This window comes from Bradyrhizobium sp. I1.14.4 (assembly GCF_050435825.1).
Taxonomy (GTDB): domain Bacteria; phylum Pseudomonadota; class Alphaproteobacteria; order Rhizobiales; family Xanthobacteraceae; genus Bradyrhizobium.
In genome coordinates, this window is record NZ_JBNDLA010000014.1 from 1 (window position 1) to 56,711 (window position 56,711).

The window sequence follows — 56,711 nt, forward strand, 5'->3', positions numbered from 1 at the left end:
ATGGTCATGTTGAGCGATGTTGGAACGACGAGTCGCGCTCACACAACACCCGCCGCGGAGTATGGGTCCCTGCTTTCGCAGGGACGACGCTTGTGGGCTGGGCTGCCCATCACTGCCGCGACAGCGGCGCGGGCGGCGGCGGGGCGGTGGCGCCGGCGGCGAGCGAGCGCTGCACCATCACGGTGTCGGACCAGTGGCCGTAGCGGTAGGCGACGCCTGGCAAGTGACCGACGCGGGCGAAGCCGAAGCGGTCGTGCAGCGCGAGCGACGCCGCGTTGTCGCTATCGATGTAGCCGATCATCTGGCGGAAGCCGGCCGCGGCGCAGGTGTCGACCAATTCCTGCAGCAGCAGCCCGCCGACGCCCTTGCCGGTAAAGCGGTGGTGAATATAGATCGAATGCTTCACCGTGTAGCGATAGGCCGGGCGCTTGCGGAACTGGACGACATAGGCGTAGCCGACCACCTCGCCGTCGCACAGCGCGACCAGGTGCGGCAGCCGGGTGTTGCGCAAATTCTTGCGGCGGTCGCGCAGGTCGTCAGGCTCGGGCGTGCCCGAGTCGTCCACACTTTCCTCGATGCCGTGGCGGATATGATAGCGGTAGATCGACAGCATCGCGTCGGGAGGGACGGACGGCGATCTTGTGATCATTCTCCATTGCGCGCTGACCGTTCACTTATTCGGAGACCACATAGGTGTAGAAGCGGACGCGGCCGGATTCGTCGATCTCCTTGTAGATGCCCTGGACCTCGACCTCGAAGCCGGGGAACGCATTGAAGCTCGCCTCGAACATCTTGAGATAATCGATCATCGGCTTGCTTCGTTCCGACAGCCGCTCACCGGGCACGATGGTGGCGATACCGGGCGGGTAGACCACGAACGGCGTCGCTGCGATACGGCCGAAGATCTGGTCGATCGGCAAATAGTCGACGTCGTTGCGGATGAGATATTGCGCGGCCTGGCGCGGCGACATCGCGATCTCGGGCAGATGTTCGGGCAGGAATTGCCTGGCCTGAAGCGTGCTGACGCCGCCGTCGCGGAAGAAGCGATGCATGTCGCCGCAGAGGTCGCGCAGCCGCACCCCGCTGTAGCGTTGCGGGCAACGGCGGAAGAATTCGGGGATGACGTCCTCGATCAGCGCATTGTCGTCGTGCAGCTTCTTGAAGGCGACGAGCCCGGACACCAGCGTGCCGGCCTTGCTGGCCTCGACGCCGGGTGTCAGCAGGAAGAGCAGGGAGTTGAGGTCGTTCTTCTCGGCGACGATCTGGTTCTCGCGCAGATATTGCGCCACCACGGGGGCGGGGATGCCGTGATCGGCATAGGCGCCGGTGGCGTGATCGAAGCCCGGCGTCAGCAATGTGAGCTTGTTCGGGTCGGTCATGGCGAAGCCCGCGGTCAGCTCGGGGAAGCCGTGCCAGGTTTCGCCCGGGCTGAGCTGCCAGTAGGACGGATTGGTCGCGAGCTGATCGGTCGAGATCGTCTCCCAGGCGACGTTGTGCACGCCGCCTTCGCGCGCGACGTCCGGGATCATCACGCGGTCCGGCACGAACGGCTCGAAGAACCAGCGCCGCTCCGCGCGCGTCTCCTTCTCCTCGAACTCGCGCTTCACCGCGCGGATCTTCTTGCGCAGCTCGATGCCGAGCCGGATCGTATCGTCCCACAGCACTTCGCCGGAGCGCCCCTTCATCATCTGCGCGCCGACGTCGAGCGAGGCGAAGATCGGATAGAACGGCGAGGTCGAGGCGTGCTGCATGAAGCTTTCGTTGAAGCGGCGGTGCTCGACCCGGCGCTTCTGGCCCTTGATATGGCGGTCGCGGATGTGGATCTGCGAGGCCTGCGAGAAGCTCGCGAGCTGCTTGTGGGTCGATTGGGTGGCGATGATGCCGGGCGCCTCGGGGCCGAGATTGGCGAGCCCCATCGCGAAACGGCCGGAATAGATCGGGTGGAACTTCATGAAGCCGGCCCAGGCCTCGTCGAACAGGATGTAATCGCAGAGATGGCCGATCCGCTTGAGGATCATCTCGGCCGAGTGGATGGTGCCGTCATAGGTGCACTGCTCGACCACGGCGACGCGGAACGGACGTTCCTTCTTCCAGGCGTTCTCGTCCTTGACCAGTGGGTGCTTGCGGATCTGGTCGCGCAGGGCGCCCTCATCGAGCAGGTCCCAGCGCATCGGCCCGATCAGGCCCCAGGCGTTGCGCACCGTCGGCACGTAGACCGGAATGCCGCCGCCGATCAGGAGCGCGCCGTGATGCGCGGCCTTGTGGTTGTTGCGGTCGAACAGCACGAGGTCACCGTCGGTGACCAGCGAGCCGAGCGCGACCTTGTTGGAGGTCGAGGTGCCGTTGAGCACGAAATAGGTCTTCTCGGCGCCGAAGATTCGCGCCGCCTCCTTCTGCGCCTTCAGCGCCGGTCCCTCATGGGTGAGGAGGTCGCCGAGGTCGAGCACGGAATTGTCGAGGTCGTCGCGGAACACGGCCTCGCCGAGATGCTCCACGAACACCCGGCCGATCGGGCTGCGGCTGTAGAACACGCCGCCATTGTGACCCGGGCAGGTCCAGAGCTGGTTGCCTTCCTCGGCATAGTCGACCAGCGCCCCGAAGAACGGCGTCTTCAAATTCTCGGCATATTGCTTGAGCCGGCTGATCAGGTTCTTGGCGATGAAGGGCGGGGTCTCCTCGGACAGGAACACGTAACCGTCGATGAAATCGAGCACCTCGACCGGCAGATCCTCGAAGCGCTTGCGGCGGATCAGGAGGATGATCGGGAAATCGAGGCCGCGCCGGCGCATCAGATTGATCAACGCGGCGGTCTTGCCCTCAAGCCCCTTCTTGCCCCAGTCGACCACCATGCAGCCGATCGCGGCATCGGTCTGCACCGCGATCTCGGCATCTTCCAGCTTGCGGGCGCGGACCACCTCGAAGCCGGAGCGCTCGATCTCGGCAATGATCTGGTTGAAGCGGATGCCTTCGAGGTCGTCGGCCTCGAACACCGGCGCGGCAAACAGGAAGTTGAAGCGTTTGAAATAGTCCATGCGTGTCCCCGAACTGGTCCGGCGCTGACGTGTCGGCACAATTCATGACAGGCAGATGACAATGGGATGGATGGAGGATCGAATACGTTGTTGGGGAGGCGATCTCTCACTGCACGGCGTCAGCCCGTGGATATTCGAGCTGCATGGCGACGAAATCGGCCGTATCACGGCCATAGCGTGTTTCGATCCCGGCAAGCGCCCGGTCGAGCGCCTGCGCGGGCGGCGCGGTGCCGACCGCGGGCAGCAGACGATCTGCGGACCAGGCCGGCGCCACGACTTGCGGATAAATACGCAGGCCGTTGCGGGTCGTCACCGCGTCGCCGGTCGCGGCGAACGTCACGGCATGCGAGCGATAGGTGCGCGACCAGCTGTCGGCGACCAGCGCCAGCGAGACCTCGTCGACGCCGGGAGCCAGCGCGAGGCCGAACTGTTCCCGGTTCCAGAACGCCAGCGTGTTCCGGATGGCGGTCAGCGCGAAGGGACGCGTGAACTTGAAGGCGTTGCTGTCATGTCGCGCGTCCCAGCCGGGCAGGCCGATCTCGCGCGCGACGGCCTCGGCCTTGTCGCGGCCGGCGATCGCCTCGATCAGGGTCAGCGACATCGGCATCGACGCCGAAATCCCCGTCGTCGTCGCGACGCCGCGATCGACCACGATGCGGCGGTCGGCGACGTATTGGATGGCGGGATGCTTGTTGCGCCAGTTCTTCAGATAGAACCAGTGCGTGGTGGCGCGCCTGCCGTCGAGCAGGCCGGTCGAGGCGAGCACCTTGGCGCCGGCGCAGACGGCGACGATCACAGCGCCTTTCTCGGCCTGGCCCCGGGTCCATTGCATGACGGCCGGATCATCGTCGCGGCTCATCGCCGGCACGATGACGTAATCGGCGCCGTCGGGATGCGCGGCCTCGAATTCAGCAGTGGTCGCATCCGGCTCGACCTTCAGCACCGGGAACAGCGTGACCGGACCGGGCCCCGTCGCCAGCGTGACTACATCGGCAACATCCGCGCGCTTGAGGATGCCGTAGGGCATCAGATAGTCAGTGGTCTCGGTCATGTCGTTGATGCCGACGATCGCGATCAAGGGGCGCGCCCGTTTCGGCGGCTTCAGCGCCGCAAGCGTTGCGTCGAGCTCCTGCTTTGCGATCGCAGGCTGAACCCTGAATGCCGATGCGGCGGGCAGGGTGAGGAGCCAGATGCCGCCGATGATTGGAACCAGCGCGGCGACGACGATGCCGCTCCACGCGAGAATCCGCCAGGTCATGATGATCGATCTCAACGTATCCGCTTGCGTCGCCCGGCGCGCAAACTACCCGTCGATCGCATCGATCAAAACGGCGAAATTCCCGCAAAAACGGACACGCGGGTGGCGCAGGCGCGGCTTGGACGCGCAGCCCGGATGTGCGCCAGCGACATCCGGGGGCGGTGTTTCCTCGCATGCCGCTCCGCTCATACCGGCTACAAGCCGATGCGCTCAATAGACGAGATTCGTTCCCGGCGGCTTCTCCAAGGCCGCCGCCAGCGTGCGATACTCCTCGCAGTCGGTGCCACAGATCTCGGCGATCCGCTGCAGATGATACTGCGCCTGGTCGCGGTTGCCCTGTTCGATCTGCCACAGGCCGTAGTAGTTCCACGTCAGCACGTGGTTCGGATCAGCCTTCAGCGCGCGTTCGTACCAGACCTGCGACTGTTTGTAGTCGCCGAGCTTGCGATAGGAATAGCCGATCAGATTGGCGACGTTCGGATGATCGTCGCGGCCGAGCGCGTGGAGCTGATCGATCGCGGCGGCGTAGTCGTTGCGTTCGTAGATCGTCGCATAGACCGCGCGATAGCCGTCACGGAATGCCGGATCGTCGAAGCCGGATTGCTTGATGGGTTTCTTGATCTTGTGCGTTGCCTTTCTGCCCTTCTCCTGAGGGTAGGAAGGAACCGGAGTGCCGTAGCTCGACCCGTAGAAGTCTCCGCCGCCTGCTCCACCGCCGCCGCCGCCGCCACCACCTCCGCCCGCCGCGATGGCGGTCTGCGGTGGGAACAGGACGATCGGCGCTGTCAGAACTGTCGCAAGCATTGCGAGTTTCGTCGGTGACTTGAACATGCACACCTCCCGATTCGACAAGGACAGTCATTGCTCTGAAGCAATAACTCCCGATCGAGGAGAGCATTCCGCGCGTTCTGAAAAATTGTTTGCCGATGCGGCAACCGCACTGTCTCTTCAGGACCTCGCGCACGCGTGCGAAGTCGAAACTAACATCGGTGTTAGAATCGCGTTCAAATCCTCGGCTATCTGGGCTCGCAGCGACAAGGGTGATCGATAATGCAGACGGACCTCTCCGAGATCTACCGAAACTACATTGCCTGTCTGAACCGGCAGGACTGGCCGCAGCTCGGTCAGTTCGTCGCGGACGACGTCTCCCACAACGGCCGGCGGATCGGGCTATCTGGCTATCGCGAGATGCTGGAGCGGGATTTTCGCGACGTCCCGGACCTTCGCTTCAACGTCGCGCTGTTGATCTCAGATGCGTCCCATGTCGCAAGCCGTCTGGCGTTCGACTGTACGCCGAAGGGAAGATTTCTTGGTCTCGATGTCGGCGGCAGGCGCGTCTCGTTTGCCGAGAACGTGTTCTACGAATTCAGGGACGGCAAGATCGTGGAGGTCTGGTCGGTGATCGACAAGGCGGCGATCGAGGCTCAATTGTAAAGAGCGGCTCGGACGCGGACCGTGAAGGGCCAGGTTATTCAATGCTACAAAGCGCCGCGCTCATGCAGGCGGCATATATGCGGCGCTACTTGTGCTCCAGGTGCCACGCGCCGTCCCAATCGGCTGCTGGCGAATTTCGCCGGAAACTCTCGACCCGTGCCTTCATGGCGATCGATGGGCCGTCGGCCGGTACCGCAACGAGCGCGGCGGCGAAAGCTTGCTCGGCGTCGCCCCAGCGGCGGTCGCGATAGGCGGCGAGGCCATCCGCGTAGCGCTGCCGCAACTCGGTCTGTGCCGGCGTCAGCTCGTCCTTCTTGCCGATGATCTCGAACACGGCGACCGGCTGGGTCTGGCCGACCACGACCAGCCGATCGATCTCGCGCAGCTCGATGGTTGCGGCACAGGCGCTCGCGGTGGCCTCCGAGATCAGGCTGCGGCTGCCGTAGAACTTGTTGGCGCCCTCCAGCCGCGAGGCGAGGTTCACGGTATCGCCGAGCACGGTGTAACTCATCATGAATTCGGAGCCGATGCTGCCGACCAAGACCTCGCCGGTGGCGATGCCGATGCGGATGTCGCAGTCGGTCGGGATCGCGCGCACGCCGAGCAGTTCGGGCAGATCCTTGCGCAGCTGGCTGACCTGGCCGACCATGTCGATTGCGGCCAGCGCGGCCAGATGGGTCTGCTCGGTTTCCTCGACGAAGGGAGCACCCCAATAGGCCATGATGGCGTCGCCGATGTATTTGTCGATGATGCCGCGATGCGCCTGGACCGGCGCCGACATCGTCGACAGATAGAGGTTCATGATCTTGACGAGGCCGCGCGGCGTCACGCCTTCGCTCAGGCGGGTGAAGCCCTTCATGTCGCAGAACATCACCGTCATGATGCGGCGCTGTCCTTCGGTGGCGGCGATCGCGGGCTGTTCGAGCAGGCCCTCGGCGATCCGCGGATTGATGTAGCGGCCAAAGGTTTCGCGGATGCGCTGGTTGTGGCGCAGCGTCTCGATCATGCGATTGAAGGCGGCCGACAGCTGGCCGATCTCGTCCTGGGTCGTGATGGCGATGCTGCCGTCGAGGCGGCCCGCCTCGATCTCGCGGGTGCCCTCCAGCAGCCGCATCACCGGGCCGGTAATGCCGCTGCCGACCAGCATCGCGAACACGAAGCCGAGGATCGCGGCAATGGCGGTCACGACACCGGAGATGATGATCGCCCGCTGCTGGGCGCCCATCACCTTGGCCGCGGCCGAGCCGACCTGAGCCAGCATGTCGGCGCGGATGCCCTCGATCCTGTTGTTGAATTCGTCGCGCAAGGCGTCCGCCCGGAGCGTGGTCTGTCTCGCAGCTGCAAAGTCCTTGGCGTCGAGCTGATCGAGCAGCGTCTTGTTCTCTGCGTTCAGGCGCGCCAAGAGGTCGTTGACGGCGTTGTCGATGCGGTCATCGAGGCGTCCGAGCGCATAATTGTCGGAGGGCGTCGAGGGATCGGCGATAATCGCATCGATGAGCGCGCGTGCGGCATCGGCCTCGCGCTTGATCGTGGGCTCGATCTCGTCGAAGGTCTTGCGTGCGCTTGCGTAGCCGGTCTCTTCGCCCGGCTCCTGCATCTTCGCCATCATCATCCGGCGCATCGCCAGCGACCGCTCCAGCGAGCGGACGTTGACGCGGGCGAGATGAGCGTAGGCGGGGATGTAGCGATTGGTGAGCTCGTCAAGCAGATGGCCGACCTGGCCTGCCATCACCATGGACAGCAGCGAGGTGATGACCGCGAGGACGATGAGTCCTGCGGCAATGCCGACAATCTTCTGCCTGATCGAATTCCGAAACATGCCGAGCCCGGCCGCAGCTGCAATAAGCGGGGGTACCCCGCCGTGGCGGCAAGACAGCTAATAGAGTTCCACGGCCCGCGGTGCAAGCGACCGGCGTCTGCTATCCACGCCGGGCCGGACGGGGGCCGCGGTTAGCGCAGGCCCTCGTAGACCATCAGGCCACGCGCGATGGCAAGCTTGCGCAGGGTCCGCGGCACAAGCCGCTCCTGGGGGTGCAGGTAGCGCCACGAGGTCAGGACGAGGTCGTGCAGCCGGGTGACGTCGTCCTCAAACGGGGCCAGCAGGCCGGTGAGGCTCGCCGGCATATGGACGCGGGCGGTGAAGGGGAGCAGCAGCAATTCGAGATGCGCCTTGGAGCCGGACTCGGACGTGGCGGTGACGCCGGCGATGGCCGGCAGCGTCTCTTCGACGACGCAGGTGATGATGTCTTCAATCTCGCCGCGGCTTGCATCGGCGAACAGGGCGGAAAAGCTCCGATTCTTGAGATCGCAGCCGAGCAGGGCGGAGGTGCGGGTGCCGGCGACCCGGAACGGAAAGCGGGTCTCGCCGTCATAGGACAGCACGAAGATGTCGGACAGCAGCTCGCGCACCGCGGACGGCTCAAACTCGCTCCGGTCAGGTGCACGCGCGTTGCCGCGCTTCGCATTCCAATAGGCGAAGAACTCGCGGCTGGAGCTGTGTTTCATCTAAAGAACCTTGCCCGGCACCTGTCTCGGCGGGACACATCTGTCCCGGTTTTGCTCAGGCGCCTTCCCTTCTCTGTTGTGCAGGGAAGGCTGTGCAGCGTCCATGCCGTGGCCGCGCTTTGGGCGTCTTATCGGCAGCTTTGTGTTGTTAACGTAAATTTAACTATGTCCTTGGCGTCCCCGGGAACGCCGCGTAGGGTCCTCGCGTTCCCGTTCACGCCGGCTGCCCCAAGCGCCGGCGCGGTTGGTACACAGGTGGCTTCAAACAGTTTGGTCATGGTGCGGGGAGGGGTGGGGATGGTCTCCCGATCCTCCTGGGGCACGAGAAGACCAGCCGATCAGGGAGGGCGTTCTCAGCGCCCTCCCTTTTCTTTTGCCCCAATGTGTTTGTCTCGATATGGCGCCGCGCGACACCGGTGTCCGATTTCGGGATTGTGCACTTGCACAGTCGCGGGAAAGCCGCCTATCTGGGATTCACAGCCGCGTGCGAGGTCTTTGACCCCTTGGACTCCCATCCCGAATCCCCGCTCGAGCCGCCGCCGGAGGCGCCGCGCGAGCCGATCCTGACCTTGCCGCCGGCGCTCACCGCCTACATCCTGCTGATCGCGGTGATCCATCTGCGGGTGCTGCTGCCGCCGGAGATGGAGAACTGGACCATCGACGTCTTCGGCTTCATCCCGAAGCGCTACGATTCGACGCTGCTCGACATCACCTTTCCGGGTGGCGAAGGCGCCAAGGTCTGGACCTTCGTCACCTATTCTCTGCTGCACGCCAACCTGACGCATATCGGCTTCAACATGCTGTGGCTGCTGCCGTTCGGCAGTGCGCTGGCGCGGCGCTTCGGCGCGGCGCGCTTCTTTGTCTTCATGGCGGTGACGGCGGCCGCCGGCGCGCTCGCACATCTGTTGACCCATGAGCACGCGATCGCGCCGATGATCGGGGCGTCGGCCTCTGTGTCGGGGACGATGGCGGCGGCGATCCGCTTCGCCTTCGTGAAGGGCAGCTTCCTGTCGTTCAGCCGCGGCGACGCCGAGGCGGCGGCCAAGGTGCCGGCGCTGTCGCTGTGGCGGGCGCTGCGCAATGGACGGGTGCTCGCCTTCCTGGCGATCTGGTTCGGCGTGAATATCCTGTTCGGCGCCACCTCGCTGTCGCTCGGTGGCGAGGGCGCGAGCGTCGCCTGGCAGGCTCATATCGGCGGCTTCATCGCCGGGCTGCTGCTGTTCTCGCTGTTCGATCCGATTCCGCGCACGCGAGAACATGCTGCAGATGCGTCATCGGTGGATCAGTCGGGGCGCGTCTGATCGCCGCTTGCGGCTCGGTTCGAATTCCTCCATCATCTTCGCGACGCAGAAACAAAGCGGGCCGACAAATCGAGCCCTGCTACCGACCGCGCCCCGGAACCGAAATCGGCGCGGAACTGTTGATTGAAGACTCTGGCGAACAGGCTCGACCCGCTCAAGCGGGGCACGAGGGATTCAGGAGGCGACAATGACGGTACGTTCCATTCTCGATGCAAAGGGCCATCAGGTCATGAGCGTCGCGCCCGGCGCGAAGCTGTCGGCCGCGATCAAGCTGCTCGGCGAGCGCAAGATCGGCGCGGTGCTGGTGATGGAGCAGGGCCGCATGGAGGGCATCTTGTCGGAGCGCGACATCGTGCGCGTGCTCAGCGAGCGCGGCGCGGGCGTGCTGGACGAGCCGGTGAGCGCGGTCATGACCAAGAAGGTCGTGAGCTGCCGCCAGTCCGATACCGTCAGCGGCCTCATGGAGATGATGACCACGGGCAAATTCCGGCATCTCCCTGTGGTCGATGACGGCAAGGTGGTCGGGCTGATCTCGATCGGCGACGTCGTCAAGCGCCGCGTGCAGGAATATGAGCTCGAGCAGGAGGCGCTGCGCGACTATATCAAGACCGCCTGAGCGCTATTTCCCGGTCGTGCCCGCGCCGGTCGACGGCGGCACCAGGATATCGATCGCTTCCTCGATCGCGCCGATCGCGCGTTCGGCGGCGCGGATGCCGTGTGCGATCAGGTCGTCGGCGCGGTGGAAGTCGAACCAGCCGATCTGGCCGACCCGCGGCGAGATCAGCATGTCCGGCGGATCGCCGGCGAGGCGCGCACGGGTGATGCGGTCCTGCATGATGTTGAAGGCGTCGACCATGACGCTCGAGATCCCGGGCCGGCTCGCGCTGCCGAAAAATTCCCGCTTCACGGTGCGCTCGGCCGAGAAGAAGCGGCCAAACCGGCGCTTCGGAGGCTCCGGCTCGGCCTCTGCCTCGGCGGTCACCGCGACCGTCACCTCCGGCGCGGCGGCGCCGTGATTGTAGATCGTGGTCGAGTGCGCGAACACGTCGCTGGACAGATTCGCCGCGATGACGATCTCGGCGCCGAGCGCGCGGGCGGCCGAGACCGGTACCGGATTGACCAGCGCGCCGTCGACCAGCCAGCGGTCGCCGATCAGCACCGGCGCGAAGATGCCGGGCAGGGCGTAGGAGGCGCGCATGGCATCGACCACACGACCGTGGGTCAGCCAGATCTCGTGCCCGGTGCGGACTTCGGTCGCGACGCTGGCGAACTTGACCGTGAGGTCCTCGATCATGACTTGGCCTAGCGCCGCTTCGATCTCGGCAGCCAGCTTGGAGCCGCCGATCAGGCCGGAGCCGTTGAGGCGGATGTCGAGGTAGCCGAGCACGCTGCGCGGCTGCAGACTGCGGGCCCATTGCTCCAGGGTGTCGATATGGCCGGCCGCATAGGCGCCGCCGACCACGGAGCCGATCGAGGTGCCGACCACGACATTGGGGACGATGCCATGGGCGAGCAGGGTCTTGATGATGCCGATATGGGCAAAGCCGCGCGCGGCGCCGCCGCCCAGCGCAAGCCCGATCACCGGCCGGCGGACCGGTCCCAGTCCCACCTTGTCGGGGCCGTCGGAGCTCTTGTGGCCTCGGCCCATCCAGCTATCCAACACGACAAATCTCCTGCCAGCACGAGACTAGGCCGCACAGCATGGCCGCGCCAGCGTCGTCCGTCTTCATGGTTATTCCCCACAGGCACGATTCATGCCCCGGGTGGACCGCGGTAGGCAGGGAATGTGACTGGACCGCGACGATATTGCTAACATCGGCTTGATCGAGCGGTTCCAAATGCGGGACGGCTCCGTCTGGACTGTGACCAACCCTTGGACGAAGGCTTGAATTTGCCGCGTTTTCGTTGAAAAGCATGGTGATGACTTCGAGGGGCAACGGCATCGGCGGATGCGGGCGGGGCATGCGGCTCCTTCCGCTATTGGCGCTTGCGACATTTTTGCTCGTCCTGATCCCCGGTTCCGTGTCGGCGCAGTTCTTCAGCGATCGGCCACCGCCGATCCCGCCCGCCTTGGTCCCGGAGGTGCCGTCCGGCCCGGCACTCAATCTGGCACCGCCCTCCGGCTCCGGTTCGGGGCCCGTTCTGCCCGGTCCGCTGAACCAGCCGACCATCGTGCAGCCCTCGATTGCGACCGTCCCTCCGGTGCCGCCGCCGGCCGGCTCGCCGACCGCGGGGCAGGCGGTGCTGTCGCTGACGGCGCGGTACGGCAAGGATCTGCCGGTCATCAATGCCGGGCTGGTGTGGCGGGTGTTCGCCGACAAGCCGGATGACAACGGCACCTACAAGCTGATCCGCGAAGAACGCGGGGCGACGCCCAACGTCGTGTTGCCGCCCGGCAATTACGTCGTCCACGTCGCGCTTGGTCTTGTCAGCGCGGTGCGCGCCGTCAGCCTGAAATCGGAGACCGACCGCGAGTCCTTCGTGTTGCCCGCCGGAGGCCTGCGGATCGAGGGCCGGGTCGGCTCCAGCAAGATCCCGGCCAACCAGATTTCGTTCGCGATCTACAAGGGCAGCCAGTTCGACGGCTCTGACCGTGGCCCGTTGGTGCCCAACGTCTCTGCCGGTGACGTCGCACTGCTGCCCGAGGGCACCTACTACATCGTCTCCAACTATGGTGACGCCAACTCGGTGGTGCGTTCCGACATTCGCGTCGCGGCGGGCAAGCTGACCGACGTCACCGTCACGCATCGCGCGGCTGTCATCACCCTCAAGCTGGTCAGCGAGAAGGGTGGCGAGGCGCTTGCCAACACCGCATGGTCGGTGATTACGCCGGGCGGCGACGTGATCAAGGAATCGATCGGTGCGTTCCCGCGCGTCGTGCTCTCCGAAGGCGAGTATCGCGCGATCGCCAAGAACGAGGGCAAGGTATTCGAGCGTCCCTTCAACGTCGTCAACGGCGTCGACGGCGAAGTCGAGGTCGTGGCGCGCTGACGCGCCCGGCCGAGCCGCATTTTCATGCAGCTGTCATAGTCTCTAACGCCAACTAACCATCGCGCGAATTTGAGCCGTCATAATCGCTCGCGACGATGGACGTCATCGCTATTTTTACATGACGTTAAGCCGCGGCATGACTTGGATGCCGCGGGGATTTAAGCGCGGCGAGACCAGGATGGAAGGTCATCGCGCTTAAGCTTTTTGCTTGAGCAGGATCTTCCCGGAAAGCCGTTTCGCACTTTTCCGGATCGCGCTCTGGCGTTTGCGTGAACGGGGCGTGCCATGGTCATGGCCAACAAGAAATCAGCAACGACATCGGCCAAGTTCAATTCGGTGATGTTCGCCGACGTTCCGGTTCTGCAACGCAAGTGGCAGGCCGCGGTTCGTCCCGGTGAACAGCTGCCGCACTATGAAGACGTGATGCTCGGCAGTCTCGGCCGGCTCGCGGATCATATCGTGCTGCTGCGGAAAGTCGACGGTGTGCTCAGCGTCTCGCACACCGGCCGCTACGTCCAGACGTGGTTGAACGACGAGCGTTGGGACATTCCGCTCAGCGCGCTGTCGCCGGACTGCGCCACCGCGCTGACCGAAGCCGCCGCAAACGCACGCGAGAACTGCCGGCCCTATCTCGCATCGGCGCATTGCGTGCGCGATGGTCTGGTGCGGACCTTTGACGTGCTGGCGCTGCCGACGCGATCGCGCTGGGGCGGTATCCTGGTCGGTGTCTATGTCAACGAGCGCAACACGCAGTACAATCTTCTCGACACGATTTTCTCGGCCACCGACGAGGGCGTGCTGTCGCTCGCCGCGATCCGCGATGCGCGGGGCGAGCCGGCCGACTTCCAGATCGTGCATCTCAACCACGGCGCCGCAAGGCTCCTGATGCAGCCCGCGACCGAATTGCTATGGCGCCGGCTCAGCGCCGGCGGCAACCCGCTTGCGGCGCCGGCGGTGATGAACCGCCTGCGTGGGTTCGTCGGAAGCGGCCCTGGCAGCCAGTTCGAGATCGACAGCGGCGATCGCTGCCTGCGGCTCGGCGTCACGGCGTTCGGCGACATGCTGTCGCTGACCGTCTCCGACGTCACCGCGCTGAAGCAGCGCGAGGTGTCGTTCCGCCTGCTGTTCGAGAACAACCCGATGCCGATGTGGGTGTTCGACGCCGGCACGATGGAATTCCTCAGCGTCAACGACGCTGCCGTTCAGCACTACGGATACAGCCGGGAGAAGTTTCTCGGCATGACGCTGCGCGAGATCTGGCCGGTGGATGAGTGGAGCGTGCACAGCGCCGCTTTGCGGGAGATCGGAAACGTCTATCAATCGAGCCGCGACTGGCGGCACATCAGGGCCGACGGCAGCGAGATCCATGTGCTGACATTCGGACGCAAGGTGGCGTTCGAGGGCCGCGACGGCTATCTGGTCGCTGTGGTCGACATCACCGAACGTCGCGCCGCCGAAGCGCGGATCGCGCACATGGCGCATCATGACGGCCTCACCAACCTGCCGAACCGCGACTTCTACCAGGAGCGCCTGCGTGAGGCATTGGAGCGCGGCCAAAACGGCAACAAGCGCGTCGCGGTGCTGTGCGTCGACCTCGATCTGTTCAAGAACGTCAACGATTCCTTCGGGCATCCGATGGGCGACCGGCTGCTCAAGCTGGTCGCGGAGCGGTTGAGGTCAGAGGTCAACGGCGACAACGTGGCAGCCCGCCTCGGCGGCGACGAGTTCGCGATCGTGCTTGCCGCCGACGTCTCGCCGAACGAAGCGAGCACTTTCGCCGAACGGCTGATCGATGTGTTGAGTGCGCCCTACAAGATCGACGGGCTCGAAGTCGTGGTCGGCGCCAGCATCGGAATCGCGCTGTCGCCGGGCGACGGCACCACCTGGGAAGAATTGATGCGCAACGCCGACATGGCGCTGTACCGCGCCAAGTCGGAGGGTGGCCGTGTGCACCATTTCTTCGAACCGGAGATGGATCAGCAGGCGCAGAAGCGCCGCGACATGGAGCGCGACCTGCGTGCCGCGTTCAGCAACGGCGAGTTCGAGCTGCACTACCAGCCGCTGGTCAATATCGTGGCCGACCGTATCAGCGGCTTCGAGTCGCTGCTGCGCTGGCAGCATCCGCAGAAGGGCATGGTCTCGCCTGCGGAGTTCATCCCGGTTGCCGAAGACATCGGCCTGATCGTTGCGCTCGGCGAATGGGTGCTGCGCGAGGCCTGCTCCGAGGCGATCAAATGGCCGGCCGACGTGAAGGTTGCGGTCAATCTGTCGCCGGTGCAGTTCCGCAGCCGCAATCTGGTCCAGGCCGTGATCTCGGCGCTGGCGCATTCCGGCCTGCCGGCGCGGCGGCTCGAGCTCGAGATCACCGAGTCGGTGTTCCTGGCGGAGACCGAAGCCAATCTCGCGATCCTGCATCAGCTGCGTGAGCTCGGCGTCAGCATCTCGATGGACGATTTCGGCACCGGCTATTCCAGCCTGAGCTATCTGCGCAGCTTTCCGTTCGACAAGATCAAGATCGACCGCTCCTTCGTGAAGGATCTGGCACGGCGCTCCGACTGCCTCGCGATCGTGCGCGCGATCTCCGGCCTCGGCCGCAGCCTCAACATCACCACGACCGCGGAGGGGGTGGAGACCGTCGATCAGCTCGACTGGCTGCGCGCCGAAGGTTGCAACGAGGTGCAGGGCTTCCTGTTCAGCGCCGCCAGGCCCGGGCACGAGATCGCGGCCTTGCTGAGTGGCTTTGCGGAGCGCGCGGCGAAGGCGGCTTAGGCGCCTTTTTTGGACGTCGTGCCCGGGCTTGACCCGGGCATCCATCGTTCTTCAGAGAGACTCTTTTGGTTGATGGATTGCCGGGTCAAGCCCGGGCAATGACGCAAATGAACCCATCTCAAAACCGCGTCACGATATCCGACAGCGCCGGGCGCGGGCGATCCTCGCTCGGCCTGGTCGGCGTGCCGATATGAATCAGGCCGGCGAGCTTCTCGTCCGGCTTCAGGCCGAGACCGTCGAGCACGTCGCGGTCGAAGACAAACCAGCCGGTCAGCCAGCAGGCGCCGTAACCGAGCGCCGTCGCCGCGTTGACGATGTTCATCGCGCTCGCGCCCGCCGACAATTCCTGCTCCCACGGCGGCACCTTCGGGTGCGGCTTGGTGAAGGAGACCACGCCGATCACCAGCGGCGCATCGGTCAGGCGCTTCTTCTCGACCTCGATATCGGAGGCCGGCGCGCCGGGATTCTTGCGGGCGAAGACCTTCGCGATCACGTCGCCGGCCCGCGCCCGGGCGTCGCCCTCGAACACGATGAAGCGCCACGGTGCCAGCTTGCCGTGGTCGGGCACGCGCGCGCCGATCGTCAAAATGGTCTCGAGCTCGGCCGCGGACGGGCCCGGGCCGGTCATCTCGCGCGGTTTCATCGAGCGTCGCGTCTTCAGGAGTTCAATGGCATCGGGCACGGAAATGTCCTTCAGGTGGAGTCGTGCCCCCAAGATGGGGGCACGACCAAGCCAACGAAAGCCAGTTTAGACCGATTGTGAAGATCAGGCGACGGATCGCGCCCGTTTCACGTCCGGCGGCGTCGCTTCATCGACCAGCGCGGCGATTGCCTCATCGGTCGGCACCACGGTCTGCCGCTCGCTGCCGAGGCGGCGAATCGAGACCGAATGCGTCTCGGCTTCCTTCTTGCCGACGACGAGCAGCGCCGGGATCTTGGCCAGCGAATGCTCGCGGACCTTGTAATTGATCTTCTCGTTGCGCAGATCGATCTCGACGCGCAGCCCGGCCCGGCGCGCCGCTGCCGCCACCACCTTGGCGTACTCGTCGCCTTCGGAGGTGATGGTCGTGACCACGAGCTGCGTCGGCGCCAGCCAGAGCGGGAAGTTGCCGGCATAGTGCTCGATCAGGATGCCGATGAACCGCTCCATCGAGCCACAGATCGCGCGGTGCACCATCACCGGCACCTTCTTCGAGCCGTCGTGATCGATGTAGAACGCGCCAAATCGTTCCGGCAGGTTGAAGTCGACCTGGGTCGTGCCGCACTGCCAGTCGCGGCCGATGGCGTCGCGCAGAACGTACTCGAACTTCGGCCCGTAGAACGCGCCTTCGCCCGGATTGATCTCGGTCCGGATGCGGTTGCTGCCCTGTGCCTTGATCTCCGACAGCACGGTCGCCATCACGCGCTCGGCGTGATCCCACATCTCGTCGGTGCCCACCCGCTTCTCCGGCCGCGTCGAGAGCTTGACCGTGAGCTCGCCGTCAAAGCCGAAATCGGCGTAGGTCGACAGGATCAGCTCGTTGATCTTGAGACACTCCTCGGCGAGCTGCTGTTCGGTGCAGAACACATGGGCGTCGTCCTGGGTGAAGCCGCGCACCCGCATCAGGCCGTGCATCGCGCCCGACGGCTCGTAGCGATGCACGACGCCGAACTCGGCGAGCCGCAGCGGCAGGTCGCGGTAGCTCTTCAGCCCGTGCTTGAAGATCTGCACGTGGCCGGGGCAGTTCATCGGCTTCAGCGCGAACCAGCGCTTGTCCTCGGCCTCGTCGCCGGCTGATTGCGCCGCGAACATGTTCTCGCGATACCAGTCCCAGTGGCCCGAGGTCTCCCACAGCGCCTTGTCGAGGATCTGCGGGGCGTTGACCTCGTTGTAGTCGCCGAGCAGCCGGCGCCGCATATAGGCGATCAGCTGTTGGAAGATGGTCCAGCCCTTCGGGTGCCAGAACACCACGCCGGGGCCTTCCTCCTGGAAGTGGAACAGGTCGAGCTCGCGGCCGAGCTTGCGATGGTCGCGCTTCTCGGCTTCCTCGATCTGCTTGAGGTAAGCGTCGAGGTCTTCCTGTCTGGCGAATGCCGTGCCGTAGATGCGGGTCAGCATCGGATTGTTGGAATCGCCGCGCCAATAGGCGCCGGCCACCTTCATCAGCTTGAAGGCGTTGCCGACCTTGCCGGTCGAGGTCATGTGCGGGCCGCGGCAGAGATCGAACCAGTCGCCCTGGATGTAGATCTTGATCGGCTCGTTGCCGGGAATCGCGTCCACCAGCTCGACCTTGAAAGCCTCGCCCTTGTCGCGGAACACCTGCTTGGTCTTCTCGCGATCCCAGACTTCCTTGGTGAACGGCTTGTCGCGCGCGATGATCTCGCGCATCCGCTTCTCGATCGCGGCAAAATCTTCTGGCGTGAACGGCTCGTTGCGGAAGAAGTCGTAGTAGAAGCCGTTCTCGATTACCGGGCCGATCGTGACCTGGGTACCCGGCCACAGCGACTGCACGGCTTCGGCCAGCACATGCGCGGCATCGTGCCGGATCAGTTCCAGCGCGCGCGGGTCTTCGCGGCCGATCAGCTCGATTCTGGCGTCGGCCTCGATCGGATCGTTGAGGTCGGCGAGCGTGCCGTCGAGCGCCATCGCGACGGTGCGCTTGGCGAGCGAGGGCGAAATGCCTTTGGCGATGTCGAGGCCGGTGGTCCCTTTCGGGAAATCGCGCCTCGCTCCATCAGGGAAGGTGAGGGCGATCTTGTTCACGGGTTCTGCGGGCTTGAGGTTGGAGAGGCTGTACTGGAATCCGGATTCGGATTTGGGCGTGTCTGTCATCGATGTCTCCTGCAGCTCACTCCTGCGAACGAGCGCAGGTAAGCGGAAAGCAGCGGTATAGCAGGGGATTTGACGCCTGCAATCCGGCAATATCAAGAAAATGGGCCTCCGGCCGCACGGAATTGAGGGAAGCTCGCCCGCATCTGACGCCACTGATCGTTGCGACGCTGCCGATCATCGTCTAACGTCCGCCGTCCATTTTTCCGCCATCGCGCGATCCGCAAGGTTCATGTTTTCCCGTCTCCTGTTTTTCGTGGCGTTGCTTCTGATCCCGGGCATCTTGCGGGCGGAAGAAACACCGGTCGAGAAGGCCGGATTTGCAAAACGGCTGACCATCTATCTCGCCAAGGGGCCGGCGAACGCCTGCGGCGCGGGTTGCGATCGCTGGATCGCGATCGAAGGCGAAATCGATCGGGAAGCCGCGCAGCGGATTCGCACCTTCCTTTTTGCCGTCAAGGACAGGCAGCTTCCGATCTACCTCCATTCGCCGGGCGGAAACGTCGAGCAGTCCTACGCGATCGCGCGGTTTCTGCGCGCGCACAAGGCAATTGCCCGGGTCGGCCGCACCAACGTGCCGGCCTGTTCCACGGGCACGCAGACCGACGCGGCCTGCCTAAAGATCAAGGCTGCGAAGGGTGAGGTCGAGGCCGAGCTCACCACGCGCAACGCGATGTGCGTTTCGGCCTGCGCCTATCTGTTCCTGGGCGCGACCGACCGCGAAGTCGCGCCCGATTCGGTGCTCGCGGTGCATAACTCCAGGCTGATGTTCGTGGTCCACGGGCATCCGCCGCCGCAGGTTGTCGCGGACTTCAGGCGGCGCGAGATGGTGAGTGCCGATCGCGACCGCAACGCATTCCTCGCGGCGATGGGAATCAGCCGTGAGCTCAGCGACCTCATCCGGACCGTGAAGTTCGAGAACCTGCACGTGCTGACGCGGCCGGAACTCTATCGCTTTGGAATCGATACGCGGCCCTTGCCGGAAACCCTGTGGGCGGTGGAGAAGGAAATGCGACCCTATGTCCGCAAGATCGCGCAGCAGAAAAAGGGTGACGGCAGCTCGTTCCGCATGATGGAGTGGCGGCTGTTCTGCGAGAACAAGGATCGCGGGCGGCTGATGTTCGTGCGCGAGTTTGACGAGGGCGCCGCCGGCAAGAGCACGATGGTGATGATGGCCGGCGCCACCAAGACCGTCGCGTTCGGCAGGTTGCCGGCGCGGTTCGGCAAATACGAGGTCTGGAGCGATCCAGTGACGTCGGACACCGTCAAGGCGATGCTGGCGACGCCGCACCTGCAGGTCGGCGAAAGCACGCCATCGCCCGACGGCAAGTCCAACGCCAAGCCCGACCCCAAGCCCGACCCCAAGCCCGACCCCAAGCCCGGCCCTCAGCCCGGCTTGGCGAGTTTCGATATCGATACGACCGGGCTGGAGCAGGGGTGGACGCAGCTGCTGGCGTCGTGCCCGGCGGTGACCGCTGGCCCGAAGCCTGCGAGCCCATTGCCGGCCGCTGTGTCGCCGAGCGTCAATGCGGTACCCGCAGCATCGCCGTCGCCGTGAGCGCAAGTCGCGCAAATCGATCAAGTGTCATGCATTTAGATGCAGTTGCATTGATCTCGGAGTCTGCTACCAACGCAGCGTGAAACGCTTCGCTCCCACCGCATTGATGCTCGGCAATTTCGTCACCGGCTGCTCGGTGCTGGCGCCGGCCGGCATGCTTGCGGAATTGTCCGATGGGCTCGGCGTCACGATCCACACCGCGGGACTCCTGATCACCTTCGGCGCGATCGTGCTGTGCGTGGGCTCGCCGGTGACGGCGTGGCTGACCAGCCGGTTCGAACGGCGGGCCCTGCTGACAGCGACGCTTCTGGTGCTGACGCTGACCAATGCGGCATCCGCCTTCGCGCCGGACTACGACAGTCTGTTGATCATCCGCCTGATAATGCTCGCGGTCGGCGTCCTCTACACGCCGCAGGCGGCCGGCACCGCGGCGCTGATCGTGCCGGTGGAGAGGCGCGGCAGCACGATCGCCTACACCTTTCTCGGCTGGTCGCTCGCCGCCGCGATCGGCCTGCCATTGATCACCTTCATCGCAAGCCGATACGGCTTTCGCGCAACCTATGGCGTGATCGCGCTGACCGGGCTCATGAGCTCGCTGCTGTTGTGGTGGCGGCTGCCCGGCGGATTGCATGGCGCGCCGGTCGACCTGAGGACATGGGCCGATCTCGGCCGCAATCCGACCGTCATCTTGCTGCTGTCGATCACGACATTGCAGATGTCCGGCCAGTTCGTGGTGTTCACCTTCATGGGGCCGCTACTCGCCAAGCTGACCGGCGCCAATGCGGACGCCGTAGGCATCGTGTTCGCGCTGTACGGCATCTTCGGGTTCGTCGGCATCGCGATCGCGACGCGCATCGTGGATTCCTGGGGCGCCTGGAAGACGTCGGTGCTGTTCACCGGACTGCTGCTCGCCGGTGTGGCCGGCTGGGCAATGAGCGCCGGCGCCTATGCATTGATGGCCGCGTCCGTTGCGGTGTGGGGTTTAGGCTTTGCGTCGACCAATTCGATGCAGCAGGTGCGTCTGGTCGGCGCGGCGCCGGCGCTCGCGTCGGCGTCCGTCTCGCTCAATACCTCGGTGCTTTATGTCGGCCAGGCGATCGGTTCCGCGATCGGCGGATTGCTGTTCGCGCGCGAATGGCTCCACGGTGCGGGCTATGTGGCCACGGCCTTCGTTGCAGCGGCCCTTGCGGTCGTGGTCATCACGCGGCCGCAACGGACGGCGCGCACTGCTGCGGCCGAGTGAATTGCTGGTTTCTACACATGGTTTCGCGGAAGCGCCCTAATCGGCGTCAGGAACGCCTTGGAACTCGCCACGCTGCGGTCACCACTTCACGCTCTGGCTGGGCACGATGAATGCCGTCGTGCTCGGCTTGTTCGAATTGTGGGTGAAATAGCCGTAGGCGGCAACGATCACGACCAGCAAGGCAAGCACCGCCAGCAAATCGATCTGCCGGGGATCGTGACCGTTGTGGCTGATTTTCCAGCGCATTGTTGTTTCCTCCCCAAGCGGGGCAATGAAACAATGCGCCAAGTGTCGCCACAGTTCCACCGGACAGCAATGCGCATCGCGCTTGGAAGCCCTGCAGCAATTCATCAATTCTCGTTGACGCCGCGCCAGCGGGCGTAGCGCCAGGGCAAGTACCAATGGGCGCCTGGCGGCTTTACCGTGGGCACGTTGTCGATTCCAGATGTGCCCCAGGGCTGGCAGCGCAGCAGCCGCGCCAGCGTCATCCACCCGCCGGCCCATAGTCCGAAGCGCTCGATCGCCTCGTCGCCGTAGACTGAGCAGGTCGGCAGATGCCGGCAGTTGTAGCCGACCAGCGGCGACAGCGTGTGCCGGTAAATCCAGATCAGGGCGCGTCCCAAGTTCCGCGGCAGGCGGCGCATGGTGGTGGCACAGTCCATGCATCGCGCATGGTGTGACATTGATTGATCTCTCGACGGCATACGCAAGTATGTACGTGGTCTTGCGGGGGTTCCAAGCCAAGGAACTGTTCTTTTGCAGATATTTACGCCACAGTTCGTTATTATTGCACAGCACCGATGGCGCTGCAGCAAGGGCTCTATGGACGGTCCGGGTCAGCAACGCTACCGTTCCCATAACGCGCCGATGACAGAATCGTGGCGCATTGCCATGGGGCCATTGCCACCGCTCGCATCACCAAGGGCTTGGGGGAAGGAACCAAATTGAGGCTCGTGAACTCGCTTTCGTCGCGCAGTTGGGCGCTTGTCGGCGCCGTTGCCCTTTGCTTTGCAGTTTCCGGTGCCGTGACGACACCGGGTCATTCGGCGCAGGCCACCTCGACCCTCGAAGAGCGCAAGCTGCCGATGAAGTTCAGCTGGGTCGCCTGCCAGCCGAATTGCCGGGGCTGGGTGTCGGCTGTCGGCATCATCACGGCCGACAGCCCCAAGGAATTCGACGAGTTCGCGCGCAGCCGCCAGCTCAACGGCGCCACCATCGTGCTCGACTCCAGCGGCGGCTCGGTCAACGACGCAATCGCGCTCGGCCGCCGCTTCCGCGGTCTCGGCGCGCTGACCACCGTCGGCGTCAGCGTCGTCAATCAGGCCGCGCAGAGCGACCGCGCGAGCGTGCTGCCGGATGCCTATTGCGAGTCGATGTGCGTGTTCCTGCTGTTGTCGGGCAAGACGCGCTACGTTCCGCCGGCCGCCCACGTCCGCGTGCATCAGATCTGGATGGGTGACCGCGCCGACGACGCCAAGGCTGCCAGCTACACCGCGCAGGACCTGATGATCGTCGAGCGCGATATCGGCCGCCTTGCCAAGTACACCTTCGACATGGGAGGGGCGGGTGAGCTGCTGTCGCTCGCACTCAGCGTGCCGCCGTGGGAAGACCTGCACGAATTGTCGGCGACCGAATTGCGGCTGACCAATCTCGTCACCACGGATGTGGTCACCGACGTGTTGCCGCGGCAGGACAATGCAATTCCCGTCGCCGAGGCGAAGCCGAAGAACGGCGATCGCTTCGTGAGCAGCGTAACGGAGGGGGAGGCGCGGCCGCAGGCCGCGAAGGCGACCAAGACCGCCGAGGCGGCCGTGGCGCCGACCGGCGGCACCGCAGCGCCGGCGCCGGTCCAGCCGTCCCAGTAGAGCTTCCGCTGGCAGTAAGACCTAGGCGGGCTGCTTTGCCTTGGCCTCGATCTGGCCGATCGCATCGACCACGGCGTCGAAGGTCAACAGAGTCGAGGCATGGCGGGCCTTGTAGTCGCGCACCGGTTCGAGCAGCGCGATGTCGGCCCATTTGCCGCCCTGCGGGGGTTGGCCATTTTCCTTCAGCATCTTGCGCACGGTCTCACGCAATTCGCGCAGCTCGTCCGCGCTCGAACCCACCACATGGCTCGCCATGATCGAGGAGGACGCCTGGCCGAGCGCGCAGGCCTTCACGTCATGGGCGAAGTCCGTCACCACGGGGCCGTCCATCTTGAGGTCGACCTTGACGGTCGATCCGCACAATTTGGAGTGGGCGGTGGCGCTGGCGTCCGGGTCGGCCAGCCGTCCGAGGCGCGGAATATTGCCGGCCAACTCGATGATCCGCTTGTTGTAAATGTCGTTCAGCATGGGGACAGATGCCTGGTTCCGGCCGTGCCGGGCGCTCTTGGCGGCTGGGTTTCACCGTCCTATATATGGACGGCATCGCCGGAAACATAGCCCGGCCATGCGGCCACCGCGGGCCACATACGCCGCGGTGGTGCTACAAGAATGGGACTCAGGCGCCCGGCGGTTCGATGATCCGCCCCGTCTGCCCGGTGACACATCCGGCCCAACGGCAATGCCAGGGCCGGTCGAACGGAGAAGACATGGACGCCTTGATCAAATCGATTCGCCCCAACAAGCCAGCCGACGCCAAGACGAGTGAGAGGGCCAGCGAGCTCGACCCCTCAGAATTCATGGCGGCGGCCGTCCGTGCCGACCAGCTGCGCCCATCGCGGGCGGAAGCCGAGGTGGCCGTGAAGACGCTGCTCGCCTATATCGGCGAGAACACTGGCCGCGAGGGCCTGCTCGATACGCCGCGCCGCGTCGTCGAGGCTTATGACGAGCTTTATCAGGGCTATCATCAGTGCCCGGCCGAAGTGCTGAACCGCACCTTCGGCGAGACCGCCGGTTACGACGATTTCGTCCTGGTCCGCGACATCGAATTCACCTCGCAGTGCGAGCACCACATGATGCCGTTCTACGGCAAGGCGCACATCGCCTATACGCCGGTGGAGCGCGTCGTGGGCCTTTCCAAGCTGGCGCGGCTGACCGACATCTTCGCCCGCCGTCTGCAGACCCAGGAGCATCTCACCGCGCAGATCGCGGCCGCGATCGACGAGGTCCTGAAGCCGCGCGGCGTTGCAGTGCTGATCGAGGCGGAGCATACCTGCATGTCGGTGCGCGGCGTCGCCAAGCATGGCGCATCGACTTTCACCAGCCGCTTCACCGGCATGTTCCGCGACAATCCGGCGGAGCAGCAGCGTTTCCTGTCCCTGGTGCGAGGACCGAACCGGTAACCTCGCATTTTTCCAAGCGAGGTTTCCCGTGTCTGCATCGACCCACGATCACGACCGCGAAGAGGGGCTGGCCTTCCAGCCCAAATTCGACGCGACAGGTCTTGTGACCTGCGTCGCGACCGATGCCGCGACCGGCGATGTGCTGATGGTCGCGCACATGAACGACGAAGCCCTGCGCAAGACAATCGCGACCGGCGAAGGCTGGTACTTCAGCCGCGCGCGCAATGCGCTGTGGCGCAAGGGCGAGAGCTCGGGCCAGACCCAGCGCGTGGTCGAGATCCGGATGGACTGCGATCAGGACGCGGTATGGATCAAGGTCGAGCAGATCGGCGCCGCCTGCCACACCGGACGGCGCTCCTGTTTCTATCGCGCAGTGAAGGGCGAGGGCGGCGATGTCAGCCTGTCATTCGTCGACGCCGAGCGGCTGTTCGATCCGGCGCAGGTCTATCGCAAATAGCGGCATCCCGCCGATCCTGCGGGCCTTAACGCGCCGTTAACCATAATTGCGTCAGGTTGAAAGGACATGGGTGCCGATTGCCGGCGCCCGGCAAGGCACCCGGACAGATGGCGGTCGACCTCTTCAATGCGACGGCTTCGGCAGGTGTCGACGCTTCGCGCCTGAAGGTCGCGAGCTCGATCAAGCAAGCGGCCGCGACCACCGGCACGAGCTTCGAATATCTGCTCACGACCGCGAAGATGGAATCCGATTTCAATCCGCGGGCCGGCGCCACGACCTCCTCGGCGCATGGACTCTATCAGTTCATCGACCAGACCTGGCTCGGCACGGTCAAGGAGGCGGGAAGCCAGCTCGGCTACGGCCAATATGCCGACGCCATCACCAGGAATTCCGACGGCAGCTATTCGGTCAGCGATCCCTCCGCGCGCAACGCGGTCATGAAGTTGCGCGACGATCCCGATGCGGCGTCGTCGATGGCGGCGGTGCTGACGCAATCCAACAGCTTCAAGCTCACCGGCAACCTCGGCCGTCGCCCGACCGATGCCGAACTCTATTTGGCCCACTTCATGGGCGTCGGCGGCGCCGGCAAGCTGATCTCGAGCGCCGAGGATAGCCCAAGTGCCAACGCGGCCGCGATGTTTCCGAAGGCCGCGGCCGCCAACCAGTCGATCTTCTACGACAAATCGGGCAGCGCGCGCAGCGTCTCGCAGGTCTATTCGGTGTTGACCACACGCTACGCCGCAGCCGCGAATTCGAAGGACACGCGGACCGCCTTTGCCGCGGCGGGCGGCGACACCATGTCGCCTTACGCGATCGCAAGCGTGGCGCCGACACAAGCGCCGACGATGGACACCGCGTCCTTTCTCTCGACCTTCCCGAATGCCCGCGCGGCAACGTCAGTCGGTGCGACCTCGGCCGTCGCATTGGTACAGCCGGCGCCAGCCTTCCGCTCGCTCTACCAGGCCGGCGATCGTTCGGAGCCGATCTCGCCGGCGGTGCAGGAGCTGTGGGGCAATTCCTCTTCGCTGACTGCGTCGGCGACGCCAAAGGTCCGCGCGCCCGGGCGGCTTGATTTGTTCAGCGATCCGAACGGCACCTACAGCAACAGCTAGCGCTGCCGTGCTGCGCCCGAGAGGCCGCGCGTCGTGGCCGTCTTAACGAAACGTCAATAATCCCAAACGTTTATGGTGAACCCTTTGTTAAGCGTCATGGTTTATTTTTCCTTGTAGTGGCGTCGTATGTCGATGCCGTCTCGTTGCGTAAGCCGGCAGGACCATGATCGTTCGGCAGTTCATTAGTTGGATTAGGACCGCTCCAGCAGGCGAGCGGGCAGAGGCGACACGGGCGTTGGCCCGGGCCTGGCTCATTTCAGATCTCACCGAGGACGATCGCATCGCAGCCGAAGGCGCGCTGCTGATGCTGCTAGACGACCCGTCGCCGCTGGTGCGCCAGGCGATGGCCGAGGTGTTTGCACACAGTGCGGAGGCACCGGCTGCGATCGTGCAGGCGCTGTCGGCCGACCAGCCGGCGATCGCGCTGCCGGTGCTGGAGCATTCGCCGCTTCTGATCGATGCCGACCTCGTCGACATCGTCGCGACCGCCTCCGACGAGATGCAGTGTGCGATCGCGCGCCGCGTCAATCTGCCGGCCTCCGTCGCCGCGGCGATTGCCGAGGTCGGCTCGGCAGCGGCCGCACTTGAGCTGATTGAGAACCCTTATGCGGGGCTCGCGCCGTTCTCCTGGGACCGCATCGTGGAGCGCCACGGCCATCTCGCGGCGATCCGGGAATCGATGCTGCAGCTGCAAGACCTGCCGTCCGCGACGCGGTTGGCGCTGGTCGCAAAGCTCTCCGACACGCTGGCGCAATTCGTCGTCGCGCGAAACTGGCTCGGTGCCGACCGGGCCGACCGGATCGCCGGCGACGCGAAAGAGCGTTCCACGGTGAACATCGCCGCGCGCGCCTTCGGCGACGATATGCAGAACCTGATCACGCATCTGCGCGCCACCGGCCAGCTTACCGCCGGGCTGATCCTGCGTGCGCTGCTATCGGGCAATCTCGACCTGTTCGGAGCTGCGCTCGCCGAACTGTCCGGACTGCCCTATGGCCGCGTCTCCTCGCTGTTGAACGACCGCGGCGGCAACGGCCTGCAGGCGCTGCTGCGGCGCGCCGGCCTTCCGGAATCCACCTACTCAGCGTTCCGCGTCGCACTCGAGGCCAGCCATGAGGTCGGTTATGTCGACAGCGGCGACGGTGCAGCGCGGCTGCATCGCCGCATGGTGGAGCGCGTGCTGACCCATTGCGAGACCGACCGTTCGGCCACCGAGCCGCTGCTGATTCTGCTGCGCCGCTTTGCGACGGAATCGGCCCGCGAGGATGCGCGCATGTTCTGCGAGGAGCTTGCCGCGGAAGACGTGATCGCGGTGTTGCCTCACGACGATCTCGTCGCGGCCTAGGCCGCCTTTCCAGCGATTGATCGGTGCTTGAGAGGCTGCCTGAACGCGGCAGCCGGCCGCGCGGCTATTCGCTTGGTGCGATGCTCGGTGCGAGGATCGCCTCGAGATGCTCGGGGCGATCGCGGTTGGCGTGGGTCAGGAATTCATCGGTGATGCCGCGGAGTTGCTTGCTCAGCACGCCGGCCACGACGGCGGTGTCGAGCTTGGTACGCTCGCGCACGATCGCCTGCACGGCGTTGATGTGGTGGGCGATCAGCTGGGGTGGCACCGTGCCGAGGTCAGGCGCGTGCTCGATGATGCGGCACAGGCTCTCGGCCGCTGCAGCCGCCGACGGATAACCGAATGTTGCGGCATCGCCCTTGATGTCATGCGCGGCGCGAAACAGCTCCTCGCGCGTCTTGTCGCTGAAGCCGTCGCGCAGCACCGCGGCGTGCGCGGCGGAGAGGCGGTCGGCCTCGATCGTCATCCATTCCTTGAATTCGCCCGACAGCCCGGCGAGCGCCTTTTCCCCGCGGCCAACGGGATCGTCGAGATCGCTCTCGGGCACGCGCAACAGCACCTGGCGCAGCGGATTCGGCTGCGTGATCACATGGTGGGAGCCGAAACTCTTGACCTCGATCGTGCCGGGTTTGTCGTTCGCCATGGCGATATCCTAAATGGTCGAGCGCGCCTTTTCGAGCAGCGACGGCTGTTGCAGCACCTCGACCTCGCCGCTGCCGCGGCGCTCGGGGCCGATATAGGTATTGGTGGTGTTGCGGCGGCGGTCGGGGCCGAAATAGGTCTTGGTCTTGATGAACGGACGCGGGTTGGCGACCACGTTCATGATCCGCTGGTAGAGGCCCTTGGCCGAGATCGGCTTGGCCAGGAATTCGGTGACGCCGGCATCGCGTGCCACCGTGACGCGGCGCTTCTCGGAATGCCCGGTCAGCATGATGATCGGCGCGTAGGGATTGCCCTTGGATTCCGGCTGCCGGATCATCTGTGCAAGCTCGAGCCCGTCAAAGATCGGCATCGACCAGTCGGTGATGACGATGTCGGGCACGTAATGCGTATACATTTCAAGCGCGGTGGCGCCGTCCTCGGCCTCATAGACCTCGCGTGCGCCGAACGAATGCAGCAGCGTCCGCAGGATGCGGCGCATGTGCGGATTGTCGTCGCAAATCAAAAATCGCAGCTTGTTGAAATCGATGCGATACATGGTCCGGTCCCGAAAGGGCATACCGGATTGGCGCGGTATTACCCGACGTTAACCATATCCTGCCCGGGGTTAATGATTGGTTGCCGGGCAGGGGAAGGCGGTCCGCCGTCAGTAGCCGAACTGCTCGCGCAGGATGCGCTCCTCCAGCGAGTGGCCGGGGTCGAACAGCATCCGCATCGCAATCGTCTTGTCCGAAAGCACCTCGACGCGGCGGACGTCGCGGACCTCGTCATGGTCGGCGACTGCTGCGACCGGGCGCTTCTCGCCCTCGATCACCTCGATCACCACGAAGGCGGAGTTCGGCAGCAGCGCGCCGCGCCAGCGCCGCGGCCGGAACGCGCTGATCGGGGTGAGCGCGAGCAGCGCCGCGTTGATCGGCAGGATCGGACCCTGGGCCGAGAGGTTGTAGGCGGTCGAGCCGGCCGGCGTCGACACCAGGATGCCGTCGGCCATCAGCTCGGGCATCCGCTCATGCTCGTCGATCAGGATGCGCAGCTTGGCGACCTGATAGGTCTGCCGGAACAGCGCGACCTCGTTGATGGCGTGATGCAGATGCACGGCGCCGTGGATGTCGGTCGCGCGCATCAACAGCGGATTGATCAGCGACTCCCGCGCGGCGGCAAGCCGCGTGCGCAGATCGTGCGTCGAATATTCATTCATCAGGAAGCCGACGGTGCCGCGATGCATGCCGTAGATCGGCTTGCCGCTGCGCATGTTGGCGTGCAGCGTCTGAAGCATCAAGCCGTCGCCGCCCAGCGCAACCACGACGTCGGCATCGGCGGGCGGATAGTTGCCGTACATCGCGGTCAGCTGCTCGAGCGCCGCCTGCGCTTCCGCGCTTGCGCTGGCGACGAAGGCGATCTTGTCATACCGCTTGGGGCTAGCCATCGCTCACGAACTCGTTTGGCACGGAATACGCCGCGCTCGTCTATACATCCCGGACGGCCTTGTCGAGATGGTCCGGGAACGGACCGCATGCCACAACGGCGCCGTCAGGCTATCGCAGTTTACGGGTGGAATGCGTAAACGTCGGCCCAGGGAGTGAGCGACATGGCTAACAGTTTTGCGACACGGCTCGCCGCGGCGTTGCTGGTGGCCTGCCTCGCAACCGCGGCGCGGGCCGACGACGAGACCCCGCAGCCATCGCCATCGCCGAGCGCGCAGGCCCCAAGCGGTCAGAACCCAAGCGGCCAGAAGGGGCGCGGAGGACGCGGCGAGGTGGGCTCCGGTGCCAACGCTGCGGCCACCACGCCTGCCGCCGAGCAGCATCGCCTGCCGCCGGACTCCACGACCAAGCAATCGGTCGCGCTGCCCAACCGCACGCTGAACTTCAGCGCGACCGCGGGTTCGATCCGCGTATTCGACGATAAGGGCGAGCCGCTTGCCGACATCGCCTACACCTCCTACCAGCTCGACGGCGCCGAGAAGACGAACCGCCCGGTGACGTTCCTGTTCAATGGCGGGCCGGGCTCCGCGTCGGCCTGGCTGCAACTCGGCAATGTCGGGCCGTGGCGGCTGCCGTTCGACGGCGACGGCGCGGTGTCCTCGGCCGCGCCCGAGCTGCAAGCTAACGCCGACACCTGGCTCGATTTCACCGATCTCGTGTTCATCGATCCCGTCGGCACCGGCTACAGCCGCTTCGTCACCAGCTCCGAGGATGCGCGCAAGCGCTTCTTCTCCGTCGACGGCGACGCCAATTCGGTCGCGCTGGTGATCCGGCGCTGGCTGGAGAAATACGACCGGCTGACCTCGCCGAAATATCTCGTCGGCGAAAGCTATGGCGGCATTCGCGGACCCAAGGTGGTGCGCAATCTGCAAATGCAGCAGGGCGTCGGCGTGCGCGGCCTGGTGCTGATCTCGCCGGTGCTCGATTTCCGTGAATACACCGGCTCCAGCCTCCTGCAATATGTCGCAAGCCTGCCGACCATGACGGCAGTCGCGCGGCAGGCGAAGGGAGCGGTAACGCGCGAGGACCTCGCCGACGTCGAGAGCTATGCGCGGGGCGATTTCCTGCTCGACCTCGTGAGAGGGCAGGCCGACGCCGAGGCCACCACGCGGCTCACCGACAAGGTCGCGAGCCTGACCGGCATCGATCAGGCGGTGAGCCGCAGGCTCGCCGGGCGTTTCGACATCGGCGAATTCCGCCGCGAGTTCGATCGCAAGAACGGCAAGGTGACGGGCCGCTACGACGCCTCGGTCGAGGGCTTCGATCCTTATCCGGACTCCAGCTACTTCCGCTTCAACGATCCGTCGGGCGATCCCCTGCTGGCGCCCCTGACCAGCGCCGCGGTCGATCTCACCACGCGCAAGCTGAACTGGCGGCCGGACGGCTCCTATCATCTGCTCAGCGAAAGCGTGAACAAGGCGTGGGAGTTCGGTCACGGCATCAATCCGGCCGAGTCGGTGACCCAGCTCCGCCAGGCGCTGGCGCTCGACCCCAAGCTGAGGCTCCTGATCGGCCACGGCCTGTTCGATCTCGCCACGCCGTACTTCGCCTCGAAGATCATCCTCGACCAGCTGCCGGCCTTCGCGGGTCCGAGCCGCACCAGGCTCGTGGTCTATCCCGGCGGCCACATGTTCTACTCCCGCGACGGCTCGCGCCAGGCGTTCCGCAAGGAGGTCGAGGCGCTGATGAGGTGAGGGGGCAGGCCGTTGCCACGTGGTGATGCAATGACGGGTGATGTTGGTGTCATCACCCGCGCATGCGGGTGATCCAGTATTCCAGAGCCGCCGGTTGTTGAGCCGAGAGGCCGCGGCGTACTGGATCGCCCGCCTTCGCGGGCGATGACAGTCGTGGATAGGGACACGGCTTCGCATTCTCGCGACATGATTTGCCCGAGTCTTGCTCTTCGTTTCGCCCCTTCGAACAGAGGGCGCAGGGAAAGCCGGGAGCCGATCGCACCCATGGGCCCTGTGCAAAGGTAGAAAGCACGGGGGGTAGGACCACAGGTGTAACCGGCTTGGCGCGACAATAAACTACGGCCGCTTTGCCCCGTTAGCGATCAAGCTGGCGCCGGTGTCGCTAACGCTCACGGCTCCACGGGAAGAGAGAGGCCGGGAAATCGGCCGCGTAGCGGTGACCGATCGGTGGGCGGGGCTCTTCTTGCGGGGGATTCCGGTCAGGCTCGACCACCTTCCTGTAAAGGTGCCAAGTCGCATGACCAAGCACCGGCAGAGCGACGCAGAGACCGACGAAGAATGGCAGTGAGCCCACGGCCAGCAATACCGCAACGATCAATCCCCAAGCGGCCATCTCAATCGGATTCATCATCACGGCCCGTATGGAGGTGCGGATCGCATCGATCGCTGTCGCATGGCGGTCGAGCATCAGCGGAAACGAGACGACGCTGACGCACAGGGCAACCAAGGCGAAAAGGAAGCCGACGCCGCATCCGACGATGATGAGCGACCAGCCTTCGGGCGTCGTCAACACGCGCTTTGCGAAGTCAGGGATGCTTGCAGCCGGAGCGTAGCCGAAAGTCGCAACGTAGATCGCGTTCGCGGCGGCGATCCAGACCCCGAACAGAACGAACAGGAGAATGCCAAGTTCGAGCATGGCGCCGAACGACGGCGCGCGCAGCACCTGCATTGCATCCCAGGCTCCTGGCTCCTCTCCCCGCTCGCGGCGTCGGCTCAGTTCGTAGAGGCCGAGTGCGGCGAAAGGACCGATCAGGGCGAAGCCAGCGGCGAGCGGAAACAGCAGCGGCAGCACCGAATAGCCAAGCACAAGTCTGAACAGGACAAGTCCGAGGACGGGATACATCACGCACAGGACGATTGCGTGGGTCGGGATGGCTTTGAAGTCTTCCCAGCCGAGGCGCAGCGCGTCGCCCAAGTCGGAAAGGCTGATCTTGCGAACGACAAAGGCGGTAGAGACGCCAAACAATTGCAGTTTGGGCCGTGCGAATACTGTGGTCATGGTTCCGGTCTCCTTGCTCGGTGGCCGCAGGGGAACGGAGCGCCATCAAAACACGCACATCCGCCTCATGCGCGAAAATCGCGACTGAGTCCGGCAAATCAGGTTCAACCAGAAGGAGTTTGCCGGACGACATCTGTCGCAACCGGTCCAATGAAACTAGTCCGATGCGCGGCAGAAGCAAGATGGCGAACGCGGTCGGGAGAACTGTGCAGTTGCGCAAAGAGTTTTGCGATGCACCATGTGACAGGGAGGGCCAATCAGTGTTCGCGGCATCCAATGCATTCCCACCAACACGCGCCGGACAGAGGCAGGCATCTATTGACGCCTATTGACGCCGGGCTCGACGGGTATCATGTTGAAAGACTAAACGCCCCCAGCTCCGATGAGATTGCGGCCGTGACGTTGAGTATTTGTCCTGTCCCAGCGTCGCGACCGGCAGAATGGGCGAGGCAAGAGGCACAGTGATGGTGAACGTGTCACCATCCCTCTGACGTGTGCTCCGCCCTTTCGTTCGTCTCCGCAGCCTTCAATGGCAAGGAGGGATGAGGGATGGCTGTCGCGCTCGTGCTGCTCCTGGTTGCGGTCGCCTCGGTGCTGTTTCACATCTACAGCCCGTGGTGGTGGACGCCGATCGCCTCGAACTGGCGTTACATCGACGATACGATCAATCTGACGTTCTGGATCACCGGGGCGGTTTTCTGCGCGGTGATCGCGTTCATGGCTTACTGCGTCTTCCGCTTCCACCACAAGGAGGGACGGCGGGCCGCCTATAATCCCGAAAACAAGAAGCTCGAATGGTGGCTCAGCATCGTGACGGCCGTCGGCGTCGTCGCCATGTTGGCGCCCGGCCTCGTCGTCTGGCACCAGTTCGTCACGGTTCCCGCCGATGCGACCGACGTCGAGGTCGTCGGGCAGCAATGGATGTGGAGCTATCGGCTTCCCGGAAAGGACGGCCGGCTCGGCACGTCAGATGCTCGCCTCGTCAGTTCCGAGAATCCTCTGGGGTTGAACCCCAACGATCCGAACGGACAGGACGACGTCGTCATTCAAAACGACGATCTGCATCTGCCGATCGGGAAGCCGGTGAAGGTGCTGCTCCGCTCAATTGACGTTCTGCATGATTTCTACGTGCCCGAGTTCCGGGCGAAGATGGACATGATACCGGGCTCGGTGACGTATTACTGGCTCACGCCCACCCGTACCGGAACATTCGACGTGCTCTGTGCGGAGCTGTGCGGCGCCGCGCACGCGCAGATGCGGAGCAGGGTCATCGTGCAGGAAGAGAAGGAATATCACGCGTGGCTCGAGCAGCAGCGCACGTTCGCGGAGTTGTCAGGCCAGCGCGACGTCGCGAAGGCAGCATACAAGACCGGTAGCGAATGAACATGCCGACGGGGATCGGCCGGATATGAGCCGAACTCGTCGCTGAACAGAAGACCAAGGAGGGTATTCCGATGGTCGATATCCCGTTCGATGAGGTCGCAGGCATACCGCCCGCCGAAGTAAGTGAGGTTGAGCTCTATCACCCGAAGAGCTGGTGGACGAGGTACGTCTTTTCGCAAGACGCCAAGGTTATCGCCGTCCAGTATTCGATCACGGCGATGTCCATCGGAATGGTTGCGCTGGTGCTGTCGTGGATGATGCGACTGCAACTGGGATTTCCCGGCACATTCTCCTTTATCGACGCCAACCAGTACCTTCAGTTCATCACCATGCACGGCATGATCATGGTGATCTATCTGCTCACGGCATTGTTCCTCGGCGGCTTCGGCAACTATCTCATCCCGCTGATGGTTGGCGCGCGGGACATGGTTTTCCCCTACGTGAACATGCTGAGCTATTGGGTCTACCTGCTCGCCGTGCTGGTGCTGGCCGCAACCTTCTTCGTGCCGGGCGGCCCGACCGGCGCCGGCTGGACGCTTTATCCACCCCAGGCGATTCTCTCCGGGACCCCCGGGCAGGACTGGGGCATCGTTCTCATGCTCGCATCGCTGATCCTGTTCATCATCGGCTTCACGATGGGCGGGCTTAATTACGTGGTGACGGTGCTGCAGGCCCGCACGCGCGGCATGACGTTGATGCGTATGCCCTTGACGGTTTGGGGCATCTTCACGGCCACCGTGATGGCGCTGCTGGCCTTCCCGGCGCTGTTCGTCGCCTCGGTGATGCTGCTGCTCGACCGCCTCCTGGGAACCAGTTTCTTCATGCCGACGCTGGTCGAGATGGGCCAGTTGACCAAGTATGGCGGCGGCAGCCCGATCCTGTTCCAGCACCTGTTCTGGTTCTTCGGCCATCCCGAAGTCTACATCGTCGCCTTGCCGGCCTTCGGCATCATTTCCGATCTGATCAGCACCCACGCGCGGAAGAACATATTCGGCTATCGCATGATGGTTTGGGCGATCGTGGCGATCGGCGCGCTCAGCTTCGTGGTGTGGGCGCACCACATGTATGTGAGCGGCATGAATCCATATTTCGGATACTTCTTCGCCACCACGACGCTCATCATCGCGATCCCGACCGCCATCAAGGTCTACAACTGGGTGCTGACCCTGTGGCGCGGCGACATTCATCTCACGATACCGATGCTGTTCGCCCTCGCGTTCATCATCACGTTCGTGAACGGTGGCCTCACCGGACTGTTTCTCGGCAACGTGGTGGTGGACGTTCCGCTGTCCGACACGATGTTCGTTGTCGCGCACTTCCACATGGTGATGGGTATCGCGCCGATCATGGCCGTGTTTGGCGGGATCTATCACTGGTACCCGAAAGTGACCGGGCGCATGCTCAATGAGGCGCTTGGACGCTTCCACTTCTGGGTGACGTTCATCGGGGCTTATGCAGTTTTCTTCCCGATGCACTATCTTGGCCTGCTTGGGATGCCTCGCCGCTATCACGACATCGGCGAAACGGCCTTTGTCCCGGCATCCGCCCATGACCTCAACGCGTTCATGAGTGTGGCGGCGCTGATTGTCGGCTTCGCCCAGCTTGTCTTTCTGTTCAATTTGATCTGGAGTCTGTTCAAGGGAAAGGAGGCCGGCGGCAATCCCTGGGGAGCTACCTCGCTGGAATGGCAGACGCCGGAGACGCCGCCGGGACATGGCAACTGGGGCAAGGAACTCCCCATCGTCTATCGCTGGGCCTACGATTACAGCGTGCCCGGCGCCGCCAGGGACTTCGTGCCGCAAAATGAGCCGCCGGCCGGATTGGTGACGCAGGGAGCCCGCGCGTGAGTGCCATTGTCTTGTTCATGGCAGCCGTCGCGGCCATCGCAGGATGGTGGCTCTCGCAGCAGCGGCTTGCGGCCAAGCCCTGGCTGGAGGAGGGCGTGGACGTCGATTTTCGCGGCGAGGGCGGTTCGTCGGTGCCGGCGGCGAAGATCGGATTGGGTGTGTTCCTCGCGGTTGTCGGCTCGTTGTTTGCGCTCCTGATCAGCGCCTACTCGATGCGCAACGGTTTTGTGGACTGGCGTGAGCTGCCGCTGCCCAGGCTGTTGTGGTTCAACACCGGCGTCCTGGTGATGAGCAGCCTGGCGCTGCAATGGGCGCTCATGGCCGCGCGCCGCGACGACACCGACGGCTTGATCGTCGGCCTGCTCGTCGGCGGAGCATCGGCCGTAACGTTCCTGGCCGGGCAACTCTTGGTGTGGCAGCAACTGAACGTCGCCGGATATTTCGTAGCGTCCAATCCGGCCAATTCGTTCTTCTACCTGATCACTGCGGTACACGGGCTGCATCTGACGGGCGGCCTGGTGGCCCTCGGCAGGACCACCGCCAAGGTGTGGCGCGGCGCGCCGATGATTCAGCTGCGCCTGAGCGTCGAGCTCTGCGCCATCTATTGGCATTTCCTGTTGTTGGTCTGGCTGGTCCTGCTCGGTCTGCTGACGGGCTGGACCGACAATTTCGTGAACATCTGTCGCCAGCTGCTCACCTAGGCGAGGGCAAGAACCGATGGCAGAGACGGCACTGACACACCCAAAGGCCGCGCCCGGGATAGCTCCCGGATGGCAAGGCATTGCCGCCGACTGGGCTTCCGACCAGCGCGCTTTCAAGAATGTTTCCTGGGGGAAGGCCATGATGTGGATCTTCCTCCTGAGCGATACCTTCATCTTCAGCTGTTTTCTGCTGTCGTACATGACGGCGCGGACGTCGACGACCGTGCCGTGGCCCAACCCCAGCGAAGTCTTTGCGCTCAACATCGGGGGCAGGCACATCCCGCTGATCCTGATCGCCATCATGACCTTCATCCTGATCAGCAGCAGCGGGACGATGGCGATGGCCGTCAATTTCGGTTACCGCCGCGACCGCGTCAGAACGGCAGCGTTGATGCTGGCCACCGCGGCCTTCGGCGCAACCTTCGTCGGAATGCAGGCCTTCGAATGGACCAAGCTGATCATGGAGGGCGTCCGGCCCTGGGGCAACCCGTGGGGCGCGCCGCAATTTGGCGCCTGCTTCTTCATGATCACCGGCTTCCACGGCACCCACGTGACCATCGGCGTGATCTTCCTGATCGCCATCGCGCGAAAGGTTTTGCGGGGAGACTTCGACGTCGAAAGACGCGGCTTCTTCACGAGCCGGAGGGGGTATTACGAGATCGTCGAGATCACCGGCCTGTACTGGCATTTCGTCGATCTGGTGTGGGTGTTCATCTTTGCCTTTTTCTATCTTTGGTGAGGTAAGCGCATGACAAACGCAGCGGTACATGTGGAAGGGCAGGCAACACAGCATGCGCTACACACTTATGTGCATGACGCAGTCGCATCAGGAGCCACGCACGCAAAGGGCCAGCAGCATCCGATCAAGCTTTATCTCGTGGTCTGGGGATGGCTGTTCGTGCTCAGCACCTGCTCATACCTTGTCGACTTCTTTGGCATCCATGGCCATCTCCGTTGGTCACTGATCCTGCTGTTCATGGTGCTGAAGGCCGGCTTGATCGTTGCTGTGTTCATGCACATGGCCTGGGAGCGGTTGGCGTTGGCCTACGCCATCCTGTTGCCGCCGGTACTCGTGCTGGTTTTTGTAGGGATCATGGTGTTCGAATCCGACTACACGCATCTGCTTCGGGTCATGTTTTTCGCGTCAGCGAACTAGAAGTAGGACGGCGATGACCACATAGGTCATGCTTCCAAATTGGTCAGGCTTCCAAATTGCACCATGCAAGACCTCCTGGAGGCCAAGGACTTGCCACGTCGTCTAGGACTCTGCGAAGAAGGCCTTCAACCGAAGGCATTTGAGTATCGAACTGACGAGGAATCAATCTCGTGCAAATCAACCGTTCAATTCTTCGCCGGAGCTACACCAACATCGGAGACTACGTCGCACTGACGAAACCGCGCGTTATGTCGCTGGTCGTCTTTACCGCACTAGTCGGTCTTATGGTCGCACCAGGCGGCATCGATCCCGTCACCGGCGTCGTTGCTCTTTTTTGCATAGCTGCGGGAGCTGGCGCCGCAGGTGCGCTCAACATGTGGTACGACGCCGACATCGATGCGGTGATGGCGCGTACCGCCATCCGTCCAATTCCTAGCGGCCGTGTATCGCGCTCGGAAGCATTGGTGTTCGGATTGACGCTCGGCACGTGCGCCGTCGTGGCCCTGGGCACTTTGCTGAACATGGCCGCTGCCGCACTGCTTGCCTTCACAATTTTCTTCTACGTCGTCGTCTACACGATGTGGCTCAAACGCCGAACAGCGCAAAATATCGTCATTGGCGGTGCCGCCGGTGCACTCCCTCCGGTGATCGGCTGGGTTGCGGTCACCGGAAATGTTGGGCTCGAGCCGCTGACCCTGTTTCTAATCATCTTCCTTTGGACGCCACCCCACTTCTGGGCACTGTCGCTCAATCTTGCTGGAGAATATGCCCGCGCCGGTGTGCCGATGTTACCGGTCGTGGCCGGCAAGACCGAAACAAAGCGCCAGATTCTTCTCTATAGCGTGCTTTTGGCTCCGATCTCGCTGCTGCCTTGTGCACTGGGATTCGCGGGGGCCATCTATGGCGCGGCCGCGGCGATGCTGGGAGCGATCATGATTTTTCTCGCTTGGCAAGTGCGGCGGAGCCACGACAAGGAAAGGCGGCCTGCTCGTCGCCTGTTCGTGTTTTCGATGCTCTATCTGGTCCTTCTTTTTGGCGTGCTGCTGATGGATGCTGCACCCTACGCTCAGTCCCGCTAACTGGACGCATTCGATGCTAACCGGACGCATTCGAATCGACAGCCGTACGGCTTACCTCGAACTCTCCCCGGCGAGACTGGGTTTTTCTTCGCCCCCTTCGCAAGACGCTTTCGCGTTTTGCGAGCGGGCACCAGCCACCAGGGCGTCGGGACCACACGACTTCACCGTCCGCCTCGCGTGCGCTCGTCAGTCGCACGCCCGGCAAGGTGGTTGACAGGTTTTGCTGAATTGCCCGTCGGGTCAATTTGTCTCAGCCATAGGTCTCCACGATGAAGTCGATCAGGGCGCGGAGCTTCGGTGTCATCTTGCGGTTCTTCGGCCACAGGATCTGGCGCGCGCGGGCTTGCGTCGTGTAGTTCGGCAGCAGGACCTGTAGCCGTCCGGCGGCGATATCGTCGGCAAGCAGCTCGTCGCGCATCAGCACGATGCCCGCGCCCGCCAGCGCCGCATAGCGGATACCGAACGCGCTGTTGATGAAGAGGCGGCTCGCGACATCGACATGCACTTCGCCCTCCGGCCCGACGAAGGTCCATCGCTGCCCGTCCGACCAGCCGGGATAACGCAGGCACTCATGGCCGGTGAGATCCGCTGGATGGATCGGCGCGCCGCGTTCGGCGAGATAGCTCGGCGCGGCGCAAACCACGCCAGTATACGGCGACAGCGAGCGCGACATCATGGTGGAGTCGGTCAGGGTGCCGACCCGGATCGCGGCATCCAGTCCTTCCTCGAGCAGGTCGACCATCCTGTCGCTGAGGATGAGGTCGACCGAGACTTCCGGATATCTCTTCATGAAGCGGACGAGCGCGGGCGCCAGGCTGTACGACCCGAAGGCGACCGAGGTCGCGACCCGCAGCTTGCCGCGCGGCGCGCTGAGGGCCTCCTCGACCAGCGCATCGCCAGCCTCGGCCTGCTCCAGCAATTGCTTGCAATGATCGAGATAGCTGCGGCCGAGTTCGGTGAGGCCCTGCCGCCGGGTGGACCGGTTGATCAATTGTGAGCCGAGCCGGTCCTCGAGAAAACGGATATGCTTGCCGATCATGGTCGGTGACATCCGCAGCTCTTTGGCCGCCGCGGTGAAGGAGCCGAGATCGGCGACGCGGGCGAACACGGACATGCTGGTCAGTCGGTCCATGATTATAAACCAATGGTTATTTCACTACGGATCGATCCGCCGCTTATAGGGCCTTGGAATTGTATTTATTACCATAAGTGAGCAATCGGCGCGATGGTGCGCGCGATTGCTTTGAAATTTGGCCGGTTGTGCCCGGAGGGGCGGGACCCTGTGGCCTCGAACCAGGACAGGAGTGTCAGGATGCCTTTCCAGATCACCATCAATGGGACCAGTCATTCGGTCGACGCCGACGGCGATACGCCGCTGCTGTGGGTGCTGCGCGACGTGCTCGGCATGACCGGCACCAAGTTCGGCTGCGGCATGGCGCTGTGCGGCGCCTGCACGGTGCATCTCGATGATACCGCGGTGCGCTCCTGCATCACGACGATCGACAGCATCGGCGACTCCAGGATTACGACCATCGAGGCGGTCGGCAAGACGCCGGCGGGCAAGAAGATCCAGGACGCCTGGCTCGCGCATGAGGTGCCGCAATGCGGCTACTGCCAATCCGGTCAGATCATGTCGGCCTCCGCTTTGCTCGTGAGCAAGCCGAAGCCGACCGACGCCGATATCGATGACGCGATGTCGGGCAACATCTGCCGCTGCGGGACGTATGTCCGCATTCGCGAAGCCATCAAGCAAGCCGCGCAGTCGGGAGGTTGAGCCATGAGGCTGACGCACAACATTACCGAACGCCCCGCCGCCGATCTGTCGCGGCGCAACTTCCTCCGCGCCAGCGCGATCGCAGGCGGCGGCCTGCTGCTCAGCGTGAGCCTACCGTTTGCCAGCGGCGAGAGCGAGGCTGCGGCTTCCGGTCAGTTCGCGCCGAATGCCTTCATCCGGATCGGCGGCGACGGCAAGGTCGTGCTGACCATGCCCTATGTCGAGATGGGGCAGGGCACCTACACCTCGATCCCGATGCTGATCGCCGAGGAGCTCGAGATCGGCCTGAAGCAGGTGCAGCTCGAGCACGCGCCGCCGAGCGATAAGCTCTATGCCAACCCGCTGCTCGGAGTGCAGGCCACCGGCAATTCGAATGCGATGCGCGGCGCCTGGCAGCCGATGCGGAAAGCCGGCGCCACCGCGAAAGCGATGCTGGTCGCAGCCGCGGCGAAGCGCTGGACCGTCGATGCTGCCTCCTGTCGCGCCGAGAACGGCGAGGTGCATCACGTCGCCTCGGGACGCAGCCTCGGCTACGGCGCGCTTGCGGCTGATGCAGCGGGCATGCCGATCCCGGCGGATGTCACGCTGAAGAGCCCGGCCGATTTCAAGCTGATCGGCACGCCGGCCAAGCGGCTCGATACGCCCTCCAAGATCAACGGCTCGGCGCTCTACGGCATCGACGCGCGGCCGCCGGGCGTGAAGGTCGCGACGCTGGCGCAGTCGCCGGTGTTCGGCGGCCGGGTGAAGCGTGTGGATGATACGGCGGCAAGAGCCGTCAAGGGCGTGCGCCAGATCGTGACGCTCGATGATGCAGTCGCCGTGGTGGCCGATCACATGGGAGCGGCCAAGAAAGGTCTCGCGGCGCTCACGATCGAATGGGACGAGGGGCCCCATGCCAAGCTCGCCACGGCAGACATCGCGCGCGAGCTCGAAGCCGCCACCGCGAAGCCCGGCACGGTCGCGCAAAATATCGGCGACGCCGACAAGGCGATGGCGGGCGCAGCGACGAAAGTCGAAGCGACCTATCAGCTGCCGTTCCTCGCCCACGCCACGATGGAGCCGATGAACTGCACCGTGCACATGCGCCCCGATGGTTGCGAGATCTGGGTCGGCAGCCAGGTGCTCTCGCGTGCCCAGGCGGTGGCCGCGAAGGTGCTGGACCTGCCGCCGGAGAGGGTGGTGGTGCACAATCACCTGCTCGGCGGCGGATTTGGCCGCAGGCTCGAGGTCGATGGTGTGATTCGCGCCGTGCAGATCGCGAAGCAGGTCGATGCGCCGGTCAAGGTGGTGTGGACTCGCGAAGAGGACATCCAGCACGACATGTACCGGCCGTACTGGTTCGACCGGATTTCGGTCGGACTCGATGCAGCCGGCAAGCCGGTAGCCTGGAACAACCGTTTCGCCGGCTCGTCGGTGCTCGCGCGGTGGGCGCCGCCGGCGTTCCGCAATGGTCTCGACCCCGACACCACAGAGGGCGCGATCAATCTCGTCTATGACATTCCGAACTTCCACGTGGAATATGTCCGGGTCGAGCCGCCCGGTATTCCGACCGCGTTCTGGCGCAGCGTCGGGCCCTCGCACAACGTGTTCGTCACCGAAAGCGTGATCGACGAACTGGCTGCGGCTGCGAAGCAGGATCCGGTCGACTACCGCAAGGCGCTGCTCGGCAAGTCGCCGCGCGCCAAGGCGGCACTCGAGCTTGCGGCAGCCAAGGCCGGCTGGGGCGGGAAGCTGCCGGCGGGGCAGGGCCGCGGCGTGTCGCTGCAATTCGTGTTCGGCAGCTACCTCGCGCAAATTGCCGAGGTGGAGGTAGCCAAGGACGGTTCAGTCCGCGTCCACCGCGTCGTCTGCGCAATGGACTGCGGCACCGTCGTCAATCCCGACACGGTGCAGGCTCAGCTTCAAAGCGGCATCAATTTCGGCGTCACCGCGGCGCTGTATGGCGAGATCACGCTCAAGGACGGACGCATCGAGCAGAGCAATTTCGACAGCTACCAAATGCTGCGCATCGATCAGGCCCCGGCCATCGAGGTCCATATCGTTCCGAGCACGGAGTCGCCCGGCGGCATGGGCGAGACGGGGACATCGGGAATCGTGCCTGCGATCAGCAATGCGATCTTCGCGGCGACCGGCAAGCGGCTGCGAAAGATGCCGGTCGATGCTGCACTGTTGAAACAGACATGACCGATTGAAAGGTGCCAGGGCTGCGCTCCCCGCATCGCGGGGAGCTTTGGCACGCGCAGGCTTCGCGTTCTCGCGGCGTGATGCACCCGAGGTCTGCCCTCAAGTCCGCCCTCAGGGATCGCGCCGGCAGGCAGTTGCCGAAAACGAGCTGTTCCAGACTGGTGAACCCGCAAACCGCCGCCGACAGGCGAATCGAGCCGAACCCGTAGCGGCATCGCAGATATTCGTCGTCCGGCCGATCGCGGTGTAACCAAACCAGCTGCGTGAGCGAACCAGACTATAGAACGCTGCATGACGATCGTGGAGAATGAACTCAAGGCACTGATGCTTGCCAGCCAGGACGGCGATGCGGCGGCTCACCGGGCGTTGCTGGAGCGCCTGAGCCGGCATTTGCGCGCCTATTACAAGAGTAAGCTTGCGAGGACCGGCCGCAGCGCGGCGGAGGCTGAGGACCTGGTGCAGGAGGCTGTGTTGGCGATTCATCTCCAGCGGCACACCTACGACCCTGCACAGCCGTTGACACCCTGGGTGCACGCGGTCGCGCGCTACAAGCTGATCGATTTCCTGCGTCGAACACGGGCCTCGCGCGCCGACGTGCCGATCGATGAGGCCGACGACATCACGGCGCATGACGATCACATCGGCGCCGAGAGCAGCTTTGACGTCAGGCGGTTGCTCAAGCAATTGCCGGCGAACATGCAGTGCGCCATCGCGGCCGTCAAGCTCGATGGATTGAGCATCGCCGAAGCGGCGCAGCGGTGTGGCATGTCGGCATCCGGTGTGAAGGTCAGCATTCATCGCGGGCTGAAGGCCCTGGCCGCGTTGATCGCTCGGAGGACGGAGCCATGAAGACGGACGAACTGATCGCGGTTCTCAGCAACCATGTCGAGCCGGTCGATCGCCGGCTGGTCGGCCGGAGCGTCGCTATCGCGCTTGGGCTGGGGCTGGTGGTCGCACTTGGCCTCGTGCTCGTGGGGCTTGGTGTCCGCGCCGACCTGACCACGCCGCGTGCCGTGACCTTTCTCTTCCTGAAGCTCGCATTTGCGTTCGGCACTGTCGGCGCGGCGTCGATCCATCTGACCCGGCTGGTGCGGCCGGGCGGTGAGCGAAAGGTCTCGCTTGGACTTGCTGCACTACCGTTCGCGGCGATCATGCTGCTCGCCGCCATCAGCCTCGGACAGGCGCCCAGCTCCCACTGGGACAGGATGGTCATGGGAGACCAATGGCTCGAGTGCCTCATCTCCGTTCCGATCATCGCGATCGTGCCGTTTGCCGTGGTCATCTGGGCAGTCAGAAGGGCGGCGCCGACCAATCTGGTGCGGGCGGGGGCATTCGCCGGCCTCGTCGCAGGTGGTGTGAGCGCTGTCGGCTATGCACTCCACTGCACCGATGACTCGTTGCCCTTTGTCGCGCTGTGGTACGGCGGCACGATCGTGCTGTGCACACTCGCAGGCGCGGCACTGGGACCACGGCTGCTGCGCTGGTGAAAGGCAGAGATCAGACCTTCACGTCGGCGTGAGCCTGTAACCGGGGAAATGTTGGCTCCGAACTCATGATCAGAAGCGCAAATGAATGCGCTTCAGGAAAATGATGGAGCCGATGATGTCGGTCAACAAATGCCTTCTTGCCTTCTCAATCCTCGCGCCGCTTGTGGTGGCATCGGCAACCGCGCAAGCGGGCCTGACAGCCTCCGACAGGAGATACTTGCCCAATGAGGTCGCAGAAACGGCACCGGCGGGTGGGGTTGCCGCGCAGCGCGACCCGATGTCTGCGTTCGGCTATGATCAGGGAGCGGTGCGCTTGGAGCCGATGAATGTTCCGCATGCTGCTGCTGCTGCCGGGACGCCGTGGCGCTATCACGGCGGTCCGAAGTCTCAATAGGCGCCACGTGCGGGCGCCAGGCCGGGATGAACGATTAACCACCCAATCTCTCGCTGGTGCACTTGTGAACAGGGTGCCCTTTTCAGCACCCGTCCTTTGTGAGACTGTCGCAAGATGAATGTTCGCCAATTGTTCAGATTGCTGCTCGCCGTCCTTGTGACGGCAAGCCTGACAATTGCGCCGCTGGCTACGCCCGCGGCGGCCGGATCTTCGATGACCGGTATGAGCCAGATGGCGGACACGTCGGATATGGCGGCTGATATGCCGTGCTGCCCCGACAAGCAGAAGAGCAATGATTGCCGGGATTGTCCGCTGGTTGCGATTTGCATGTTGAAGGTCCTGCATTCGGGACCATCGGCCCTTGGCCTCGCCGTGCGGCCGTCGACGCACCTGCAATTGCAGCCGCATGACGATCTGGCCGCTGACGGGCTGGTCCGTCCGCCTCCCGACCATCCTCCTCGACATTTGGTCTGACTGGCGCCGCAGGGCGCAAGTTGCTGCCGCGCGACCTTGGGCGCGCGGACGTCCCATGCCGCGCAAGCGGCAGACCAAATCCAATCGAGGAATGAAACGAATGACGTCGTTCAGTACGTCGCGTGCCGTAGGGGCCGCGCTCATCGGCCTGGCGCTGACAGGCACCGCTAACGTCGCGCTCGCCGACATCAAGGACTACGAATTCCAGCTCGTCGACCAGACCGTTCAGGCTGGTCCGGACAAAGTTGTCACCGTCCGGCTCATAAACAGGAAGACCGGCAAAGCCGTGCCTGACGCGGTCATCTTCTCGACCCGGCTCGACATGGCGCCCGACGGCATGCAGGAGATGGCCACCAAGGTCACGCCGATGCCGGGGACCGAACCTGGGACCTATCGGTTCAAGGCGACCTTCGGCATGGCCGGGCGCTGGCAGCTCTCGCTCGGTGCGAAGGTGCAGGGCGAGACCGGCACGGTCGAAAGCAAGCTCGTCGTCACGGCCGGGAAATGAACCGGCTCGCTCTGGCAGGCGCTGCCGCTGCGATCGTCGCAGCGGCAAGCGTCGCATATGTCGGTCGCGGTCTGCCGCCATGGCCGGGCGCAAATCTCGCTGCCTCTGCCGCGCAAGCTGCGGAAGCCGGCGCGCCGATCTATTTCCGCGATCCGGACGGCAAGCCATCTTACTCGCTGACGCCGAAGAAGACGTCTGACGGCCGCGACTACCGCCCCGTCGCTGCCGGCGCCGATATCAGCTTTGACGAGCCGGAATCACCAATGGCGATGCCGGCGTCCGACGCCAAGCCCGAGCGCAAGGTCAAATACTATCGCAACCCGATGGGCCTTCCCGACACCTCGCCGGTGCCGAAGAAGGATTCCATGGGGATGGACTACATCGCGGTCTACGACGGCGAAGACAGCGACGACGGGTCGATCACGCTGTCGCCAGGAAAAATCCAGCGCACCGGTGTCAAATCGGAGGTGGCGCAGCTGCGCCGCATCCGCACGCTGGTCCGCGCACCCGGCACGGTCCAGCTCGACGAACGTCGCGTCTCCGTGATCGCGATGCGCGCCGAGAGTTATGTGCAGAAAGTCGCCGACGTCACGACCGGCAGCCGGGTGACAAAGGGGCAGCCGTTGATGGAGGTCTACAGCCCGGCGGTGTCGTCCGCGGCGGCCGAATATGTCGCGACCATGACCTCGAAGGCGATCGCAAATATCGAGCCCTACGGGCGCGGCTCCAAACAGCGGCTGACCAATCTCGACGTTCCCGAGGCGGTCATCGCCGAGATGGAGAAGAGCCGCACGGTCCCGATCGCGATCCCGTGGTCGTCGCCGCGCGACGGCATCGTGCTGCAGCGTGCCGCCATCGAGGGCATGCGCGCGCAGCCGGGTGACGTGCTGTTCCGGGTCGCAGATGTGTCGATGGTGTGGGCACTGGTCGATGTCGCCGAGCGCGATCTCGGCAATATCGTGCTCGGCCAGAAGGTCACCGTGCGGGCGCGCAGCTATCCCGGCCGGACGTTCGCGGGCCAGATCAGCATGATCTATCCCCAGGTCAACAAGGAGACGCGCACTGCGCGGGTACGGATCGAACTGGAGAATCCCGATCTCGCGCTGCTTCCCGATATGTATGTCGACGCCGAGATCGACACCGGCAGCGCAGCGCCGGTGCTCACGGTGGCCGACAATTCCATCCTCGACACCGGGAGCCGTCAGACCGTGCTGCTCGACCGCGGCAATGGACGGTTCGAACCGCGCGAGGTCAAGCTCGGGCGGCGCGGTGACGGCTATGTCGAGATCCGCGACGGAATTGCCGAGGGCGACGCGGTGGTGACATCAGCGACCTTCCTGATTGATGCCGAAAGCAATCTGAAGGCGGCGATCAAGGGCTTTGCCGAAGCCGGCGCCAAGCAGGCGGCGGGCGAGGGCGAGATGATGGATGGAGGCAAGCCATGATTGCCCGCGTCATCGCCTGGTCGGCGCGCAATCTGCTGCTGGTGTTGTTCGGCACCGGCTTCGCGGCGGCCGCGGGTCTCTACGCGCTGCTGCATCTGCCCCTCGACGCGATCCCCGATCTCTCCGACACCCAGGTCATCGTCTACACCGAATATCCCGGCCAGGCGCCGCAGGTGATCGAGGACCAGGTCACCTATCCCCTGACCACGGCGATGCTGACGGTGCCGAAGTCCAAGGTCGTCCGCGGCTTTTCGTTCTTCGGCGTCTCCTTCGTCTATGTCATCTTCGAGGACGGCACCGACATCTACTGGGCGCGCTCGCGCGTGCTCGAATTCCTCAACAGCGCAGCGTCTCGGCTCCCGGCAGGCGTGTCGCCGACCATCGGTCCCGATGCGACCGGGGTCGGCTGGGTCTACCAATATGCCGTGATGTCGAAGGAGCTGAACCTCGCCGACACCCGGACTATCCAGGACTGGAACCTGAAATTTGCGCTCGCCAGGGCCGAAGGCGTGGCCGAGGTGGCGAGCGTCGGCGGTTTCGTCAAGCAGTACAATGTGATCCTCGATCCGCAGCGGATGCGCGACCGCGGCATCACCATGCAGCGGATGCGCGATGCGATCCGCGCCAGCAATGCCGATGTCGGTGGCCGCACCGTCGAGCTCTCCGAGTTCGAATACGTCATCCGCGGCAAGGGCTATCTGAAGGACATCAACGACCTCGGCAATATCGTGCTGAAGACCGACAACGGCACGCCGGTGCTGCTGCGCGACATCGCCCGCGTCGAGCTCGGCCCCGACGAGCGGCGCGGCATCGCCGAGCTCAACGGCGAGGGCGAGGTGGCCAGTGGCATCGTGCTGCAACGCTTCGGCGTGAACGCGCTCGACGTGATCGAGAACGTCAAGAGACGCTTCAAGGAGATCGCGACCAGCCTGCCGAAGTCGGTCGAGATCGTGCCGGTCTATGACCGATCCAACCTGATCTATGCGGCGATCGAGACGCTGAAGCGCACGCTGTTCGAGGAGAGCGTCGTGGTCGCGCTGGTCTGCATCGTGTTCCTGCTGCATGTGCGCAGCGCGCTGGTCGCGATCCTGATGCTGCCGGTCGGCGTGCTGATGGCGTTCGGCGCGATGAAGTTTTTCGGGATCGGCTCCAACATCATGAGCCTCGGCGGCATCGCGATCGCGATCGGCGCCATGATCGATGCGGCGATCGTGATGATCGAGAACGCGCACAAGCATCTGGAACGCGCTAAGCCCGATCAGTCGCGGATCTCGATCCTGATCGAGGCCGCGGCCGAGGTGGGACCGGCGCTGTTCTTCAGCCTGCTCATCATCACCGTGTCGTTCATGCCGATCTTCACGCTGGAATCCCAGGAGGGGCGGCTGTTCTCGCCGCTGGCCTTCACCAAGACGTTTGCGATGGCGGCGGCGGCGCTGCTATCGGTGACGCTGGTGCCGGCGCTGATGGTGGTCTTCGTCCGCGGCAGGATCGTTCCCGAGCACAAGAATCCGATCAACCGTTTCCTGATCTGGATCTACCGTCCGGTGATCCACGGCGTGTTGCGGGCCAAAACGCTGGTGATCCTGCTCGCGCTCGGCGCCATCGCCGTCTCGATCTGGCCGGCGCGGCAACTCGGCACCGAGTTCATGCCTGACCTCAACGAGGGCACGCTGCTTTATATGCCGACAACGCTTCCGGGCATCTCGGTGACCAAGGCGTCGGAATTGATGCAGACTCAGAACCGGATCATCAAGCGCTTCCCGGAGGTCGCCTCGGTCTATGGCAAGGCCGGACGCGCCGCCACCGCAACCGATCCGGCGCCGTCGGAGATGTTCGAGACCGTCGTCAATCTCAAGCCGAAGGAGAAATGGCGCAAGGGCGTCACCATCGAGAGCCTGATCGCCGAGATGGACAAGGCGCTGCAATTCCCCGGCGTCTCGAACGCCTGGACGATGCCGATCAAGGCCCGCATCGACATGCTCTCGACCGGCATCCGCACGCCTGTCGGGGTCAAGGTGATCGGTCCCGATCTTGCCGTGATCGACAAGCTGGCGCGCCAGGTCGAGCAGGTGCTCAAGACGGTGCCCGGCACCTCGTCGGCCTATGCCGAGCGCAGCCTCGGCGGCTACTATCTCGAGATCACGCCGAACCGCGAGGCGCTGTCGCGCTATGGCATCGCGGTGCAGGACGTGCAGGACACGATCGCGACCGCGCTCGGCGGCCAGAGCGTGACCACGACGGTGGAGGGGCGGCAGCGCTTCACCGTCAACATGCGCTATCCGCGCGACCTGCGCGACAATCCGGGCGCGATCGCAAGCGACATCCTGGTGCCGATGCCGGCCGGTGGCGCCGTGCCGCTCGGCGAGGTCGCCAACGTCACGCCGGCGCGTGGGCCGAGCTCGATCCGGACGGAGAACGGGCAGCTCGCGACCTACATCTATGTCGATATCCGCGATCGCGATCTCGGTGGCTACGTCGCCGACGCGCAGCGCGCGGTGCAGGCCAGCGTGCCGTTTCCGCCGGGCACCTATCTGGTCTGGAGCGGGCAATACGAATATCTCGAGCGCGCCGCCGCGCGACTCAAGATCGTGGTGCCCGTGACGCTTTCGATCATCTTCCTGCTGCTTTACCTCAACTTCCGCTCGGTGGCGGAGACCATGATCGTGATGCTGTCGCTGCCGTTCGCGCTGGTCGGCGGGCTCTGGCTGATGTGGGCGCTCGGCTTCAACCTGTCGGTTGCGGTCGCGGTCGGCTTTATCGCGCTCGCCGGCGTCGCCGCCGAGACCGGCGTCGTGATGCTGATCTATCTCAATCAAGCGCTAGCGGAAGTCAGGCAGCGTCGCGCCGGCCAGGGGGAGGCGTTGAACCAGACCGATCTCCGCGAGGCTATTATGGAGGGTGCGGTTGAGCGCGTCCGGCCGAAAATGATGACGGTGGTTGCCATCATGGCGGGACTGCTGCCGATCATGTGGAGCACCGGGACCGGCTCCGAGATCATGCAGCGCATCGCGGTGCCGATGATCGGCGGCATGATCTCGTCGACCTTGCTCACACTGATCGTGATCCCGGCGATCTTTGGGCTGGTCAAGGGGTTCCGTTTGCCTCCTGCGGGAAAACCACGACCGCCGGCAAAGGCGAAATCGATTGTAGCGAAAGTGAGAGAGCCAGAGCCAGCCGGATGAGGTGATCCATGATGCACGACATGATGCCGGGAATGATGTGGGGCATGGGCCTGATCGGTGTACTCATTGTCGTGGTCCTGATTCTGGCGGCCGCGGCTTTGGTCAAATATCTCCGTTCCTGAAGACCAGGAGGCCATAATGAAGCCCTGTCGAATTGCGGTACTCGCGACTCTTGCTCTTGTATCGCCGGTGTTGGCTCAGAGCGGCGATCCGTCACGTGGGCAACAGGATTTTCAGGCTTGCGTGCCGTGTCATTCGCTTGAACCCGACCGCAACATGACCGGGCCGAGCCTTGCAAGTCTCTGGGGGCGCAAGGCCGGAAGCCTGCCGAGTTTCGACCGCTACTCCGACGCGCTAAAAGCTTCGGGGATCATTTGGGACAACCGCTCGCTGGATGCCTGGTTGACCGATTCGCAACGCATGGTGCCGGACAATGAGATGCCGTTCGAAGGGATCAAGGATTCACGCGTTCGCTCGGATCTGTTGGCGTTCCTCGATAAGGCTACCAAGCCGGGGGCCGCGCCGGAGCGAGCTGCCGAAAATCGCATGAAGGGGATGGGCGGCATGATGGGAGGTATGATGGGCGGCAATCGTGCTCGCAATCTGAAGACCCTGGAGCCCGGACAGCGCGTGACGGGTATCACGCACTGCCGAGATACCTATGTCGTGATCACTGCCGACGGTAAGACGCGCCATTTCTGGGAACGCAATCTGCGTCTGATGACGGATTCCAGCCAGGAGGGCCCACAGAGCGGAGCGCCAGCAATTGTCCCCGCAGGAATGTTGGGCGACCGTGCGAACGTGATCTTCGCGGCTCCCGAGGAGATCAACAGGACTATCGAAGGACGGTGCTGATTTTCGAACCGTTGCAGTGGGCGCGGAGCGCAAGGCCCGGATTGGCGCAGTTCCGCGTGGACGGGCTTGAAGCAGCTGCATCGGCCGCCGTATCCTGTTTCTGGAAGGACGACCAATGAACGATTGCTGCGAGCAGAAGACGCCCTAATGCTGCGCGCCACCGCCGCTACACCGGCACCGGCTCGGAGATCATGCGGCGCATCGCGGTGCCGATGATCGGCATGATCTCGTCGACGTTGCTGACGCTGATCGTGATTCCCGCGATCCTCGCCGTCGTGAACGGCATCGAGCTTCGGGCGAGGGTGTCGGAATGGGAGGTCGCGGTGCGCAAGGAGGCGCAATCGTGATCGGGACAGGCGCGTGTTTGCAGCGTCAAACTGGATTGAATGATACCCTGAGGGGGTATATACGGTAGCGGTTTGCGGTGGGCTGATTTGCGGTTAGGTTGCGGCCAGGCGAGTTCGGAGCGGTCAGGCGGGTGTTGGTGCGATTGACGAGATCGGGACGGGTGCGGGCGGGATGTTTCATCATCCTGGCCTATCTGTTTTGTGTCCTCGCGCCGTCCTTTGCGCTCGCGTTCGGGGCACCGTTTCCGTGCCTGACCGACGAGGTCCAGCCGGTCGCCGCGGCGGATGTGCACGAGGCGTCGATGCCCGTGTCAATGTCAATGGCGCATACCGAAGGTGTCTCGCACGATCATGCCGCCCGCGATCACGACGGCATGCACACGCATCAGGCGGCCGATGCCGCTGAACCGCCTGCGAAGCACAGCCACGACGGCAAGAATTCGTCGGGGCCTTGCTGCGCGATGATGTGCGTGTCGGCGCTTCCGGCCGATGTTCCATTCGTCGCCGGTCCCCTGCATCTGATCGCGACCCGTCTCGCCGAGGCCTATCAGAGCCTGCGGAGCGAGGCGCCTGCGCGGCTCTATCGTCCCCCCATCGCCTGATCATCGCTGACATCGTGGCTGCGCAGCGCGCTCGCGTGCGCATGCCTGTTACTCATCTGATGATCGGGACAGATCCATGTTTTCGCATCTCGGGGCGAGGCTCGCCGCCGTGGCCACCAGGTGTGGCCGGCGCGCGCTACCCATATTGTTGCCGCGGATGGCCGCCGCCATGGTCGCGTCTGCGTCGCTCGCCGGCTGCATGGCCGATGGCCGCCCGGTCGCCGTCGCAGGCGATCCTGCAAATCCGGCGGCGGGCAGGGCCAGCGTCGGCTATCGCTCGACGATCGCGCCCTACAGCAGCATGCGTCCGTCGACGCCGCTGCCCTGGCGTGAGCGCAACGACGGTGTGACGCCGCCGGCCAACTCGAAGTCGCATCGGTAGGAGCGCGCCATGCGACATCAGGCCATCGCGCCGATCCTGCTGCTGACGTCCGCTCTTGCTGGATGCGCGTCGTTCTCGCCGGACAGCGGCATGGGCGTCGTCTCCGAGGTGACCGCGCAGGCGATCGGCAAGGACGTCGCCTTCGTTCGTTCCGCGGACCAGGCCACCACCGTGGACGCCGCGGTGAGGCGGCTGCTCGCGCGCAACCTGACGGCGGATGCCGCCGTCCAGCTCGCACTATTGAACAACAAGGGCCTGCAGGCCGCCTATAACGAGCTGGCGCTGGCGGAGACGGACCTCGTCGCCGACAGCCTGCCGCCGAACCCGACCTTCTCAGCCTCTCACATTGCAGGAAACGGCGCCAGCGAGGTCGAGCGGCAGGTCGTCGGCGACATCCTAGCGTTGGCAACGCTTCCGGCCCGCTCCGAAATCGCGCGCGAGCGTTTTCGGCAGGCGCAGCTGAAGGTCGCGCTCGCCACCTTGCGGCTCGCTGCCGAGGTTCGGCGCGCCTATGTCGGGGCGGTCGCCGCGAACGAGACGGTCGCGCTGCTGACGGACGCGAAGGCGACCGCCGAGTCGACCGCGCAACTCGCCAAAAAGCTCGGCGAGACCGGCGCGATGAACAAGCTCGACCAGGCGCGTGAGCAAGTGTTCTACGCCGAGATCACGGCCGACCTCGCCGGCGCGCGACAGAATGCGGCGAGCTCGCGTGAGCGGCTGGCGCGCCTCCTGGGAGTGTGGGACGGCGATCTCGGCTTCCGGATTCCGAGCGGGCTGCCGCCACTGCCGAAGCGGCCGCTGGAGCAGCCAGCAATCGAGGCCGCCGCGGTCGGTCATCGCGTCGATCTGCAGATTGCGCGGATGGAGATCGTCACGCTCGCCAGGGCGCTCGATCTCACCGAGGCGACGCGCTTCGTCACCCTGCTCGACGTTGCCGGCATCGACAAGCGCACCCACGACCCCGAAGCTCCGCCGTTCAAGGAGCGCGGCTTCGACGTTCAGTTCCAGATTCCGATCTTCGACGGCGGTGAGGTGCGCGTACGACAGGCGGCCGAGACCTACCGGCAGGCGATGAACCGCCTGACCGAGAAAGCCATCAACGTCCGCTCCGAGGCGCGCGATGCCTACCGCGTCTACCGCTCCAGCTTCGACATCGCGAGCCACTACCAGCGCGAGGTACTGCCGCTGCGGCAGATCATCACCGAGGAGATGCGCCTGCGCTTCTCCAGCATGCAGGTCGATGTGTTCGCGCTTCTCACCGAAGCGCGGCAGCGCGTCGCCTCGCTGCGCGCGGCGATCGACGCCAAACGCGACTTCTGGCTGGCGCAATCCAATCTGCAGACCGCGATCAACGGCGGCGGCGCTGCGGGTGCGCCATCGACACCATCCGCCATCGCCTCGACCGCACAGCCCGCGGCTGGCGATCATTGAACGGAGACAACGAATGTTCTCACGACGTGGATTTCTAGGCACCGCCGCGCTGGTCACGGCAAGTGCGGTCAGCGGCCGCGTCCAGGCGGCCAGCATTCCTGAGGCGCCGACCATGGACAAGGCCGTGATGCAGCCGCCGCTGCATCCGGCGAGCGGGCCCGACTACCGGCCCGTCGTCACGCTCAACGGCTGGTCGCTGCCGTGGCGGATGAACGGCGACTGGAAGGAATTCCATCTCGTCGCAGAGCCGGTGCTGCGCGAGTTTGCTGACGGCATGAAGGCCAATCTCTGGGGCTACAACGGCCAGGCGCCGGGGCCGACCATCGAGGCGGTCGAGGGCGACAAGGTCCGCATCTTCGTCACCAACAAGTTGCCGGAGCACACCACGGTGCACTGGCACGGCATGATCGTGCCCAGCGGCATGGATGGCGTCGGCGGCCTCAGCCAGCCGCACATCAAGCCGGGCAAGACCTTCGTCTACGAGTTCGAGATGAAGAACAGCGGAACCTTCATGTACCACCCGCATTCCGACGAGATGGTGCAGATGGCGATGGGCATGATGGGCATGTTCATCGTGCACCCGCGCGATCCGGCGTTCCGCCCGGTCGATCGCGACTTCGTCTTCATCATGAGCAGCTATCTCATCGATCCCGGCACCTATCTGCCGAAGGTCAACGAGATGACCGACTTCAACATGTGGACCTGGAACAGCCGCGTCTATCCCGGCATCGATCCGATGGCGATCCGGCTCGGCGACAGGATCCGCGTGCGCATCGGCAATCTGACGATGACCAATCATCCGATCCATGTGCACGGGCACAATTTCGCGGTGACCTGCACCGACGGCGGCTGGGTGCCGGAGCGCGCGCAATATCCGGAGACGACCACCGACGTGCCGGTCGGTGCCGTCCGAGCGTTCGACATGCTCGCCGACAATCCCGGCGACTGGGCGTTCCACTGCCACAAGTCGCACCACACCATGAACGCGATGGGCCACGACATGCGCAATTTCATCGGCGTGTCGCGCAACGATCTGGCGAAGGCGGTCGGCAAGCTCGCGCCCGATGCCATGGTGATGGGATCGACCGGGATGGCAATGGGCAACATGGAGATGCCCGCGCCCGACAACACGCTGCCGATGATGACCGGAAGCGGACAATTCGGGCCGATCGAGATGGGCGGCATGTTCACGGTGATGAGGATTCGCGAGGGGCTCGGTCGTGACGATTACGCCGACCCCGGTCCCTACAAATATCCGCCGGGCTCCGTTGCCTATGAGGTCGACGCGCCAGCCGCCGAGCCCGCGCGTCCGCCGCCGGCCGCTCCCGAGCGAAAGGCCAAGCCATCGATGAAGGGAATGAAGATGTAGCGGATCAACGCGTCATCCCACGAAGAGTGCGCATCAAATACGGAATGGAGAATCCAATGAGTCACCTTACAAAGGCCGTCATCGCGCTCGTTGCGCTGTCGGTCACCGCGGCGCCGTCGCGTGGTCACGAAAAACACGGTCACGAATCCTATTCGGCCGGCGAGCCCGGCGAGCCCAGCAAGCCGTCGCGCACGGTCGAGGTCGAGATGAAGGAGATGGAGTTCACGCCGTTCCGCATCGAGGTCAAGCGCGGCGAACAGATCCGCTTCGTGATCCATAACGCCGGCACCGAGGATCACGAATTCCTGCTCGCGACCACCGAAGAGAATTTGAAGCATGCCGACGTGATGAAGAAGCATCCGCACATGGAGCATGCCGATCCGAACGGCGTCCGCCTCGCGCCCAAGAAGAGCGCGGAGATCGTTTGGAAGTTCACCAAGGCCGGAACGTTCGAATATTCGTGCCTGATCCCCGATCACCGCGACTACGGGATGACCGGCCGCGTCATCGTGAAATGAAACCGCAACGAGAGAAAGGACAACAATGATGAACAGGATTATCCGGATTGCAGGTGCCACGATGCTGGCGATGACCCTGGGAGCGGCGTTTGCACAGGGCGCGGCGATCAATGGCGAGGTCAAGAAGATCGACGAGGGCGCGGGCAAGATCACGCTCAAGCACGGCCCGGCCAAGAGCCTTGGCATGGATGAGCCGATGACGATGGTCTACCGGGTCAAGGATCCCGCGCTGCTCAAGCAGGTCAAGGTCGGCGACAAGGTCAAGTTCGAAGCCCAGGAGGGCGACGGCGGCTACACCGTTACCACGATCCAGAAGGCGAAGTGAGGCGCCGGCCCGCGTGACCTGGTTGGGCTGCCGGCTGACACGCGGCTGGCAGCCCCTCGGACCGCACGGCATAATCGCCAGAACAGAGCTGTTCCAGACGGATCGGCTTGAATGCGCTATGCGGGCGGCTTTATCCTGTTGTCTGGAAGGACGACCAATGAACGCTTGCTGCGAGCAGAAGACGCCCGATTGCTGCGGGCCGCCGCCGCTGACCCTGCCAATGAAAGCTGGGATGCGGGCAATGGACCGCAATCGCGCGGCTGACGCATGCTGCTCGGGTGGCGTTCCGGTCTTTGACGGTCTCGATCCCAGATACAAACGCGTGCTCTGGACAGTCATCGGCATCAATGGTGCGATGTTCCTGACCGAGATGATCGCGGGTCAGCTTGCCGGATCGCAGGCGCTCAAGGCCGATGCGCTCGACTTCCTTGCCGATACGGTCACCTATGGATTGAGCCTTGCCGTGATCGGCGCCGGCCTGCGCACGCGCGCCGCCGCGGCGCTATTGAAGGGCACTTCGCTAAGCCTGATGGCGCTGTGGGTACTCGGCTCGACCGTCTACCAGGCCTTGGTGCTGGGTGTTCCAAAGGCCGAAGTGATGGGCGCAATCGGCACCTTGGCGCTCGCGGCGAATCTGTCGTCCGTTCTGCTCCTGCTGCCTTACAAGAACGGCGACGCCAATGTCCGCTCGGTCTGGCTCTGCTCGCGCAACGATGCGATCGGAAATCTCATCGTGATGATGGCCGCTCTCGGCGTGTGGGGAACGGCCACCGCCTGGCCCGATCTTGCGGTCGCTGCCGTGATGGCAGTGATATTCCTCACCTCGTCGGTGCAAATCCTGCGGCAGGCATGGACCGAGTATCGCGAGGCGGCGCTGCGCAGTCCGACGGCAGCGCCTGGCTGATTGAGCTGCCAGAGGCGGGGCAGGGCACAAGAATTCGCCTTGCATTTACCTTAAAAGATAGCCCCGGGGGAACGTCCGTGGCAGCGGCGCGTTGCTGTGCATAATTCGTGCGCAGAAGGGCCCTCCATGACAGTCAACGCGGCAATACTGATGGCGGCATTGGTGCTGTCT

Annotated in this window: 56 protein-coding genes (1 of these 56 running past the window's edge); 39 read left to right on the top strand and 17 right to left on the bottom strand. The window is 64.3% G+C overall.

Annotation, left to right across the window (positions count from 1 at the left end; translation table 11 throughout):
• Positions 1-109: 109 nt before the first annotated feature.
• The 4 genes from ABIB78_RS24905 to ABIB78_RS24920 form a co-directional block, all read right to left on the bottom strand.
• Entirely contained in the window at positions 110-649 is a 540-nt protein-coding gene (locus tag ABIB78_RS24905) for an N-acetyltransferase family protein (RefSeq protein ID WP_429029237.1), read from the bottom strand.
• A 25-nt stretch (positions 650-674) separates the two neighbouring features.
• A complete protein-coding gene (locus ABIB78_RS24910; protein WP_429029238.1) occupies positions 675-3,032 on the bottom strand; it encodes an Orn/Lys/Arg decarboxylase N-terminal domain-containing protein in 2,358 nt (785 codons plus the stop codon).
• A 106-nt stretch (positions 3,033-3,138) separates the two neighbouring features.
• Positions 3,139-4,290: a DJ-1/PfpI family protein gene (locus ABIB78_RS24915; protein ID WP_429029239.1), complete on the bottom strand. Its 1,152-nt coding sequence runs from the start codon at positions 4,288-4,290 to the stop codon at positions 3,139-3,141.
• A 210-nt stretch (positions 4,291-4,500) separates the two neighbouring features.
• Positions 4,501-5,121, bottom strand: a complete 621-nt coding sequence (locus tag ABIB78_RS24920) for a tetratricopeptide repeat protein (RefSeq protein WP_429029240.1) — start codon at positions 5,119-5,121, stop codon at positions 4,501-4,503.
• Positions 5,122-5,337: 216 nt separating this feature from the next.
• Here ABIB78_RS24920 and ABIB78_RS24925 point away from each other — a divergent pair, with 216 nt between their 5' ends.
• Entirely contained in the window at positions 5,338-5,724 is a 387-nt protein-coding gene (locus tag ABIB78_RS24925; RefSeq protein WP_429029385.1) for an ester cyclase, read from the top strand.
• Positions 5,725-5,809: 85 nt separating this feature from the next.
• Here the strand turns inward: ABIB78_RS24925 and ABIB78_RS24930 are convergent, their stop codons facing one another.
• Together ABIB78_RS24930 and ABIB78_RS24935 are read right to left on the bottom strand one after the other, a co-directional pair.
• Positions 5,810-7,543 carry an adenylate/guanylate cyclase domain-containing protein gene (locus tag ABIB78_RS24930; protein ID WP_429029241.1) on the bottom strand — a complete coding sequence of 578 codons (1,734 nt, stop codon included), beginning with the start codon at positions 7,541-7,543 and terminating at the stop codon, positions 5,810-5,812.
• A 131-nt stretch (positions 7,544-7,674) separates the two neighbouring features.
• Positions 7,675-8,229, bottom strand: coding sequence for a PAS domain-containing protein (locus ABIB78_RS24935; RefSeq protein ID WP_429029242.1), 555 nt, complete (start codon positions 8,227-8,229; stop codon positions 7,675-7,677).
• Between the two features lie 503 nt (positions 8,230-8,732).
• On the opposite strand from ABIB78_RS24935, the gene ABIB78_RS24940 reads away from it, so the two are divergent.
• Positions 8,733-9,530, top strand: a complete 798-nt coding sequence (locus ABIB78_RS24940) for a rhomboid family intramembrane serine protease (RefSeq protein WP_429029243.1) — start codon at positions 8,733-8,735, stop codon at positions 9,528-9,530.
• A 187-nt stretch (positions 9,531-9,717) separates the two neighbouring features.
• Positions 9,718-10,146, top strand: a complete 429-nt coding sequence (locus ABIB78_RS24945; protein ID WP_429029244.1) for a CBS domain-containing protein — start codon at positions 9,718-9,720, stop codon at positions 10,144-10,146.
• 3 nt (positions 10,147-10,149) lie between these two features.
• Here the strand turns inward: ABIB78_RS24945 and ABIB78_RS24950 are convergent, their stop codons facing one another.
• The gene (locus ABIB78_RS24950; RefSeq protein ID WP_429029386.1) at positions 10,150-11,178 is read right to left on the bottom strand and encodes a patatin-like phospholipase family protein; all 1,029 of its coding nucleotides are present in this window, start codon (positions 11,176-11,178) and stop codon (positions 10,150-10,152) included.
• A 272-nt stretch (positions 11,179-11,450) separates the two neighbouring features.
• Here ABIB78_RS24950 and ABIB78_RS24955 point away from each other — a divergent pair, with 272 nt between their 5' ends.
• Positions 11,451-12,521: a hypothetical protein gene (locus tag ABIB78_RS24955; RefSeq protein WP_429029245.1), complete on the top strand. Its 1,071-nt coding sequence runs from the start codon at positions 11,451-11,453 to the stop codon at positions 12,519-12,521.
• 285 nt (positions 12,522-12,806) lie between these two features.
• The gene (locus ABIB78_RS24960; RefSeq protein ID WP_429029246.1) at positions 12,807-15,290 is read left to right on the top strand and encodes a putative bifunctional diguanylate cyclase/phosphodiesterase; all 2,484 of its coding nucleotides are present in this window, start codon (positions 12,807-12,809) and stop codon (positions 15,288-15,290) included.
• Between the two features lie 118 nt (positions 15,291-15,408).
• On the opposite strand, the gene ABIB78_RS24965 is transcribed toward ABIB78_RS24960, so the two are convergent.
• Both ABIB78_RS24965 and thrS read right to left on the bottom strand, forming a co-directional pair.
• Positions 15,409-15,972, bottom strand: a complete 564-nt coding sequence (locus ABIB78_RS24965) for a nitroreductase family protein (protein ID WP_429029247.1) — start codon at positions 15,970-15,972, stop codon at positions 15,409-15,411.
• 84 nt (positions 15,973-16,056) lie between these two features.
• Complete coding sequence (gene thrS / locus ABIB78_RS24970; RefSeq protein ID WP_429029248.1) at positions 16,057-18,102, bottom strand: threonine--tRNA ligase; 2,046 nt, start codon at positions 18,100-18,102, stop codon at positions 16,057-16,059.
• Positions 18,103-18,331: 229 nt separating this feature from the next.
• Between thrS and ABIB78_RS24975 the strand changes: the two genes are divergently transcribed.
• Both ABIB78_RS24975 and ABIB78_RS24980 read left to right on the top strand, forming a co-directional pair.
• Complete coding sequence (locus tag ABIB78_RS24975) at positions 18,332-19,657, top strand: ATP-dependent Clp protease proteolytic subunit (protein WP_429029249.1); 1,326 nt, start codon at positions 18,332-18,334, stop codon at positions 19,655-19,657.
• A 106-nt stretch (positions 19,658-19,763) separates the two neighbouring features.
• Complete coding sequence (locus ABIB78_RS24980; protein WP_429029387.1) at positions 19,764-20,900, top strand: MFS transporter; 1,137 nt, start codon at positions 19,764-19,766, stop codon at positions 20,898-20,900.
• Between the two features lie 78 nt (positions 20,901-20,978).
• On the opposite strand, the gene ABIB78_RS24985 is transcribed toward ABIB78_RS24980, so the two are convergent.
• Together ABIB78_RS24985 and yidD are read right to left on the bottom strand one after the other, a co-directional pair.
• Entirely contained in the window at positions 20,979-21,146 is a 168-nt protein-coding gene (locus ABIB78_RS24985) for a hypothetical protein (RefSeq protein WP_166297657.1), read from the bottom strand.
• A 104-nt stretch (positions 21,147-21,250) separates the two neighbouring features.
• Entirely contained in the window at positions 21,251-21,583 is a 333-nt protein-coding gene (gene yidD / locus ABIB78_RS24990; protein ID WP_429029250.1) for a membrane protein insertion efficiency factor YidD, read from the bottom strand.
• Between the two features lie 261 nt (positions 21,584-21,844).
• Here yidD and ABIB78_RS24995 point away from each other — a divergent pair, with 261 nt between their 5' ends.
• On the top strand, positions 21,845-22,765 hold the full coding sequence (locus ABIB78_RS24995) for a hypothetical protein (RefSeq protein WP_429029251.1): 921 nt from the start codon (positions 21,845-21,847) through the stop codon (positions 22,763-22,765).
• A gap of 21 nt (positions 22,766-22,786) precedes the next feature.
• Here the strand turns inward: ABIB78_RS24995 and ABIB78_RS25000 are convergent, their stop codons facing one another.
• The gene (locus ABIB78_RS25000) at positions 22,787-23,233 is read right to left on the bottom strand and encodes an iron-sulfur cluster assembly scaffold protein (protein ID WP_429029252.1); all 447 of its coding nucleotides are present in this window, start codon (positions 23,231-23,233) and stop codon (positions 22,787-22,789) included.
• A gap of 239 nt (positions 23,234-23,472) precedes the next feature.
• On the opposite strand from ABIB78_RS25000, the gene folE reads away from it, so the two are divergent.
• From folE to ABIB78_RS25020, 4 genes are all read left to right on the top strand, one after another.
• On the top strand, positions 23,473-24,165 hold the full coding sequence (gene folE / locus ABIB78_RS25005) for a GTP cyclohydrolase I FolE (protein WP_429029253.1): 693 nt from the start codon (positions 23,473-23,475) through the stop codon (positions 24,163-24,165).
• A 28-nt stretch (positions 24,166-24,193) separates the two neighbouring features.
• Entirely contained in the window at positions 24,194-24,622 is a 429-nt protein-coding gene (hisI, locus tag ABIB78_RS25010) for a phosphoribosyl-AMP cyclohydrolase (protein WP_429029254.1), read from the top strand.
• Positions 24,623-24,729: 107 nt separating this feature from the next.
• Positions 24,730-25,734, top strand: a complete 1,005-nt coding sequence (locus ABIB78_RS25015; protein WP_429029255.1) for a transglycosylase SLT domain-containing protein — start codon at positions 24,730-24,732, stop codon at positions 25,732-25,734.
• Positions 25,735-25,897: 163 nt separating this feature from the next.
• Positions 25,898-27,076, top strand: a complete 1,179-nt coding sequence (locus ABIB78_RS25020; RefSeq protein WP_429029256.1) for a DUF2336 domain-containing protein — start codon at positions 25,898-25,900, stop codon at positions 27,074-27,076.
• A gap of 64 nt (positions 27,077-27,140) precedes the next feature.
• Here ABIB78_RS25020 and ABIB78_RS25025 read toward each other — a convergent pair whose 3' ends face one another.
• The 3 genes from ABIB78_RS25025 to ABIB78_RS25035 form a co-directional block, all read right to left on the bottom strand.
• A complete protein-coding gene (locus ABIB78_RS25025) occupies positions 27,141-27,719 on the bottom strand; it encodes an Hpt domain-containing protein (RefSeq protein WP_429029257.1) in 579 nt (192 codons plus the stop codon).
• A gap of 9 nt (positions 27,720-27,728) precedes the next feature.
• Entirely contained in the window at positions 27,729-28,274 is a 546-nt protein-coding gene (locus tag ABIB78_RS25030; RefSeq protein ID WP_024582417.1) for a response regulator, read from the bottom strand.
• A gap of 108 nt (positions 28,275-28,382) precedes the next feature.
• The gene (locus ABIB78_RS25035; RefSeq protein ID WP_429029258.1) at positions 28,383-29,162 is read right to left on the bottom strand and encodes an NAD kinase; all 780 of its coding nucleotides are present in this window, start codon (positions 29,160-29,162) and stop codon (positions 28,383-28,385) included.
• 162 nt (positions 29,163-29,324) lie between these two features.
• On the opposite strand from ABIB78_RS25035, the gene ABIB78_RS25040 reads away from it, so the two are divergent.
• Positions 29,325-30,914, top strand: coding sequence for a S10 family peptidase (locus ABIB78_RS25040; RefSeq protein ID WP_429029259.1), 1,590 nt, complete (start codon positions 29,325-29,327; stop codon positions 30,912-30,914).
• 382 nt (positions 30,915-31,296) lie between these two features.
• Here the strand turns inward: ABIB78_RS25040 and ABIB78_RS25045 are convergent, their stop codons facing one another.
• Positions 31,297-32,193 (bottom strand): DUF2189 domain-containing protein, encoded by an 897-nt coding sequence (locus ABIB78_RS25045; protein ID WP_429029260.1) that lies wholly within the window; start codon positions 32,191-32,193, stop codon positions 31,297-31,299.
• A 549-nt stretch (positions 32,194-32,742) separates the two neighbouring features.
• On the opposite strand from ABIB78_RS25045, the gene coxB reads away from it, so the two are divergent.
• From coxB to ABIB78_RS25075, 6 genes are all read left to right on the top strand, one after another.
• Positions 32,743-33,576, top strand: a complete 834-nt coding sequence (coxB, locus tag ABIB78_RS25050; RefSeq protein ID WP_429029261.1) for a cytochrome c oxidase subunit II — start codon at positions 32,743-32,745, stop codon at positions 33,574-33,576.
• A gap of 71 nt (positions 33,577-33,647) precedes the next feature.
• Complete coding sequence (gene ctaD, locus ABIB78_RS25055; RefSeq protein WP_429029262.1) at positions 33,648-35,423, top strand: cytochrome c oxidase subunit I; 1,776 nt, start codon at positions 33,648-33,650, stop codon at positions 35,421-35,423.
• Positions 35,420-36,124: a cytochrome c oxidase subunit 3 gene (locus tag ABIB78_RS25060; RefSeq protein WP_429029263.1), complete on the top strand. Its 705-nt coding sequence runs from the start codon at positions 35,420-35,422 to the stop codon at positions 36,122-36,124. The genes ctaD and ABIB78_RS25060 overlap by 4 nt, the downstream gene beginning before the upstream one ends.
• A 16-nt stretch (positions 36,125-36,140) precedes the next feature.
• On the top strand, positions 36,141-36,863 hold the full coding sequence (locus tag ABIB78_RS25065) for a heme-copper oxidase subunit III family protein (protein WP_429029264.1): 723 nt from the start codon (positions 36,141-36,143) through the stop codon (positions 36,861-36,863).
• Between the two features lie 9 nt (positions 36,864-36,872).
• Positions 36,873-37,280 carry a cytochrome C oxidase subunit IV family protein gene (locus ABIB78_RS25070; protein ID WP_429029265.1) on the top strand — a complete coding sequence of 136 codons (408 nt, stop codon included), beginning with the start codon at positions 36,873-36,875 and terminating at the stop codon, positions 37,278-37,280.
• A 170-nt stretch (positions 37,281-37,450) separates the two neighbouring features.
• Complete coding sequence (locus ABIB78_RS25075) at positions 37,451-38,359, top strand: heme o synthase (protein WP_429029266.1); 909 nt, start codon at positions 37,451-37,453, stop codon at positions 38,357-38,359.
• Between the two features lie 250 nt (positions 38,360-38,609).
• Here ABIB78_RS25075 and ABIB78_RS25080 read toward each other — a convergent pair whose 3' ends face one another.
• Complete coding sequence (locus tag ABIB78_RS25080; RefSeq protein ID WP_429029267.1) at positions 38,610-39,491, bottom strand: LysR substrate-binding domain-containing protein; 882 nt, start codon at positions 39,489-39,491, stop codon at positions 38,610-38,612.
• A gap of 180 nt (positions 39,492-39,671) precedes the next feature.
• On the opposite strand from ABIB78_RS25080, the gene ABIB78_RS25085 reads away from it, so the two are divergent.
• The 20 genes from ABIB78_RS25085 to ABIB78_RS25180 all read left to right on the top strand — a co-directional run.
• Complete coding sequence (locus tag ABIB78_RS25085) at positions 39,672-40,133, top strand: (2Fe-2S)-binding protein (RefSeq protein WP_429029268.1); 462 nt, start codon at positions 39,672-39,674, stop codon at positions 40,131-40,133.
• A gap of 3 nt (positions 40,134-40,136) precedes the next feature.
• Positions 40,137-42,317, top strand: a complete 2,181-nt coding sequence (locus ABIB78_RS25090; RefSeq protein ID WP_429029269.1) for a molybdopterin cofactor-binding domain-containing protein — start codon at positions 40,137-40,139, stop codon at positions 42,315-42,317.
• A 291-nt stretch (positions 42,318-42,608) separates the two neighbouring features.
• Positions 42,609-43,166 carry a sigma-70 family RNA polymerase sigma factor gene (locus ABIB78_RS25095; RefSeq protein WP_429029270.1) on the top strand — a complete coding sequence of 186 codons (558 nt, stop codon included), beginning with the start codon at positions 42,609-42,611 and terminating at the stop codon, positions 43,164-43,166.
• A complete protein-coding gene (locus ABIB78_RS25100) occupies positions 43,163-43,804 on the top strand; it encodes an NrsF family protein (protein ID WP_429029271.1) in 642 nt (213 codons plus the stop codon). The genes ABIB78_RS25095 and ABIB78_RS25100 overlap by 4 nt, the downstream gene beginning before the upstream one ends.
• A gap of 85 nt (positions 43,805-43,889) precedes the next feature.
• On the top strand, positions 43,890-44,198 hold the full coding sequence (locus tag ABIB78_RS25105) for a hypothetical protein (RefSeq protein ID WP_429029272.1): 309 nt from the start codon (positions 43,890-43,892) through the stop codon (positions 44,196-44,198).
• Between the two features lie 138 nt (positions 44,199-44,336).
• Positions 44,337-44,672, top strand: a complete 336-nt coding sequence (locus ABIB78_RS25110) for a hypothetical protein (protein ID WP_429029273.1) — start codon at positions 44,337-44,339, stop codon at positions 44,670-44,672.
• A 100-nt stretch (positions 44,673-44,772) separates the two neighbouring features.
• Complete coding sequence (locus ABIB78_RS25115; protein ID WP_429029388.1) at positions 44,773-45,180, top strand: FixH family protein; 408 nt, start codon at positions 44,773-44,775, stop codon at positions 45,178-45,180.
• Positions 45,177-46,625: an efflux RND transporter periplasmic adaptor subunit gene (locus ABIB78_RS25120; protein WP_429029274.1), complete on the top strand. Its 1,449-nt coding sequence runs from the start codon at positions 45,177-45,179 to the stop codon at positions 46,623-46,625. Before ABIB78_RS25115 ends, ABIB78_RS25120 begins: the two co-directional genes overlap by 4 nt.
• Positions 46,622-49,807, top strand: a complete 3,186-nt coding sequence (locus ABIB78_RS25125; protein ID WP_429029275.1) for an efflux RND transporter permease subunit — start codon at positions 46,622-46,624, stop codon at positions 49,805-49,807. Before ABIB78_RS25120 ends, ABIB78_RS25125 begins: the two co-directional genes overlap by 4 nt.
• A gap of 138 nt (positions 49,808-49,945) precedes the next feature.
• Positions 49,946-50,662 carry a c-type cytochrome gene (locus tag ABIB78_RS25130; RefSeq protein ID WP_429029276.1) on the top strand — a complete coding sequence of 239 codons (717 nt, stop codon included), beginning with the start codon at positions 49,946-49,948 and terminating at the stop codon, positions 50,660-50,662.
• Between the two features lie 191 nt (positions 50,663-50,853).
• Positions 50,854-51,009: a hypothetical protein gene (locus ABIB78_RS25135; protein WP_429029277.1), complete on the top strand. Its 156-nt coding sequence runs from the start codon at positions 50,854-50,856 to the stop codon at positions 51,007-51,009.
• Between the two features lie 137 nt (positions 51,010-51,146).
• Positions 51,147-51,611 (top strand): hypothetical protein, encoded by a 465-nt coding sequence (locus tag ABIB78_RS25140; RefSeq protein ID WP_429029278.1) that lies wholly within the window; start codon positions 51,147-51,149, stop codon positions 51,609-51,611.
• Between the two features lie 169 nt (positions 51,612-51,780).
• On the top strand, positions 51,781-51,993 hold the full coding sequence (locus tag ABIB78_RS25145; RefSeq protein ID WP_429029279.1) for a hypothetical protein: 213 nt from the start codon (positions 51,781-51,783) through the stop codon (positions 51,991-51,993).
• 9 nt (positions 51,994-52,002) lie between these two features.
• On the top strand, positions 52,003-53,424 hold the full coding sequence (locus ABIB78_RS25150) for a TolC family protein (RefSeq protein WP_429029280.1): 1,422 nt from the start codon (positions 52,003-52,005) through the stop codon (positions 53,422-53,424).
• 13 nt (positions 53,425-53,437) lie between these two features.
• Positions 53,438-54,793: a multicopper oxidase family protein gene (locus ABIB78_RS25155; RefSeq protein ID WP_429029281.1), complete on the top strand. Its 1,356-nt coding sequence runs from the start codon at positions 53,438-53,440 to the stop codon at positions 54,791-54,793.
• Between the two features lie 56 nt (positions 54,794-54,849).
• On the top strand, positions 54,850-55,311 hold the full coding sequence (locus ABIB78_RS25160) for a cupredoxin domain-containing protein (RefSeq protein WP_429029282.1): 462 nt from the start codon (positions 54,850-54,852) through the stop codon (positions 55,309-55,311).
• Between the two features lie 28 nt (positions 55,312-55,339).
• Positions 55,340-55,636: a copper-binding protein gene (locus tag ABIB78_RS25165; protein WP_429029283.1), complete on the top strand. Its 297-nt coding sequence runs from the start codon at positions 55,340-55,342 to the stop codon at positions 55,634-55,636.
• A 111-nt stretch (positions 55,637-55,747) separates the two neighbouring features.
• Positions 55,748-55,900, top strand: a complete 153-nt coding sequence (locus ABIB78_RS25170; RefSeq protein ID WP_429029399.1) for a hypothetical protein — start codon at positions 55,748-55,750, stop codon at positions 55,898-55,900.
• The gene (locus ABIB78_RS25175; RefSeq protein WP_429029389.1) at positions 55,857-56,540 is read left to right on the top strand and encodes a cation transporter; all 684 of its coding nucleotides are present in this window, start codon (positions 55,857-55,859) and stop codon (positions 56,538-56,540) included. Before ABIB78_RS25170 ends, ABIB78_RS25175 begins: the two co-directional genes overlap by 44 nt.
• A gap of 126 nt (positions 56,541-56,666) precedes the next feature.
• Positions 56,667-56,711: the 5' portion of a hypothetical protein gene (locus tag ABIB78_RS25180; RefSeq protein WP_429029284.1), read on the top strand. The gene runs 234 nt beyond the window's last position; only the first 45 of its 279 coding nucleotides appear in the window; it begins with the start codon at positions 56,667-56,669; the stop codon falls past the right edge of the window.

Bases quoted from the DNA above. Each gene is read 5' to 3' on its own strand.
- ABIB78_RS25120 (WP_429029274.1), top strand. From the start codon at position 45,177: ATGAACCGGCTCGCTCTGGCAGGCGCTGCCGCTGCGATCGTCGCAGCG.
- ABIB78_RS25035 (WP_429029258.1), bottom strand. From the start codon at position 29,162: ATGGCTAGCCCCAAGCGGTATGACAAGATCGCCTTCGTCGCCAGCGCA.
- ABIB78_RS24915 (WP_429029239.1), bottom strand. From the start codon at position 4,290: ATGACCTGGCGGATTCTCGCGTGGAGCGGCATCGTCGTCGCCGCGCTG.
- ABIB78_RS25150 (WP_429029280.1), top strand. From the start codon at position 52,003: ATGCGACATCAGGCCATCGCGCCGATCCTGCTGCTGACGTCCGCTCTT.
- ABIB78_RS25170 (WP_429029399.1), top strand. From the start codon at position 55,748: ATGCGCTATGCGGGCGGCTTTATCCTGTTGTCTGGAAGGACGACCAAT.
- folE (WP_429029253.1), top strand. From the start codon at position 23,473: ATGGACGCCTTGATCAAATCGATTCGCCCCAACAAGCCAGCCGACGCC.
- ABIB78_RS24975 (WP_429029249.1), top strand. From the start codon at position 18,332: ATGTTTTCCCGTCTCCTGTTTTTCGTGGCGTTGCTTCTGATCCCGGGC.
- ABIB78_RS25130 (WP_429029276.1), top strand. From the start codon at position 49,946: ATGAAGCCCTGTCGAATTGCGGTACTCGCGACTCTTGCTCTTGTATCG.
- ABIB78_RS25135 (WP_429029277.1), top strand. From the start codon at position 50,854: ATGCGGCGCATCGCGGTGCCGATGATCGGCATGATCTCGTCGACGTTG.
- ABIB78_RS24955 (WP_429029245.1), top strand. From the start codon at position 11,451: ATGACTTCGAGGGGCAACGGCATCGGCGGATGCGGGCGGGGCATGCGG.
- ABIB78_RS24930 (WP_429029241.1), bottom strand. From the start codon at position 7,543: ATGTTTCGGAATTCGATCAGGCAGAAGATTGTCGGCATTGCCGCAGGA.
- ABIB78_RS24905 (WP_429029237.1), bottom strand. From the start codon at position 649: ATGATCACAAGATCGCCGTCCGTCCCTCCCGACGCGATGCTGTCGATC.
- coxB (WP_429029261.1), top strand. From the start codon at position 32,743: ATGGCTGTCGCGCTCGTGCTGCTCCTGGTTGCGGTCGCCTCGGTGCTG.
- ABIB78_RS25090 (WP_429029269.1), top strand. From the start codon at position 40,137: ATGAGGCTGACGCACAACATTACCGAACGCCCCGCCGCCGATCTGTCG.
- ABIB78_RS25175 (WP_429029389.1), top strand. From the start codon at position 55,857: ATGAAAGCTGGGATGCGGGCAATGGACCGCAATCGCGCGGCTGACGCA.
- ABIB78_RS25085 (WP_429029268.1), top strand. From the start codon at position 39,672: ATGCCTTTCCAGATCACCATCAATGGGACCAGTCATTCGGTCGACGCC.
- ABIB78_RS24945 (WP_429029244.1), top strand. From the start codon at position 9,718: ATGACGGTACGTTCCATTCTCGATGCAAAGGGCCATCAGGTCATGAGC.
- ABIB78_RS25040 (WP_429029259.1), top strand. From the start codon at position 29,325: ATGGCTAACAGTTTTGCGACACGGCTCGCCGCGGCGTTGCTGGTGGCC.
- ABIB78_RS25065 (WP_429029264.1), top strand. From the start codon at position 36,141: ATGGCAGAGACGGCACTGACACACCCAAAGGCCGCGCCCGGGATAGCT.
- yidD (WP_429029250.1), bottom strand. From the start codon at position 21,583: ATGTCACACCATGCGCGATGCATGGACTGTGCCACCACCATGCGCCGC.
- ABIB78_RS25015 (WP_429029255.1), top strand. From the start codon at position 24,730: ATGGCGGTCGACCTCTTCAATGCGACGGCTTCGGCAGGTGTCGACGCT.
- ABIB78_RS25165 (WP_429029283.1), top strand. From the start codon at position 55,340: ATGAACAGGATTATCCGGATTGCAGGTGCCACGATGCTGGCGATGACC.
- ABIB78_RS24935 (WP_429029242.1), bottom strand. From the start codon at position 8,229: ATGAAACACAGCTCCAGCCGCGAGTTCTTCGCCTATTGGAATGCGAAG.
- ctaD (WP_429029262.1), top strand. From the start codon at position 33,648: ATGGTCGATATCCCGTTCGATGAGGTCGCAGGCATACCGCCCGCCGAA.
- ABIB78_RS25025 (WP_429029257.1), bottom strand. From the start codon at position 27,719: ATGGCGAACGACAAACCCGGCACGATCGAGGTCAAGAGTTTCGGCTCC.
- ABIB78_RS25100 (WP_429029271.1), top strand. From the start codon at position 43,163: ATGAAGACGGACGAACTGATCGCGGTTCTCAGCAACCATGTCGAGCCG.
- ABIB78_RS25020 (WP_429029256.1), top strand. From the start codon at position 25,898: ATGATCGTTCGGCAGTTCATTAGTTGGATTAGGACCGCTCCAGCAGGC.
- ABIB78_RS25095 (WP_429029270.1), top strand. From the start codon at position 42,609: ATGACGATCGTGGAGAATGAACTCAAGGCACTGATGCTTGCCAGCCAG.
- ABIB78_RS24920 (WP_429029240.1), bottom strand. From the start codon at position 5,121: ATGTTCAAGTCACCGACGAAACTCGCAATGCTTGCGACAGTTCTGACA.
- ABIB78_RS25115 (WP_429029388.1), top strand. From the start codon at position 44,773: ATGACGTCGTTCAGTACGTCGCGTGCCGTAGGGGCCGCGCTCATCGGC.
- ABIB78_RS25070 (WP_429029265.1), top strand. From the start codon at position 36,873: ATGACAAACGCAGCGGTACATGTGGAAGGGCAGGCAACACAGCATGCG.
- ABIB78_RS25045 (WP_429029260.1), bottom strand. From the start codon at position 32,193: ATGACCACAGTATTCGCACGGCCCAAACTGCAATTGTTTGGCGTCTCT.
- ABIB78_RS25030 (WP_024582417.1), bottom strand. From the start codon at position 28,274: ATGTATCGCATCGATTTCAACAAGCTGCGATTTTTGATTTGCGACGAC.
- ABIB78_RS25000 (WP_429029252.1), bottom strand. From the start codon at position 23,233: ATGCTGAACGACATTTACAACAAGCGGATCATCGAGTTGGCCGGCAAT.
- ABIB78_RS24980 (WP_429029387.1), top strand. From the start codon at position 19,764: ATGCTCGGCAATTTCGTCACCGGCTGCTCGGTGCTGGCGCCGGCCGGC.
- ABIB78_RS25160 (WP_429029282.1), top strand. From the start codon at position 54,850: ATGAGTCACCTTACAAAGGCCGTCATCGCGCTCGTTGCGCTGTCGGTC.
- thrS (WP_429029248.1), bottom strand. From the start codon at position 18,102: ATGACAGACACGCCCAAATCCGAATCCGGATTCCAGTACAGCCTCTCC.
- ABIB78_RS25145 (WP_429029279.1), top strand. From the start codon at position 51,781: ATGGTCGCGTCTGCGTCGCTCGCCGGCTGCATGGCCGATGGCCGCCCG.
- ABIB78_RS25105 (WP_429029272.1), top strand. From the start codon at position 43,890: ATGCGCTTCAGGAAAATGATGGAGCCGATGATGTCGGTCAACAAATGC.
- ABIB78_RS24910 (WP_429029238.1), bottom strand. From the start codon at position 3,032: ATGGACTATTTCAAACGCTTCAACTTCCTGTTTGCCGCGCCGGTGTTC.
- ABIB78_RS25155 (WP_429029281.1), top strand. From the start codon at position 53,438: ATGTTCTCACGACGTGGATTTCTAGGCACCGCCGCGCTGGTCACGGCA.
- ABIB78_RS24985 (WP_166297657.1), bottom strand. From the start codon at position 21,146: ATGCGCTGGAAAATCAGCCACAACGGTCACGATCCCCGGCAGATCGAT.
- ABIB78_RS25080 (WP_429029267.1), bottom strand. From the start codon at position 39,491: ATGGACCGACTGACCAGCATGTCCGTGTTCGCCCGCGTCGCCGATCTC.
- ABIB78_RS24960 (WP_429029246.1), top strand. From the start codon at position 12,807: ATGGTCATGGCCAACAAGAAATCAGCAACGACATCGGCCAAGTTCAAT.
- ABIB78_RS25125 (WP_429029275.1), top strand. From the start codon at position 46,622: ATGATTGCCCGCGTCATCGCCTGGTCGGCGCGCAATCTGCTGCTGGTG.
- ABIB78_RS24950 (WP_429029386.1), bottom strand. From the start codon at position 11,178: ATGGGCCGAGGCCACAAGAGCTCCGACGGCCCCGACAAGGTGGGACTG.